Raw genomic sequence first — 57,671 nt, 5'->3', positions numbered from 1 at the left:
ATAAAGGATGATAAACATGGACCTTATATGGGAAGGATTAATAAAAGCATTTGAATTACTAACATCAGGAGACCCAGGAATTTTTGATATTTCCCTCTTAACCTTACGCGTTTCTTTCACAGCCATTTTTTTTAGTACGATTTTTGGAATTCCACTTGGCATCCTTTTAGGATTAACCCGTTTTCGAGGCAGGAAATTTATTCTAATCTTATTTAACATTGGAATGGGACTTCCTCCTGTTATCGCAGGGCTTAGCATTACGATGCTGCTATGGAGATCCGGACCATTAGGTGACTATGCATTATTGTATACACCCACCGCGATTGTCCTAGCGCAAATTCTCGTATCATTTCCAATTGTAGTTGGATTAACTTGCTCTTCTTTTCAACAAATTGATGAAAAAATGCTTCTTCAAATTAAAGCACTCGGTGCCACTAAAATGCAAATGCTGTGGATTTTACTAAAAGAATTACGTATCGCGATATTAGCTGCGATTATGGCCGGCTTCGGGCGTGTCATTGCAGAAGTTGGAGCCGCGATGATGGTTGGAGGAAACATTTTAGGTGAAACTCGTATATTAACAACCTCTATCATGATGGAAGTTTCAAAAGGAAACTTTGATGTGGCGATTGCACTTTCCTTTATCTTAATGGCCTTAGCCTTTTTTATTACGTTCTGTTTAACAGCACTTCAACAAAGGAGGCATATGTAATGACCGAAATGATCCGATTAGAAGGAATAGAGTACAGTGTCCCTGGGAAGAAAATACTCTCCATCCCTCACCTTTCTATTGATAAAGGAGCTACATATGGAATTATGGGACCGAACGGTGCTGGGAAAAGTACGTTATTAAAGATGTTATCACTTTTAGAACCGCCAACAAAGGGAGATCTATACTTCCAAGGTGAAAAAATCTCAAAAAAACAAGTATCTTTGGAACAAAGAAGAAAGATTGCCATTGCCTTACAGCAATCCCTTCTACTAAATACATCTGTATATCAAAACATTGCCCTTGGATTAAAAATAAGAAAGGTTCCAAAACAGGAAATAAAGAATAAAGTGGAGTATTGGCTTGACACCTTTAATATTTCCCATCTGATTAACAAACACGCTTATCAGCTATCTGGTGGAGAAGCACAACGTGTTAATCTAGCAAGAGCTATGATTCTTGAGCCCGAAATACTCTGTTTAGATGAGCCTTTTTCAGCATTAGACTTTCCAACTAAAATGAAATTGATTCAAGACTTTAAATTAATCTTAGAATCAACAGGTACGACTGCTATTTTTGTTAGTCATGATTTACTTGAAATCAAGTCGCTAACCCATCAATTATTTTTGATCATGAATGGCGAACTTAAGCAACATGGAATAACCAATGAAGTCATTGATTATCCAAATGAAGCAACACGTTCTTTTATTAATGAATGGAAATCCTTGTTACCAACTTAAAACCTGTTGTGTAAAGAAAAAAGAGCCATACTCAAAAGAGATGGCCAATACATTTGGAGGATAGGTTGAGGATCAGACAACCTTATGTTGTCCTTACTATTACATATGTCAGACGGAACTAATTTGTACAGGCTATTCACCATTTTTTCAAAATTTATTTCTTCATAAAAAAGGAAATCGACGTTTATGCCGATTTCCTTTTTTTTGTTATGCATTTACATTTTCAACATTTTTGGGATTAGTTTCAGCAGGTACTTCTTCCGTTTTAGATAGGAACCAGCCACCTAATGCAATCACAACTAACACGCCGTAGAAAATAATACTCCATGTTGTTGAGTGTGCAAATGATTCTGGGATTAGTCCGACTTCAGGATGGCTTATCGTTAAGACAGACAACTTTACTCCAACCCAGCCGACAATCAAAAACGCAGCTGTTTCAAGACCCGGTCTTTTCGCAAGTAACTTAACAAATAAGTTTGCTGCAAAACGCATGATAATTAAACCGATAAAACCTCCGGCAAAAATCACAACGAAATGTCCAGCGTGCATTCCGCCAATTTCTCCCACATTTGGAATAATTGGAAGTGTAACGGCTAAGGCAACAGCAGCTAAAATCGAATCTACCGCAAACGCAATATCCGCTACTTCTACCTTAAATACAGTCATCCAGAAACCACTTTGCTTTTTAGGCTTGGCTTCTTTCTCAGGATCTTCTTCACCTGATTTAGATTTAGAAAACCTCTTGAATAAATTATTAACACACATAAAGAGAAGATAAATCGCACCAATTGCTTGAACTTGCCAAATATCAACAAGAAATGAAATCACAAATAGGGATCCAAATCGGAAAATAAACGCTCCCGCTAAACCATAAAATAAAGCCTTTTTACGTTGCTCCTCAGGAAGATGTTTAACCATGATTGCTAATACTAATGCATTATCTGTTGCAAGCAAACCTTCTAATACGATAAGGATCAATAAGACCCAACCATATTCCATTAATAATGATAACTCCATATTTACCTCCTTAGGTCAACTTTATTTTCATATCAATGTTATCAGTTCAAATACATTTCTCATTTCAGCTCAATTCGATGGCTGTTTGTTTCTTACTTTTACCCCCTTCAAACCGAAATAAAGACCTTTACCAATTAGTAAAGGTCTAATTTACACAATATGACAGACCTTACCTATTGGTAAAGGTCTTGCTAACAACACACTGGTTGCCAACAAAGCCGGGAGATATTCTCCGTAATGACGACTTTGCTGTAAAAGCTACTCCCCTTTGGGTGTAAAACTTCTTTTCTGATAAGGTTTATAATAAAGAGTTTAATAGAATATGTCAAGAAAAATAAAGAAATACTTTAGTGTAAGTAAATTTCCAGTTTAATTATAATGATATTTGTACAAGCCAATAGTATAATAGTATAGTTTGATGGAAGACGTGGTTCGAAACCATCCCACGATAAAAAACTAAGGAGAGATGTCAAATGAATATTAGAACCCTAGCGGTGAATGGGATTGTCGCTGCTTTGTACATTGCGGTTACATTTGTGTTCCAGCCATTCGGATTTACCAATGTACAATTTCGTGTTTCAGAGTTGTTTAATCATCTTATTGTTTTCAACAAAAAGTATTTTTATGGGATCGTTCTCGGTGTACTCTTAGCAAACCTTTTCTTCTCACCGATGGTTGCTTATGATCTTGTCTTTGGTGTTGGACACTCTATTATTTCCTTGCTGATTACCATTCTCTCAATGAAATACATTAAAGGAATTTGGGCAAGAATGGTCATTAATACAATTGTATTTACCTTTATGATGTTCATTATTGCTTTTGAGCTAAATCTAGCTCTTGATTTCCCATTTTTATTCACATGGCTAACAACTGCAACTGGTGAATTAGTGGTCTTAGCTGTGGGAGCTCCTATCATGTACGTAATCAATAAACGCGTGAATTTTGATAAAGTAATGGAGCGATAAAAGAGTGAGGTTTCATAAATGCTGCCTCACTCTTGAAACTCTTTTCATTTCCACCTATAATAAAGACTGAGTGCTACAACACTCAGTCTTAAGATTAGTTTCCTTTGAAGAGATCATCCGTTTATAACGGTTTGTTCTCTTTTTTTATTGTATAGCTGCGTCAATTTCTCTCACCATTTCTGATACTGAAACAAGACCACCGCCGGAAATGTACCAATAGTTTGGATCTAGATAAACAATATTTCCTTCTTTATAAGCTTTTGTTTCTTTAATAATGTCATTTTCGATGACTTCTTTTGCAGAGCTTCCGCCCCCACCTGTTGTTACGACAGCACCACGATCAATGACAAATAAATAATCTGGATTTTGTTTGAAAATGTAATCGAAGTCGACGCTCATTCCATGAGTAGATACCTCAATCTTTTCATCAACCGGCTTTACACCAAATACATCATGAATGATTCCAAATCGTGAAGATGGACCATATGCACTAACAGTACCCTCGTTAGCTAATACAACTAATGCATTCTTATCTAATTTTGTTGCCTTATCATTTAATGCTTGAATGTTTTCTTCTACTTTAGCTAATTCTTCTTCTACTTCTGTTTCTTTATCAAAAATTTGCCCAATGACTTTTGTATTTTCTTTAAAAGATTCCATATACTTTGTTTCGTCAATTCCTAAATAAATCGTCGGTGCAATTTCCTGAAACTCTTCATATAATTCTGCTTGTCTTGCCGAAATAATAATTAATTCTGGTTGAAGTTCATTAATTTTTTCAAAATCAGGTTCTTTTAACGATCCTACGCTTTCATATTCCTCACCTGCATACTTTTCCAGATAACCTGGGACTGTTCCTTCTTTAGGTACACCCACAACATCAATTCCTAATGTATCTAACGTATCTAGAATACCAAAATCGAAAGAAATGACTTTTTCAGGATTCACCTTGACATCTGTATTACCTAATTTGTGGTTGATTGTAATGGTTTCAGCGTTTTCAGCAGAATCATTATTTGAACCTTCTGTTGCTGATTGAGAGTCAGAGTTACACGCTGACAATACGAGTACAAATAATGCTACTAGTAAAAAGGTTAATTTTTGCTTCATATTTACACCTCAAAATTCTATTTAATTTTAATATATATGTTCATTGTTTCCTTTAATATCGAACCACTTTTCATACTAAGATAGCCTTTCATAAAGGGTGCGCACTTCTATCGTCATATATGATAATGGTTCTCACTCAAAGGTACACAAAATGACACCTAAGCATAATAAACACAAATCTTACAATTATTGATACTTTCAATATTAATGTCCATATCGTATATATCTTTTAAAACATGTGGTTTCATAATTTCATCTGTGGGTCCTTCTTTAACGACTTGACCATTCTTTAATGCCACAATGTAATCTGAGTAAACCGAAGCAAAGTTAATGTCATGGATAACAATGATGACTGTTTTCCCAAGTTCATCAACAAGTCTGCGTAATACTTTCATAATTTGAACCGAATGCTTCATATCTAAATTATTTAAAGGTTCATCAAGAAGAATATATTCTGTATCTTGAGCAATAACCATGGCAATATACGCTCTTTGACGCTGACCACCACTAAGTTCATCTAAATATTTATCTTGCATTTCTTCTAGTTCCATATAATTAATAGCTTCGTCTACATAATTCCAGTCTTCCTTCGTTAGGCGACCTTGAGAGTAAGGAAAGCGGCCAAAAGAAACAAGTTCTCTTACCGTTAATCGAACATTGACATGGTTGGATTGTTTTAAAATAGAGATTTTCTTTGCTAATTCATTATTTTTACAAGATAATAATTCTTTATCATCAATATGAACGATTCCTTCATCAGCTAAGATTAATCGGCTGATCATGGATAAAACCGTACTTTTCCCTGCACCATTAGGGCCGATAAAGGACGTGATTTTACGCTTTTGAATTTTCATTGTTACTCCGTCAACCACTTTTTTTGTTCCAAAACGTTTTGTAAGATTTCTAACACTTAGCATATCCTTTCCCCTCCTAGGCTTTCCTTTGTTTTAATAAAAGATAGATAAAGTAGACACCGCCGATGAAGTTCACAATTACACTTAATGTCGTTGAAAAGGTAAAGACCCTTTCTACTATAAATTGACCCCCAACTAGTGAAATAATACTGATTAGGATTGAACCAAAAATTAAAAATGAATGTCGGAAAGTCTTAAATAATTGATACGTTACGTTGACCACTAGCAAACCAAGAAACGTAATCGGTCCAACTAGTGCGGTAGATACCGAGATCAAAATCGCTACTACAACCAACAAGCGCTTGACGATTTTATCAAAATCAACGCCTAGGTTAATCGCTTGTTCTTTTCCTAGTGACAAAACATCTAAATACTTAAAGTACCGGATAAAGTACAGGCTAGTTAAAAGGATGACAATAGCAGATAGCAACAGTAAATCCCCATTAATATTGTTAAAGCTAGCAAACATTTTATCTTGAATCATCATGAACTCGTTCGGATCAATCAATACTTGCATAAAAGTTGAAAGACTTTGAAACAGAGTTCCAAAAATGATTCCAACGAGTAAAAGAAAATAAATATTATTTCCTTCTCGTTTAAAAATAATCTTGTATAGAACCCCAACAAACATAATCATGAGCCCTATTGATATAAAGAAATTGATGCTTTTACTCGTTGAAGTGAGTGTAGCACCAAAAGCAAAAACGAGAACGGTTTGAATCAACATATAAAGTTGATCAAGTCCAATAATACTAGGTGTTAGTATTTTATTATTCGTTATGGTTTGGAAAACGATCGTTGATAAAGCAATGGCTGCACCTGTCAATACCATTGCAAGTACTTTCTCCGTTCTTTTTCCTAAAACATAATCCCAAGATCCCCTCACATCGGTAAATAGAAAAATGGCGATAAGAGCAACTGCTACAACGGCGAGTATTCCTATTTTAATCCAATTCCAATTACGCATAAGCTCTTCTCCTAAACAGTAAATAAATGAAAATTGCACTGCCGATAACGCCAACTGTTAAACCTATAGGAATCTCATATGGATAAATAATCAAGCGACCAAATATATCACAAACCAAAATGAAAACGGCTCCAAGTAAAGCTGTATGAGATAAATTCTTTTGCAAGTGATCGCCCGCATAGATGGAAACAATGTTTGGAATAATTAATCCTAAGAAGGGAATCATTCCAGCGGTTAAAATAACAACGGATGTCATCATGGCAACTAGTGCTAGCCCTGTATTAACAACGGTTCGATAATTTAGACCAAGATTAATCGCAAACTCCTCACCCATACCCGCCACTGTAAACTTATTCGCAAAAAGGTAACAAAGGATGACAAGTGGGATACTAATATAAATAAGCTCGTATTGACCTTTTACAATCATGGAAAAATTCCCTTGCAACCAAGATGTCATATTTTGAATTAAGTCATTTTTATAAGCAAAGAAAGTAGTTATAGAGCTAATAATGTTTCCAAACATTAATCCAACGAGTGGAATAAATACGGCATCCTTAAATTTAACTTTGCCTAAAATTTTCATAAAGATGAAAGTACCAAGTAAAGCAAAGATGAATGCCAACCCCATTTTTATCATCGGATTTGCTGCTGGTAGGAACATCATTGAAATAAGAATCCCAAACCGAGCAGAGTCTTCTGTACCTGCAGTGGTTGGTGAAACAAATTTATTATGACTCAATTGTTGCATGATCAAACCACTGATACTCATTGCTACTCCCGCAATAAGGATACTAACGAGGCGTGGGATCCGACTGCTCCAAAAGATCATCGCTTGATCTTCACTCATTGTAAAGAGATCAAGTGGGGAGATGTCAGTTGAGCCAATAAATAGCGATATAACGGATAATATAATGAGTGCAGCTATTAGGTATCTTTTCTTCATTGGACTTCCTAACTTTCTTTTTTCGACTTAATTGTATGTACTTCTATAGTGTAAGGGTGTTTCTCTTAATCTTGTAATAATTGATATTCATTATCATCTATAGATAAAAAAATAATATTCATCATCAATATCTCTTAAATAAGAATCATCCTAATTGAGATTCATTATCAATGAGACCTAAAAAAATATATCCAACATCAATTTGGTAGAATAATAATCAAAGATTACAAATGATATTGATTATCAATCGCTTTATACTTTAAATTCTATCATGAATAAAATAACTGTCAATACATTTTAATGAAAATTACGACAGAAAATAAAACGTTTTCATTTTATTTAGATTGTTATAAAAATTTTCTTTAGATGAAATCACTTTTGAGGTTCTATTTTTATGTTGAATATCTCTCCATTTAGGAAGAAGACTGTAATAAAAATAATGTTGTTTTTAAACTACTGTTAATGATAGTGGATAACAAGAATACTCCTGTTGGAGAAATGAGATAGTCGAGACTCCGTTGACACAGGAAAATCCTCTGGTGAAACCAGTGTTAACCATTAATAATTGTAGTTTAAATAATTTATCAATAAAAAGTATTTGAATTATCTGAAATCCACTGTTATAATAGAAAAAAGGTTAAGGAGTTGATTTCCAAATGAAAAAGTATTATCTAAATGCCCCCCAAAATCCTGTGGTGACTGATCATTCGATGTTGGCTGAAATGGTGTTAGACCAAGCGCTACGCAACTTCCAAAAAGAGCGCTTATTAAAGGAAATCGACCGTGCGTTAGAAAACAAAAACAAAGAAGAATTTATGAGATTAACAGAAGAACTCAAAAAATATATAGAATAACGATAGAATCATATACCCGATCAACTGAGGTCGGGTTTTTTATTGCGAAAAACCTTCTAATTAGATAAAACATGAATCAATTACGAATCAAATTACGTATTCATTAATTATTAAAGGAGGAATTATATGAATTCAGTTGTTTTGGAATACCGTCTGCAAAAAGGTATAGATGAATTTATTCCGATTTATCATTACACCCATATCGATTTACAGGAAATTTTGACTCGCAGGGAATGCGAGTTCTTTATTAAAGAAGGAGTTACCTATAAACAACTATCATCTGCAATTGAAGAAGGCTTGTTTGTGATTTATGTTGAAAAATATGAAGAAGATCCAATCAAGGAGTCAGCCCCATCTCAGGAAGGGATTAAATTAGAGATTCGCGAATTAAATCCGTTTAAGGATCATCCCATTATTCAAACTAGATGGGCAATGCACCACCTTGAAGTATTGAGTATAATTGGCAGTATTTATACTTACTATAACGAAAAGGAATGGGAACGAGACTCCGCAGAAATTGATGAAGACCGTAAAGTTTATTGTTTATACGTAACGCCAACAGGATACAAGTTACCGCTAAGTGAGGGGATTTAATTGAAGAAAACAAAGAAAATGATGTCAGGTGTGATAACGGCTGCCTTAGTTTCATCATTATCAGCCTGTAGCGGGGACCGCCCTCCGAAACCAGCTGATAAAAATTGCGACGACTGGGAATGGGATAATGACACAGGGACCTATTACTGTGATGATCATGACTCCTCATACAGAGGACACTACTTCTACGGGGGTTCCTATTACTCTAATAAAAATGCACTAAAAACAAGTCCAAATTATAAATCGTATTCAAGTCAGTACAAGTCTGGAATTGGCAGTGGATTTAAAGGTGGATTCGGAGGATAATGAACGATTTTCAGCAAGAAAGACAGACGTTTTATTCCCAATTAAATGGATTTTGGCACGACCTTTTTGGCGAGGAATATGCCTTATGGGATGTTAAAGTAGAAAGCAAAAAGAATATTGATCGTATCCGTAGAGCCGCAGACCAAATCGGACATATCCTTTTTAAGACAGCCCCGCTTCTCAGACAACTTGACGACGATACATTACGACAATTAGGATTTCCAGACGGGAGCCTTGAATTTATTCGACTCCACCCCATCTCAATGGAAAGTGTGATAGCTCGTCTTGATTTGGCTGTCACTAAAGAGGAAATTAAGCTACTTGAGGTAAATGCTGACACTCCCACTTTTATTAAAGAATGTTTTTCAGTTAATGGACACGTATGTAGAGCATTTCAATTGCTAGATCCAAATGACGGTTGTGAAACTACACTTCGAGAATCCCTTCAACAAGCGATTAAAGCCTCCTTTCGCTCATTGGGCATAGGAAAAGTTCCAAATATCGTCTTTACCTCTCACCATGATCATGATGAAGATCGATTAACGACGTTGTATTTAAAAGAACTATGCGGAATCCCTAGTCAATACATTAGTCTTAATGACCTCCGACTGATTCCCGATACAATAAGAGAAAATGGTCAAGAATTAATAGAGCGAGGACTCTATGATCTAAACGGAGAGAAAATTGATGTGCTCTATCGTCAAACCTATCCCGTTGAGCATCTTGTTGAGGATCGTGACCCAGAAACAAATGAAAAAGTTGGCCTATTATTAATGAAACTTATCAAAGAAAAAGAATTAGCGATTCTTAATCCTCCTTCTGCTTTTTTATTGCAATCAAAGGCAGTTATGGCCATGATCTGGGGATTGCATGAAACCAATAGCCCGTTTTATACCGACGAAGAACATCACTGGATTCATACTTATTTTTTACCAACGTATCTTGATGATGATTTATTTTTAGAACGGGGTACTCCTTATGTGAAGAAGCCTAGTTTTGGTCGTGAAGGGGATACGGTTGAAATCTATTCGGGTAATGGTGAGAAAGTCGATGAAGACCGCTATAAAACATATATCGATTCTTTGCCCGTTTTTCAGAAATTTACTCCATTACCAGTAACCACCATCAAAACAGAAAACGGCTCGAAACAAGTCCATTATATGTACGGTTGTTTCTACTTGAATGGTCAATCTAGTGCCATTGGGATTCGTGCAGGTCGACAAATCACCGATAATGAATCTTACTTTTTGCCAGTAGGCATATTGAATGAGGAGGAAAAATAATGGAATTTATATCTGCAGAAAGTTTTTTAGCATTTTTAGCCCATGTTGGAACAGGTCTAGGCTTAATCGCTCTTGGGCTTGTTGCCTTTGCCTTTACAACTAAATTCTCTGAATGGGAATTAATTAAAGCCGGTAACATCGCTGTAGCCTTAAAACTTTGGGGAAAAGTGATTGGTTTAGCCATTACCCTATATACCGTTTGGAGTGGCAGTGTCAGTTTGCTTGATGCGTTCATTTGGGGACTGATCGGAATCGTGACCCAAGTTGTTGTTTATTTCATTATTGAATACATCTTAACTCCTAAAACGGACTTAGCGAAAAAAGTTGAAGAGGGAAATACTGCTGTTGGTTTTAGTTTATTTGCAGCTGGTATAATAGTGGGTTTGGTCGTCGCTGGAAGTTTAACCTATTAAGGATAGAGGGATTCATCATAAGACTTTTGTGATGAATCTTTTTATTTTGTTTTTTATACTTTATCATATAATATATTTAATAAATATAGGCAGTAAGGGATTTAAAGCAGCTGCATGCAAAATATGAGGGGATGAACATGAAAGGAAATAAATCAACAAGGGATAAGATACTTGATTTAATCAAAAAAGAAATTTCCCTGTCTGTCAATGAACTAACTGAAAGCTTGCACATTACCCATATGGCCGTTAGAAAGCACCTAAGTTCATTAGAAAAAGAAGGTTTAATCAGCTCACGGGAAATTAAGCAGCCAATGGGCAGACCCCTGCAAACATATTTTCTTACAGAAATGGGAGAACAGCTTTTTCCGAAAAATTATGAAAGAATTACGATTGAGTTCCTTCAAGATCTTAATGAGTTGTATGGAGAAGAATCCGTTGAACTTTTATTTAAGAAAAGGGAGCAACGTTTAACAAATGAATATACGGAGAAAATAAAATCCACATCGGTTTCTGAAAAAGTGAAAGAACTCGTTGACATTCAAAATGAAAAAGGCTATATGGCAGACTTGGTGCAAATTGATCCTACTACGTATGAAATAATTGAACATAACTGCCCCATTCTTGCTGTTGCCAACCAATACAAAATTGCATGTAGTTGTGAAACGCAATTACTGAAAAACGTCTTAAATACTGATCAAATAAAACGAACCACCTGTAAAACTGACGGAGATCCTCATTGTAAGTTTTTGATTACTTTTTCTAAAGGCGAATAAAAAACCCACTAAGAATCAAACCTTAGTGGGTTTTTTAACAAAGTTTTATTTATTTCGCAGCAGCGTAACGCTTGTTTACTTCATCCCAGTTGATTAGGTTGTAGAATGCTCCAATGTAATCTGGGCGTTTGTTTTGATATTTTAAGTAATAAGCATGCTCCCAAACATCTAGGCCAAGGATTGGTGTTTTGCCTTCCATTAATGGAGTGTCTTGGTTTGGAGTGCTTGTGATCGCTAATTTTCCACCATCAACGATTAACCAAGCCCAACCAGAACCGAAACGAGTTGTCGCAGCTTTTGTGAATTCTTCTTTGAATTTGTCATAGCTTCCAAATGCTTCGTTAATAGCAGCTGCTACTTCACCAGTAGGCTCGCCGCCACCATTTGGAGAAAGAACAGTCCAGAATAAGCTGTGATTCGCATGACCGCCACCGTTGTTGCGAACAGCAGTGCGGATGTTTTCAGGAACAGCATCTAAATTAGAAACTAGTTCTTCAATAGATTTGCTTGAAAGATCGTCATGTCCTTCAAGAGCAGCGTTTAAGTTGTTCACATATGTAGCATGGTGACGATCGTGGTGGATTGTCATAGTTTGCTCATCAAAATGTGGTTCAAGTGCATTTGCAGCGTAAGGTAAAGCAGGTAATTCATATTTAGCCATTTTTACATTCCTCCTAGTTATGTAACTCAAAATTTTTAATTATAGTTAAATTATAATTAATATTATTTACTTTTTCAACTAATAAGTATAAAAATAATTCTTTTTAGTTCAGATTGTAGAGAAATGCTTTTCTTTGCGCCCTCCTATATTATGGCGCTGTTCATTGATAATATTCTTATCCGTGAAAAAAAGCCAATTCTTCTTCAATCTGCTCTCTTATTTTTACAAGACATTCTTCAACTGTCTTCGCGAATACTCGTTTTCCATTCACCATTGCATAGGGACTGCGGGCACACATACCACAAAACGAAAGGCAATCGATCATAACGACAGAAACCTCAGGGTATTCAGACTCAAGAAGATTTTCTAGATCAATGTTTGTAATGAAATTACTTTCACAAACTTCAACGATAATTACGCTAATAGTGCCTTGACCTCCTTTAAAGGGTATCAACTTGTAGACACCTATCATTTTATCAAAAGTATTTTTGAAGAAATAGTTTTCTGCTCAATACGATTCGATTCTCTATCATTATTTGAGTATGCTCAAAAAGAAAACCTTGTAAACAGTTAAAATTCTTCCCCTACGTTTACAAGGTTCGATCATCAAGGCTTTATGTATTTGAATTCAAGTTCATCTATTTGATCATTAAAGTCAACGTGCAAATCATGACCATCGAAGAACCATAGATCAGTTGATTCCACAAAAAAGATGATACCGTCTCTTTCTGTTTTCGCAATCATATCAATCGGGTCCTCTTTAGCAAAGCCAAGTGCGTATGAATCTTGAACAGGACTTGAACCATAAATTTTCGCAAAAAACTTTAAATAATCACCTTTAACAAGGCTCATTTCTTCTTTAAACCAATGAATTGCTTCTGGACTAATAGAAATCTCCATTTTTTTCCTCCTCTTGATGTTCTAGATCATTATAGAGTCACATAAGTCTATTTTCTCTCGGTTATCTTACCATTATGTGAAGTATTTCTCCTTATTTTTGCTTATTTAAAATAGATAAGGGATACAGGAAAACCTCTATCCCTTATATATAGTAGTTTGATTTCTACCGTTTTCTTTAGATTGATAAAGAGCAATATCAGCTCTTTTTATCACATCTTCCGGCTTCTCATCTTCTATCCGGTACGAGGAAATCCCAAATGAGATCGTAATTTTTTCTCCTGTTGGATTAGGACTCTCTGCGAATCCAATTCTAATCCGTTCGGCAATTTTAAAAACATCTTCTTCACTTTTTACTGTCGTTAAAATTGCAAATTCCTCCCCACCGTAACGGAAACAAAAATCCTCTTCTCTTGATGTATTTTGCATAAATGAGGATAGATGTCTTAGTACATCATCCCCCGCTAAATGACCAAATGTATCGTTTACTTTTTTAAAATAGTCAATATCTAATAAAACGAGAGAAAATGGGATTTGATGGTCAAACCAATCCTTAATAATAAGATCAAAGGATCGTCTATTTCCTAAATTTGTCAACCCGTCTCGCTGGACTTGCTTATTTAATAAAACAAGATAATTGTATACGTGGTGATATAGTTGTTGAATTTCATAAATTTTGGATTTCAGCTCCATCTCCTTTAAAGAATGGACCCGAGTTTCTTTCTTTATCGCTTTCTCAGAAAATCTTGCTAATTGGTTGAGGGGCTTTGAAATATTATAGGCTATTAAAGCAACCACGCCTAAAATAATAAACAATAAAGGCAATGCTTGAAAAATAACTCTCACAGTTAGCTCACGAAAAGGTTCCTTCATGATATAGGTAGGCGTCTGAACAATAATTCCCCAGCCTGTATAATCGACATAAGCATAACCAGAAAAATACTCTATCCCCATTCGATTAATAATTTGGCTCGATCCACTTTTCCCTTTTATGAGATCTTGGACGAGCGGATGATCCTCAATCGATTCATTAATACGTTTTTCGTCTGGGTGATAAATAATCGTTCCTGAACGATCTACTACAAAAACGGATGATCCATCCACAAAATCATGTTCATAGAGAATTTTCCTAAGTGCATGATCACTTTTTAAATAAATCGTACCGTCTACAACACCACGATAATTTCCATCCTCATCAAATATCGGAGAAGACACAAGGATTACTAAATTACCGCTTTGGGCTATATAAGGCTCCGAAATAAAAGGCTTTTTATTCTGTAATGTTTGTTTCATTAAATCTGAGCTTATTTTTGTTCCAGGTTTTACATTTCCATTTCCATCGAAAGGGTACATATATTGTATAACTCCGTTAGCATCCGTTGTAAAAACTGAGTTAAAGTAATTGTTATATGTCTTTTGCCAATCTTCTAGTTCCTCTTGGGTGATCCCCCTACGTCCAATGATATTGGCTAGAGAGTTCATATTTTGCTGCATACTGAGAAATAATCCATGTGCACTTGAGGCAACCTTTTGTGCATATTGATTATTATTTTCAAGATAGGTTTCTGTTAAATTACGTCTTAATGCAAAACTAGATGAATACCAATTCACCATCGTAGTGCTAAAGACCGATAAGATCACAAGTAAGCCAATAGCAAATCGGAGTTTAATCCCTTTTTTCCTATTCATATCTCTCGCAGTCCTCTCTAGCACAATTTCTTGTTCCTCTACTATAATATTATCAAAAAATTTCGTATTTTAATAGTCAATTTTACCTATGAAATTAGAACTATTGATAAAAAACATTTTGTATTCAAATTTTTGCTAGGCTTGGGCGGAGAATAGAACCAAGATCAGTTGGAATACAACCAAAATCGAATGGAATTGAACCAATTTCAGAACGGTATTGAACCGAATTCCATTAGAATTGAACATTTCTCTTTTTTTTAACAAAAAAAGTACTACCAATGGTAGTACCTCCCACTCAATCTTATAATTTGACTCTTTGTAAACGCAGAGCATTAAGGACAACAGATACAGAGCTGAATGCCATCGCTGCCCCTGCTAGCCATGGGGCTAGGAATCCAATCGCTGCAATCGGAATACCTACTGAATTATAAGCTAGTGCCCAGAAGAGATTTTGCTTTATGTTTTGCATCGTTTTATGGCTCATAAAAATGGAATCCGGTATACTATTTAAATCTCCGCGAATCAATGTAATATCAGCTGCTTCCATGGCTACATCTGTACCCGTTCCGATTGCCATTCCGATATCAGCCATGGCAAGAGCTGGTGCATCATTAATTCCATCACCGACCATTGCTACCTTTTTGCCTTGGGCTTGAAGCTGCTTAACTTCCTCTGCTTTTCCCTCAGGCAGTACCTCCGCAATCACTTGATCAACTCCTGCTTCTTTTGCAATTGCTTCAGCCGTTTGTTTATTGTCACCGGTAATCATGATGACCTCAAGACCCATTTCTTTCATACGCTTGATCGCTGCTTGTGATGTTTCTTTAATGGTATCTGCAACTGCAACAAGACCTGCGTAAGTTCCATTTATTGCTGTTAACATCGCTGTTTTCCCTTGTTTTTCAAGGTCCTCCATCTCTTCCATTACATGGTCAATCTCAACATTGTATTTATTCATCAGACGACGAGTACCAATGAGAACCTCTGAACCATCAACAATTGCCTTAATTCCATAACCAGGAATATTCTCAAATTCTGTAACATCTTTAAATGGGATGGATTTCTCTTTAATTCCTTCGACAATCGCTTGGGCAAGTGGATGTTCAGATTGCTTTTCAGCGGAACCGACAAGTGATAAGAATTCAGTTTCATCCTCATTTGTAACTACATCCGTTAACACAGGAGTACCATTTGTGATCGTCCCTGTTTTGTCAAGAATCACCGTATTTACCTTATGAGTCATTTCAAGATGCTCTCCGCCTTTAAAAAGAATTCCATATTCTGCAGAGCGTCCAGATCCCGCCATAATTGAAGTTGGCGTCGCTAAACCTAGTGCACATGGACAAGCGATCACGAGTACGGCAATTAGATTTTCCAACGCTTGTGCAAAGTTTCCTGGATCTCCCCAGAAATACCAAATTACAAACGTAAGAAGGGCAATACCAACGACAATCGGAACAAAGATCCCTGAAATTTTATCTGCCAATCGTTGAATCGGCGCTTTAGAACCTTGAGCCTCTTCTACAATTTTAATAATTTGTGATAGAGCTGTATCTCGCCCAACTTTTATTGCTTTAATTTTGAGAAAACCATTTTTATTAATCGTTGCCCCAATTACTTGGTCACCAACAGATTTGTCGACCGGTACACTTTCACCTGTGATCATTGATTCATCAAGAGCAGATGTACCTTCTAGGACTTCTCCGTCAACGGGAACTTTCTCACCAGGTTTAACAAGTAAAATATCACCAGTAACAACATCTTCTAATGGAATCATTGTTTCTTTCCCATTACGAATAACGGTTGCTGTTTTTGCTTGCAATCCCATTAATTTCTTAATGGCTTCAGATGATCGACCTTTCGCCTTAGCTTCAAATAATTTACCAAGAATAATTAATGTGATGAGGATAGAACTTGTTTCAAAATATAAACCCACTGTATGACCATGGCTTCCAATCGAGGCAATAGCTAAATAAACACTATAAAAGTATGCAGCCGATGTACCGAGAACGACAAGGACATCCATATTCGCACTTTCATTTTTCAGTGCTTTGTATGCTCCAACATAGAACTTTTTTCCTATGATAAATTGAACTGGGGTAGCTAAAGCCATTTGTACCCAAGGATTCATAAATGCATCGGGCACCCAAATGAAGGATGTAAAACTGAAGTGCGCAACCATTGTCCACAGTAGCGGAAATGATAAGATCGCTGAGATTATGAACTTTCTCTGCTGTTTCTTTATTTCATTCTCACGATAATCAACTGCTTCTTTCTCATTCTCCTCTGTTTTGACCATCGCACCATAGCCTAAAGCCTCAACCTTTTGGATTAAATCCTTTGCAGAAATAGCAGATGGATTATATTCAACAGCTGCCTTTTCAAGCGCTAAGTTAACGTTTGCTTGCACAACTCCTTCCATTTTATTCAGACCTTTTTCAATTCTGGTGGAACAAGCTGCACAGGTCATACCCGTTATTACTAATTCCTTTTTATCTGTAATAACATCATAACCAAGGTCTCTTACCTTTTGAGTGATATCCGATGGCTTCATGACAGCAGGGTCATACTGGACCATTGCCTTTTCTAAGGCCAGATTCACGTTAGCATCCTTAACCCCTTCCATTTTTTTAAGGCCTTTTTCGACCCGATTAGAACACGCAGCACAGGTCATCCCGGTTATTTGAAATTGACTTTCAACCACTTTCTCACTCATAAATCTTTGTCACCTCACACCATACCCATATAGGGTATATTTTATTTAAAAAGAGAGAGCGTGCTAAAGAGTAGCACAGCTCATCTCCATTACTTTACTTCATAACCTTGGTCATCGATCGTTTCTTTAATTTTGTCTACTGATACCTCGGAACCCTTGAATTCAACGTCTACCTTTTTATTTTCAAGATCCACTTTAACAGTAGATACACCATTTAACGCTCCAACACTTGTTTCTACAGCTTTCACGCAATGTCCACAAGACATACCTTCTACATTAAGCGTAATTTTTTCCATTAAGAAACATCTCCTTATTTCTTCATTAGTTTTTGTATCGTAATCAGAACTTCGTCTAAGACTTCCATATCGCCTTCCTGGATACGATTTACAACACATTCTTTCATATGTGCTTCAAGAAGGATTTTAGCGACTCCATTAAGAGCAGCTTGAGATGCCGAAATTTGTGTAATCACATCATCGCAATAGGTATCTGTTTCGATTAAACGTTTTATGCCCCGAATTTGGCCCTCAATTCTGTTCAATCGGGTCACAAGATTTTTCTTCGTTTTTTCAGAGTGATGACTCATTCGCCCATGATGACTGGTACAGCAATTGTCTTCTAAAATCATCTCGTTCTCTAATTCGGGATCCATATGACATCCCCTCCTTACATTCATAATAGCATACCCCCCTACCCTATGTAAAGTTTGTTTTTTCTTTTTATTTTGTCCATATTTGAAAAGATTACATTCTTATGATTTTATTATTATTAACTAAAATGTATCGCGGAAAAAGTGGAGGAAATAGGGCAAAGCTTACTCGTAATGCTTACTAAGCCTCAGTTTGTAGACATATACATCTTTCCCATTTTAGAAAGCTTCCTAGATCAGCTTTCTGATAAAAGTCCTGAAATTGACCAATGGATTCAAAAACAAATCATTCTAATAATAGAAGAAAACCATTCAAAAATTGGCAATCTTGTTGAAGAAAACTTAAATAAACTAGATAACGCCACACTCGTTGATATGATTGAGAGTCATGTTGGAAAAGATCTTCAATGGATTCGTATTAATTGGGTGCTTTGCGGGTTTGTGATCGGAATTATATTGACAGGTATTAAAGTATTATTCACTTAAAATGGAAGGAGCTATACCGGTTAACGTAAATGTGTAACAATTAGGACATACGTTCCGTTATATGCAAAAATCATTTGTGACTCATATTTAATTTGGACATATTTTCATTCCGTTATTTATCTAAAAGGTTGCTATTTTTTTGCAATTATTATCAATTATGTACTCAATGTCTACCTAAAGTTGAAACGGGGCCCGTTTAAAAAATCAAATTAAAAATAAAACACATCCTCAAACCTTTTACATAATTATAGATTCAATAGAATAATAAAAAACGAAGGCTGTTAAAAACAGTCTTCGTTTTTTTAAATCAGAACTATAATCTTGTATCCCATTTTCCACACCAAACATTTTCATTTGGTGTTCCTTTGAAGTCTGATTCGCCCATGATTTTATCGATCACAGCTTTAATGGTAATTTCAGAATCTTTGTAAGCATTGATGTATGTTTTTACCATTGGTACATCTGTTAGATGTGTAGTGAAGTTTAATGATACAAATACGGTTGGAACTTCATGTACATACCAAGGCACTTCATTTGACATCGCCGTTTTCCATCTAATGCGATAATTATTTTCAGCACCATAGCCGACAATATCTGCGAATACAAGAGCTGCATCAACTTCTTCACGATATTTTAAAGTAGGACCTTTAACACGTGTGTTACCATCATTAACGGTTACTTCAAACCCTCTGCGTTCTAGCTCTTTCACGATGAAGTTTAACGTTTTATCGTTAGCCTCATAAATTCCGCCTACTTCGCCTTCCAAGAAGTATAAACGAATGCGCTTATGTGTTTCTGGACGAATTGGCAGTTGGTCTAATGTGTTTTTAACAAGTGTGATTCCTTTATCTGCTGCTTGTTTAGCGCGTTCAATATGGTCATCACAACCCACTACTTGTAAGTCTTCTCTAGTACGTAGGATAGATCCATCCTCTTGTGCTTTATGCAAGCCTAGAGTCGCTTTGAATCCTAAAATTCTTTCTAAAGCATCTTGAAGTCGTTCTTCTGTAATGATTCCATTTTTATAGCCATTTAGCATAAAATTGTAATCTTCATCGATGTTGTTAAAGAATAGGAACATATCGCAACCAGCCGCAATAGCTTGTGGAACATACTCTTCACGTTTCATCGATGCAGTCATCCCTAACATATGAGATGCATCAGTAAGAATTAAACCGTTGAAGCCGAATTTTCCTTTTAATAATCCATTAAGAAGTTCTGGAGCTAAAGTAGCTGGAAGGATATCCTTATCTTCTAATTCAGGAACTAATGCTTTTTGGTATTCTGGCAATGCAATATGTCCAGCCATAATAGAGTGAACACCGTTTTCGATATGATTGCGGTATACTTTACCAAAAGACTCTTCCCATTCCTCAACGGATAACTCATTAACACCCATGACTAAGTGCTGGTCGCGTTCTTCTGTTCCATCACCAGGCCAGTGCTTAATACAAACACCGATATTACTTTCTGTTAATCCTTTAATGTAAGAGTTTGTATGTTTGATAACCGTATCAGCATTTGTACCATAAGCACGCGTGTTAACAATTGTGTTTCTCCAGTTCTTCAAGATATCCACACATGGATCAAAGTTCCAGTTAACGCCAATTGCATGCTCTTCACGACCACTAACATATCCAGCATCAAATGACACTTGTTCATCTCCTGAAGCTTCGCACATTGCAGCCGCTGCTACATACGTACCATCGTTCATTGCACCGTTACCACCTGCATCACAGTTTGCAGCAACTAGTAGAGGAATTTTTGTATCCTTTTGCAGGCTGTTTATTAAATCTTGAACCTGTTCTGATGTACCACCTTGATAACGTGCACCACCAATGTGATATTTTTCAAGTAGTTCTTTGTTCGTGAAATTATTTCCACTAAACTTGTCTTCGCCAAAGAAAAATAAGTTAATAAATAACTGACCAATTTTTTCTTCATCAGACATGCCAGCAATTGTATCTTTTACCCATTTAATATCTTCATCTGAAAGATTATAAGGTTTTGCTTTTAAATCCACTTTTGGCATTGGAATATTTTTGGCAATTTTTTGAATCAAAATGAATTCCTCCTTCTCTTAACGTTTTATTTCAAGTTGTCATTAAATTCATTAATTAATTTTTGCTGGTATTCACCTGCGAAGCTACCGTCAATGAATTTCCCTAAAGCTTCTTCTCTAAAGCGATCCCAAGAGAATTTTTCTTTTCCAACAAGAATTGGATAATATAGTACCCCGTTCTTATGAGCAGCATCTAAATCTCCCGGAGCGTCGCCTACCATTAAGACATGTGTATCGTCAAATCCAAATTTTTTCATTTCCTGAATACAGTATGCTTTTGTACCAGCTTCTTGACCGAGCATCACGTCAACATGCACAGCAAGATCATGTCTTGTCCATTCATCAAGTACGGCTGCACCGTTTGCAGATGATACAATTGCTACATTGGCAACATTATTAGCAGCCTCTAGACCCTCTTTAGCTCCTTCAACCGGCTTATCGTTCCCAGCCAATTTTTCTTCAATCGTACGGTTAACAGCATGACTCCAATCAAGCGCTTTCTTTAATTGCTCATCATTTGTTTCCGCGATTGCTCTTTCAAGAGATGGATTAGAAAGTTCATTTGTAGTTTCTGTCCATTTTTTAAAAGATGAGATATCAGGCATTTCAATACCTTCTGCTTCAAGTGCAGCAAATGTTGTAACGACTCCTTTGAAGCGGTTAATTCCTCTTGTTTTCGTATAAAGATTGATATCATTCCATACCTTTAAAAAGCGATCTTTGATATGGTGAAGATCCCATGTATTGACTGCCTCTGGACCGAATGCCTCTTCATGTTTTACATCCATCGTATCCATTGCACAACCATCTGAATCTACACATACTAAAAAGTCTTTGGTTTTCTGAAATTCTTCAATTTTATCTTTCATTTATGAAACCCCTTTATCATTGGTTTTGTTTTTCCCTGTCCTACTATCTTTCAAATATAGGTACTAGACGATGCCAAGAATTATGTACATTTGAACATAATGATGAGGCTGCCAACCCAATGAGTTTGGATTGGCAACCTTTCAGTCATTATAAAGATCGAATTAAACTCCTGTGTAAGAAGAGAATCCACCATCGATTGGAAGAACAACGCCTGTTACAAAGCTTGCTGCTTCTTCACTAGCTAGGTAAAGAATTCCACCGATTAATTCTTCTGGCTCACCAAATCTTTCCATTGGCGTGCTGTTTAGGATTTTACCTGTACGAGCAGTTGGAGTTCCATCATCATTGAATAATAATTTTTCATTTTGTTTTGTTACTAAGAAACCTGGTGCAATCGCATTTACACGAATGCCAGTTTTTGCAAAGTAAGTAGCACACCATTGTGTGAAGTTACTGATAGCTGCTTTTGCTCCACTGTAAGCAGGAATCTTTGTTAATGGTGTATAAGCGTTCATAGAAGAAACGTTAATAATGTTTGCACCTTTTTTACCGATCATGTCTTTTGCAAATACTTGTGATGGAAGTAATGTTCCTAAGAAGTTTAAGTCAAATACGAATCCAACACCTTTTGGATCTAGATCAAAGAAAGTTTTTAGTTCTGGATTGTTTTTAACTGCTTCTTCATTATAGAATTCATCATCTGTTGAACCTTTAGGGTTATTTCCGCCTGCACCGTTTAACAGGATATCAACTGTTCCAAGTTCATTTACAATGATTTCACGAGCTTTTTCTAATGCTTCTTTATCTAATACGTTTGCAGCAACACCAATTGCTTTTCCGCCAGCTTCGTTAATTTCAGCTGCTACTTTATCTGCAGGCTCTTGATGAAGATCCATGATTGCTACTTTTGCTCCGCATTCAGCTAAAGCTTTTGCGAAATAAGAACCTAATACTCCGCCTCCGCCTGTTACTACTGCTACTTTATTTGTTAAATCAACTTTAAATGGAACTGCCATGAATGTTATCCTCCCTTAAGGAATTATTTAAAATAGTAGATTATTTTCTATTTTTTTGTTCTGCTTCCCATAAACCATAAAGGTAAGTTGCACCTAATGCACGGTCATATAATCCGTAACCAGGTTTACCAGTTTCGCCCCAGATCATTCTTCCGTGGTCAGGACGAATTGGACCTGTATAGTTGAAATCTGCCATTGATTTAATCACTTCATACATATCGATTGAACCATACTCAGATGGATGTGCACTTTCTTCAAATGATAATCCGCCAGTTAGTTTAACGTTACGAGCATGTACGAAATTTACGCGATCTTTCTTACCGAAATAGCGAAGCATTTCAGGGAAATCATTTTTAGGATCTGATCCAAGAGATCCACTACACATTGTTAAGCCGTTATTAGGGCTATCATAAAGGTTAATGAATCTTTCTAAGTTTTCCTTGTTCGTAATGATACGTGGTAATCCAAAAATATCATATGGAGGATCATCCGGGTGGATGGCCATCTTAATTCCAGCTTCTTCTGCAACTGGAATGATTTCTTTAATGAAATATTCTAGGTTTTCCCAAAGCTTTTCATGATCTACATTTTTGTAGTGGTCAAATAATTTTTGTAAGTCTTCTTTTTTATAGCTTGAGTCCCAACCTGGAAGTGAAAGTTCACCAGTTAGTGGATCCATTTTCTTCGCTACTTCTTCTTCGAAAATAAGAGCAGTAGAGCCATCTGGAAGACGGTAATCTAAGTCCGTACGTGTCCAGTCAAAGATTGGCATAAAGTTATAACATACAACAGGAATGCCTGCTTTACCAAGATTACGTAAAGTTGTTTTATAGTTTTCAATATATTTATCACGAGTTGGTAACCCGATTTTGATGTCTTCATGAACGGGAACACTTTCAATTACTGAAATGTGTAAACCAGCATCCTCAACCGTTTTCTTTAATTCTTCAATTTTATCCATTGGCCAAGCCTCGCCAACTGGGATATCATAAATAGCTGTTACAATTCCTCTCATTCCTGGAATTTGACGGATATATTCCAATGGAATCGAATCTGTCTTTCCATACCAACGAAAACTCATTTCCATAATTCATTTTCCTCCCTTTTCTCATTCAACTTCGATTGCGAAGTAATTTTTAGCATTGTTAAAACAAATATTTTCAACTAATTTTTTTAGTAATGCTTGATCATTTGGAATTTCTCCATCTTCTACCCATGTCCCAACTAAGTTACATAGAATTCGACGGAAGTATTCATGTCTGCTGTATGAGATAAAGCTGCGTGAATCAGTCAGCATCCCAACAAAGTGCATTAATAAGCCTTGATCAGCTAGAGCCGTTAATTGACGGATCATGCCTGGCTTCGTATCATTAAACCACCAGCCAGAACCAAATTGAATTTTACCTGCGATTCCATCTTCATTTGTTTGGAAATTCTGAATCGTAGTACCAATTAATTCATTGTAGACAGGGTTTAAATTGTAAACGATGGTTCTTGGTAATGAATCTCTCGTTTCAAAAGCATTTAAAAGAGCATTTAATGGTTTCGCTACTTCACCTTGATCGCTAATTGAATCAAAGCCTGCATCTGGTCCTAATTTTTGGAACATTTTCGAATTATTATTTCGAATGGCACCAAAATGGATTTGCATCGCCCAATCTTTTTCTTTGTATGCTTTTGCAAGAGAAATCAAAATTGCTGTTTTGAACTTATTTTCATCTTCTACACTTACATGATCTCCATTACGCCCAGCTTGGAAAATTCGATCTAATTCGTTTTCTTCAAAGGTAGCGAATGGAATTTCAGATAAGCCATGGTCAGAAATTCTACAGCCTTTATCATGGAAATATTGAACTCTATCTAATAGGGCTCCAATATAGTTTGCATAGCTTGTTAATGATTTATTTACTACTTTTTCAAGAGATTCTACAAAAGGAATAAATGTATCCTTATTAATCTCTAGCCCTTTATCAGGTCGAAATGACGGAAGCACCTTTACTGGAAAATCCGCTAATTGAGCAATTTGTTCATGATATTGAAGGTCGTCTGTTGGGTCATCGGTTGTTCCAATGACTTTTACATTGGAACGCTTAATGATTTCGCGAACGGAATAATCATCCTGTTGTAACAATTCATTACAACGGTTCCAGATTCTTTCACAGCTCTCTTCATTTAGGAGTTCTTCAATACCAAAATATTTTTTTAACTCAATATGAGTCCAATGATACAATGCATTTCCAAGTGTATATGGAACGGTTTGGGCCCATGCTTTAAATTTATCCTTAGGCTCTGCATCACCAGTAATATATTTTTCGTCAATCCCATGAGCTCTCATGGCTCTCCATTTATAATGGTCACCTTCAAGCCATAGTTCTGTAATATTGTTAAATTTTCGATTCTCGGCAATGTCTTTTGGTGATAGATGGCAGTGATAATCATAGATAGGCATTTTTTCTGCATAGTTATGATACAAATCAACCGCTGTTTGATTATTTAACATAAAATCATCATGAATAAATGTACTCAAATGCTTTTCCCTCCTATTACACTTTTTGGTACGTAATTCTAATTGTTTATTAGGAGCTACTAGTTATTGCATGTACACCATTTTCTTACACACTTTGTTTAATAGAAGCTAATTTGTCTGCAAATGTTCTAGCAACTTGTTGAACTGAGCTATAGTCACCATCAGTAACGCCTTTTGTTAGGGCACTTCCAATGCCAACAGCAAATGCTCCGTTATTTACCCATTTATCAATATTGTCAATACTTACTCCACCAGAAGGCATAACTTCAACATGCGGAATTGGACCTTTTACATCTTTGATAAATCCTGGACCCATTAAGCTTCCAGGGAATAGTTTAACAACATCCACACCGGATTCTAATGCCTGCATGATTTCAGTAACTGAACCGCATCCAGGAAGATATGGAATCGCATATCGGTTACATACAGTAGCAATTTCACTACTAAAGTGCGGGCTTACAATATAACGAGCGCCTTTCATAATCGCAATTCTCGCTGTTTCTGCATCTAATACAGTTCCAGCACCGACAATCATGTTTGGATCTCCTAAGCTTACTAATTCAGCAATCGCCTCTTCTGCTCCAGGAGTTGAAAAGGTTATTTCCAATGAACGAATTCCACCTTGGAAAGCTTGTTTAGATATTTCAACTGCATCTTCTTTGTTTTTTCCTCGGATTACCGCAACTAAATACCCTTTATGTATTTCATTTAACACTTCAAATTTCTGCAACATTATACATCACCTGTTTCATTAAATTTATTAGCGAATAGAGATTCCATCGAGCAATTGGTAAGCATCAATGCAATTCAGTCCTTATGCTATTAAGTTGGATTAAAATTGATTAAATATACTCCACTTATCGCTAACTTGTAAGATTTAATTCAATTTATGAAAACACTTTCTTGTATACTTGTATACTAGCATACAAAATTTGCTATTTCAAGTGAAAAAAACCAAAATTTATGAAGAAAATGTTACATTTAAAAAACAAAGCTGTGTTAAAGGATCCCATTGATTTTGTACCACTAATGAACAATAGAAGCACGAAAATTCCTGCAGGTGAAGCGAGACATACTAGACAATGCAGATTTCATATGTCAGAGGAAACCAGGTGGAGAAAGCAAAATGATTGAAACAAAAAGCCTAAACTAAAGTTAACAACGCTAAATATAAAAAAGAAAGCCAGTATCCTAAAAGAATACTGGCTTTTGTTCTGCGTTTTTAAAGTAGTGAAGGTAAGGACTGTTGTCTTGAACAAATTTGTCCCATAATTTAATCGGTTCGATAATATGTTGTCTTACAATTTCTTCTACATGTTCACAATCTTTTTGTTCAATCATTTCAACAATTCTTTCATGTTGCTTAATTGCCTCATCATAATGGTTTTCAAATTCTGAAAGGAGTCTCATACGATTATAATGGGTACTAATACGCGTAATGGCTTCCCATACATGTTCTTTCTCACTGCCCGTAAAAATAATGAAGTGGAATTCCTTATCAAGCGTATGGAACTCTCTTTCTTTTCCTTTTTGCCCTATTAGTTCTTCCTGAAGGAACATATTTTTCTTTAAATCATAAATATCGATTTTAGAAAAGGAGTCACAAGCTTGCTTTAATACTTCTTTTTCTAGTGTATATCGCATAAATGTAGCTTCTCTAATCAGTTGGGGATCAATTTTCGATATATAAGTTCCTACTTGAGGAATGACTTCAACTAAATGCTCCTCACGTAATTTAGCTAATACCTCACGAATTGGAGTTCGAGATAAACTTAATGCCTCCGCCAATTCGATCTCACTTATAGACTGTCCAGGCTCTAATTCCAAAGACATAATGGAAGATTTAATCATTCGATAAGCATAATCTTTATTATTTTCCCCAGGAAGCCTTGTTGTTACTGTAATCATCCTCGTACACTCCCTATTTACTTACCAATCTTTATTTCATCATAGCATGGTAAAATCGTTTCATACAATATAAAAAAAGAAGATAGTTAATTCAACTTAACTATCTTCAATCATTGGATTAAATAAACTTAAGCTGCACTTCCGCTTCCTTTTCTTTTTTCCGCTAAATCAGCAGCAAGTTTTTCTGTACGTTTTTTGTTTAAAGGATACAAGAAGGTAATGATGATAAATACAGCTAAAAAGATTAATGCTGGAATTAGAGTACCAACCATATGAATTCCGCTAAGTGTTTCAGCTGTTTGTACTTCAAGTGTTGAATTGTAACCAACAGCAGCAATTGCAGCAGCACCAACTCCACCTGCAACCGCTTGTCCAATTTTACGTGCCATTGAATAAATCGCATAAATGGTTCCATCTTCGCGTAAACCTGTTAAATATTCGTGATAATCAATGATATCGGTAACAAACGCCCAGATCACAAGGTTAAATGTACCATAACCAAGCATTGCAATAGCTAAAAGAGAAATAAATTGTGTTGCGTTTAAGTCTGGAAGCAGATATAAAGCTAAATACACAAGTCCTGCTACTAATACGCTTACAGATACCACTTCTTTTTTACCGAATTTTTTAACTAACTTTTGAATGAATGGTGCCATAATAAATACCGCTCCAGATTGGATTAAACCAACCAGACTCAAAGCTGTAGCTGTTCCAAAATAATCTTTAAACAAGTAAACGTTTACTGCACCAATTAACATAAGGTTAACCATGAAAATTAACGAACCAGACAGGAACCAAATTAATGGTTTGTTTTTTACTAAACCTTTAATAGTTGCTCCTTTTTGAGCTTTCGGTTTAGCGGTTTCATCAACCACAATACGTTCAGTAGTCAAACGATAACAAGCAATATAACAAGCGATTGCTAAAATCCCAAAAATAAGCGCTGCCATGAAAAAGCGGCTTGGAACTGCTTTGTTGTCTACAAATAGAATGATTGGACCGACAACATTAATAATTAATCCTGCCAATTGTGATCCGACTGTTCTCCAAGAAGATAAAGCTGTACGCTCTACAGGATCGGCTGTCATAACAGATGCCATTGATCCATAAGGGATGTTAACCGTGCTATACAACGTTCCCCAAACAATATAAGTAACGTAAGCATAAGCTAAATAAAAACCTTCAGACTGTCCTGGAATATAAACAAACATTAAAACTCCAACGATAACAAGTGGGAACGACATTCGCAAAATCCATGGTCTAAATTTCCCGTTTTTACCTGTTTTTCTAGTATCAATAAAACGACCCCATGCCATATCGGCAAACGCATCCCATAAACGTGCAATTACAAACAATCCTCCAACTGCAGCGGGATTCAAATGAAGAACATCTGTATAAAATACCATTAGAAATGCCAGTACAAGCATAAAGAAGAAATCGTTTCCAAAATCACCGAATAAATAACCTAATTTGTCTCTAAAACCAAACTTTCTCATGATTGTTTCACCTCAATTATAGATTTTCCTTTATATCACGAATAGAGCTAGATCGATTTAGAATCGATAAATATAAATACTAATGTTGGTAAACTTATTTAATACATTTGCTTATATATGAAGATAAAAAATAGAATGACTAATCGGATACCCCTTTGCAAATGGTTATATAAGTTTTTGTTACCCCCTTGTGTTTTAGTATACTTGTATACTAGCATGCCCCAAGGAAAAAAACAACAAGAAATTGAAACCGTTAACAAATTTTTCGTTTTTATTTCTAGAATCACATTTTTTTATTGCATTTTTATATAGTTTGTGTTCACTCATCTAAACCATTCATTACTAACATTTCCAGTTTAAAAATATATAGTTATCACTTTCATATCTATTCTGGACATTTTCTTTAGTATACTAGTATACTATTCAAGTGAATGATTCTGTTCGTAATAGAAATAATAAAAATAATTTAAAAGCTTTTTTTTCGTTTTGCGGCATCAATCGTTCTAAAGAAAACTTTAACGAGAGGAAACAGAATGGCAATGGATAATAACTCAAACAATAACGCTACAGAAAAAAAAGAGACGATAATGAATAAGATTTTACAAACGATTAGTGGAAGTTTCGCTCCTATTCTGGGGGTTCTTGCAGGTTCCGCCTTGATTACGGCTTTGCTATCCTTATTAAAAACTTTGGGATGGATCTCTCCTGAAAGTGGAACCTACGCAATTTTATCAGCAGCTGGACATGCCATATTCTACTTTTTCCCAGTGTTTCTTGGAATCACAATGGCTATAAAATTAGGGGCAAACGGATATGTTGGCGGTGCAATCGGGGCATCCCTATTAGAACCGAATTATACAAACTTATTGACCCAAGGTGCACAAGACGTTTCTTTCTTAGGAATTCCGGTAATTCTAGCTAATTATTCATCAACTGTATTTCCGATCCTAATAGCGGTTTCTATCTATACTTTATTAGACCGATTTTTGAAAAAAGTGATTTATAAAGATTTACAAATGTTTATTAATCCTATGATTTCATTACTTGTGATCGTACCATTAACGATTCTTATCTTTGGTCCTTTTGGTACATATGTAGGGGAAGCTTTATCAATGGCTATCCAATTTTTAAGTTCCAAAAGTGGACTTCTAACAGGAGCTGTGTTGGGGGCTGGTTGGTCATTTCTAACTATTTTAGGTCTTCACTGGGCTGTTATTCCTATATCGATTGCTAATTTAGCTGCAACGGGATTTGATCCGATTATTCCAATGGCAGCTGCAGCTCCATTTGCTCAAATCGGTTTGGGTCTTGGCGTCTTCTTTAAAACAAAAGATAAGGATTTAAGAACATTAGCTGGTTCAGGTTTACTCCCTAGTGCTTTAGCGGGTACAACCGAAATCATCACATATGGTATTCTCGTGCCTTACAAACGCACCATGCTTTATGTTGCAATTGCTGGAGCTGTTGGGGGAGGAATTATTGGGACACTCGGGGTAAAGGGAACAGGCTTTGCTCTGCCAAGTTTATTATCAATTCCAGTATTTACACCAATGAGTCAATTTATCATTGGTACCTTGGTTGCTTTAATATTAACAATGATTCTCGTTCTTTTATTTGGATATGAAGGCAAAAATGTTGTAAAACCCGCTAAAACAGTAAAAGAATTTGGATTAGGTCCTGTAACAAAAGAAACCATTTCAAGCCCTTTAAATGGAAAAATCATCTCATTAAGCGCTATTGACGATCCACTTTTTTCATCCGGAACAATCGGAAAAGGAATTGCAATTGAACCAACAACAGGTAAAGTAGTTTCACCAGTCGATGGAATGGTTACATCATTATTTGCTTCAAATCACGCCATAGGTATTACATCAGACGATGGAGCTGAAATTTTAATTTTTATCGGGGTTAATACCGTTCAGTTAAAAGGACAATTTTTCACTTCCCATGTGAAACAGTGGGATACTGTCAAAAAGGGTGACTTACTGATTGAATTTGATATAGAAAACATTAAAGCAGCAGGCTATGATGTTAAAACACCCGTTGTCATTACAAATACAAATCAGTATTTAGATGTTATCCCGACAAGGGAGGGTACTGTGCAAGCACAGGAGGACATTATCAAGCTTAATGTATAAACAGAAGCAGCGAGGAGCATCTCCTCTCTGCTTTTTTGATACAAATTTACTTATCGCTTAATAGAAAACGAATTTTTGTATTGTACAAACTGTTCGACATCCGAATAACTAAAGACACTTACATCCCCTTCAACCGTGTGCTTGAGAGCAAAACAAGCAGTAGCAAAATCAACGGCTGCCTGCGGTTGATACTGATTGATTAAGGAGAATATCAACCCAGTTGTAAAAGCATCCCCTGTTCCAACTCGGTCAACAATTTCAACATCGATTTCAGATGAATGATAAAAGTCTCTCCCGTCAGATAAAAGAGCTTTTAATCGATGATGATTAACGGATAATTGGTTTCGATAGGTCATAGCGATGTATTTAAAACCAAATCGTTCATGCATGAGTTTCATAATTTCTTTATAATCATCAGGACCTGGATTCTCAGGTAAATTATCTTTAATTTCTCTTCCCTCTTCGTCTAATAATTGAAGTGGTTCCACTCCAATACAGACATCCACATCTTTCATTAACTGGGTTAGTTTTCGCCTGGCATCTGCAAATGACCATAAAGAACTTCGATAATTCAGATCGAAGCTAGTCGTTAATCCTTGTTGCTTTGCTGAAGCGAGTGCAAGTTTTGTTAATTGAAAAACTTCCTCATTTAAAGCTGGTGTAATCCCACTAATATGGAACCACTCAGCATCTGCAAAAAGTTTCGAAAAATCATACTCGGTTACTTTCGACCTCGCAAAGGCTGATCCGCTGCGATCATAAATAATTTTGGAAGATCTGATAGAAAAGCCTTTTTCTAAAAAATATATTCCAATCCGATCACCGCCGAAAATCATCTGATCTGTTTCCACTCCAAAACGGTTTAAAAACTGATTGGCACTATAGCCAAGATCATTATTTGGTAATTTACTAACAAAAGAACTGTGTAATCCTAATTGGGATAATCCGATTGCTACATTCGCTTCCCCGCCACCATAATGGACCTCCAAAGATTGTGCTTGTTGTACCTTTTGATAGCCGGGTGTTGATAATCGAAGCATAATTTCACCCATTGTTACCACTTTTTTCATGACAGCCGCCATCCTTATTAAAAATTTTTCTTAAATTTCTCCATAATTTATTCAATCAAACATGAGCCACTTAAAAGATATGAAAAATCAAAGATTACTCCCCATAGAAATGTCAAAAAAGGATGCAGATATGCGAAATAACATATCTGCACCTTTTCATAATTTGATAATGGAGAAAATTACTTTTTATATCCAAGATTTGGAATGCTATTCCAACGTTCACTTAAATAGCGTACAACCATTTTGGGTTCACGTGATCTAGTGAAAATACCTTTTTTATTCCCTTGAACTCGCATGATTCCAAATTTTGTTTGGAAATCGGCAAAGTTCCATAATTGTTCGCCAACAAAGTTAGGAATTTCATCAAATACCTTACTATTCATGCGATAGTAATCTTCTTGATATTCTTCAGAGAATGGTTCGCCATATGCACTATGGAATCCAGCTACCGTATCAGCACCATATTCTGTATACATAATTGGTTTTTCTGGATATTTTTCCTGCCATTCAAGAAGTTCTTGACGAGTCTTTTCCTCTGCCGTTTTTAAATCACCGTGTTGTACATACCAGCCATAATAACGATTTAGAGCAATGACATCTACCAAGTCACTACATTTGTCAGCCTTTGGAGTAGCCATCATGATGCCAATATAGGTACATGGACGTTTTTGCGGATCCAATTCGCGTGCTAGATTAAATAACGGCTCAAAATACTCATAGGAGCCTTTTGAATAATTCGCTGCTTCGTTAGCAATCGACCACATAACGACACAGGCATGGTTCTTATCACGATCGATTAATTCACGAATTACCTGCTCGTGAGCCTCAGCTGTTTGCAATTCTTTCCAAGTATCATCTTCAAATTCTCCGCCTTTTTCTAAAAGCGATACGTCAAATGTGAAGGATAACATTAATCCAACTGCTGGTGTTTCGTCAATAACTACAATCCCTTCACGGTCACATAGACGCATCATTTCCTCAGAATATGGATAGTGAGAAGTACGGAAGGAGTTTGCACCCATTTGTTTCATTAATTTAATATCAAGCACATTGTAGGCTTCGTTTAAACCACGACCGTTTACATAGGTATCCTCATGTTTCCCAAAGCCTTTGAAATAGAATGGTTCGCCGTTGATTAAGAACTTACCGCTCTTTACTTCAACCTTTCGAACACCAAATGACTCTTCATAAACATCAACCGCTTCTCCACCCTTAACGCCTTCCACTTTTGCTTTATAAAGATAAGCATTTAATGGCTGCCATAAATGAACATTTTCAATTGAAACATTTACATCATTACCTGTATTTTGAGCCACTTGCTTGCCTTCTTCGTCAAAAATCGTTACTCGAACTTCATCGAAAGTTCCTGCTGTTTTTACAGAAATTTGTACATCTGCTTTTTTTGATGATAAATCTACTTCAGGTACAATGGCAATATCTTCAATGTAATCACGTGGCGTAGAATAAATTTTGACCGGACGATGCAAGCCAGCATAGTTAAAGAAATCAAAGTTTTCGTCCACTTTACGAATGATGCGGCCGTTTTCATCTTTCTTTTCACTATAGTTCCCAACTGGTAGAGTTGTATAATCTAATAGATTGCTCAAACGAACCGTTAGACGATTAGCTCCATCTACTAAAAAGTCATTGATTTCTACTTCAAACGGGGTAAATCCTCCTTTATGATGAGAGATTTCCTTTCCGTTTAAGTATACCCACGCTTCATGTGTAGCAGATCCGAAGCGCAATACTAATCTTTCAGTACGTAATGCCTTCGCAACTGTAAACTCCCTTTCATACCAAAGATAACCACTATGCTCACGAATTTCTTTCTGAGGTGTCTGGTCATTAAATGAGGCAGGAACAGCCATTACTTCATTGGTTGGAAGGGGTTGTGATACCTCGATAGGCTCTACCTCTTTATCAATCATAAATTTCCAAACTCCACTTAAATCCATGACAACTCGACTATCTGTAGCTATAGGATATAACATATGCTTTTCCTCCGATCGTTATATGAAATACATTAATTAATAGTGAGATTTTCAATTAGCTGGTCTATTCATAGATTAGAGTATCCAAAATGACCCAAGGTATTATTTCTTATTTGCCCCATTTGTAAGGGCTTTAATTTAATTTCATTATAATAAATAACATTCTTTATTAATCGTATTTTTTTTACTAAAATAGTAAATATATTACTTTATTTTAAAAGAGTAAGTTGAAGGGGGTATTCTTTTGGTAGGAGATATTATAAAAGTCGGCCAAATTATCCATTTCGTAACGAGAATGGATACGATATTGATTGATCAGGATGGTAATGCCTTGTTTCAATCGGTAAACCATTTCATCCCAGCAGTATTAGATCATCCTAAGAATGAATACACACATATAAATGATGTACTTTATAATAACCCGCCTCATCATTATTATCACTATATCAATATATTCGGTCTTGAATATATGGCTGTTGGGATTTGGAAGGGGTCATCTTTTTTGGGAAGTATAGTAGTCGGACCTTTCATTTCAAGTATGTCGATTATTGATCTAATAAAAGACATTATTTCTAGAAATAATCTCCCTATAAGTGAACGTAAACAACTAGAACAATTCTATCAATCCTTACCCGTATTAGGTGAAATAGAGTACAAAAGTATCGGAGAATTGCTTGTTAATATGTGTGGTCATGATTATATCCCAGCACAACGAATCTCTTCAAGTATACAGACATCTTCCCTAAGTCAAACCCGTTTAAAGGTAAGTATTGAAGAAAACAAAGACATTATCGAAAGTAGATATAAAACTCAAAGGAAGTTAATGGATGCTATAGCTAGAGGAGATAAAACAGAAGCCAATAACATCATTCACTCTATGTCAGGGGTATTAGAGTTCTCCAATCGTATTCCTGAGAGTCCCATCCGTTCATCTAAAAATATGGCCTTTGTCATGAATACATTATTAAGAATGGCCGCTGAAAGAGGTGGTGTACACCCTGTTTATCTTCATAATATTTCAGAAAGATTCGCCATTTTAATCGAGAGAACCATTAATATCCCAAATTTGCAAAAGCTAATTGTATTAATGACTAACGAATATTGTGATCTTGTAAATACATTTGCTACCGGTCATTATAGCCCTATTGTAAAAAAGACAGTTGACTATATTCTATTAAATCTAGGGAACTCGTTAACCTTAAGTCAAATTGCGGAAAAAATATATGTTAATCCCTCGTATCTTTCACGAAAGTTTAAAGAAGAAACGGGAATGAACATAACAGATTTTATTAATCAAAAAAGAATTGAGGAGGCAAAATTATATTTGCAAAGGGGAAATATAGTTATTACAGATATTGCCTTTCTGGTAGGTTTTAATGATTTAAATTATTTCAGTAAAGTCTTTAAAAAATTGACATCGATAACCCCCACACAATATGCGAAAAAGTGGCCTCCCTTCCTTTAAAAGAAACGGAGGGAGGGACCCTAGTCCACTCCCTCCATTTCATGATAACAGTACAATTGTTTCAAACGATCCACTTTGATTCGCTTGTGTATAAGAACTCAACCAAATCGTCCAGTAATATAATCTTCTGTTCTCTTATCTCTTGGTCTTGAAAAGATTAAGTCTGTTTCATCATATTCGATGATTTCTCCATTTAAGAAGAATGCGGTTTTATCGGATACACGTGCAGCCTGTTGCATGTTATGCGTTACGATGACAATCGTATAATTTTCCTTCATCTGTGTAATTAACTCTTCTACTTTTAAAGTGGAAATTGGATCTAATGCAGAAGTAGGTTCATCCATTAAGATGACATCTGGCTTCATGGCGATGGCACGAGCAATACATATACGCTGTTGTTGACCACCAGAAAGTCCTAGTGCTGAAGTTTTTAAGCGATCTTTCACTTCATCCCAAATGGCTGCACCACGCAAACTTTCCTCAACAATTTGATTCAATTCTTTTTTATTTTTAATTCCTTGTCCTCGGGGACCATACGCAACATTATCGTAAATACTCATTGGAAACAAATTGGCTTTCTGAAAAACCATTCCAACCTTCGTTCTTAGTTTAATCACATCATTACTTTTGTAAATATTTTCATCATTGATCGTGATATCACCACTTATCTTTACTCCGTCAATTAAATCATTCATCCGATTGAGCGTTCGTAAGAAAGTCGATTTTCCACAGCCGGAGGGACCGATAAAAGCGGTAACTTCCTTTTCCATAATATTCATTGAAACAGAAAATAGAGCTTGCTTCTCTCCATACCATAGATTCAAATCATGTACGTTTATTTTCGTCTTTCCATTTAATTGCTGATACATGGCAAAAAAACCCTTTCCTTCTTATTTAAACATCATTAAAATTAACGATTCTTAAAACTTTCTAATAATCCGCTTTATTTAAGATTTTCGAAATAATGGTTGCTAAAAAGTTCAACACAAAAATGATCACAATTAAGACAATCCCGATTGCCGATGCTAGTTCGATGTCACCCGATTCCTGGGTTACTAAATACGAATGAACCGTTAACGTTCTCGCTGAAGAGAAGATTCCTTCAGGTAATGCCGCTACTGTTCCAGCGGTTAAAAAGATTGCAGCAGACTCTCCAACAATTCGTCCAATAGAGAGAATAATACCTGATAAAATTCCAGGCATCGCGCTAGGTAAAATCACCTTATAAAGAGTTTGCAGCTTTGTATTTCCTAAAGCAAGAGAGCCTTCACGATATGACTGTGGTACTGTTTTTAACGATTCTTCTGTTGTACGTATAATAACAGGTAAGATAATGATCGTTAAGGTCAAAGAGGCTGCAATAATGGACATGCCGAATTTTAAAGTAGTTACAAAAAATACAGCCCCAAATAACCCGTAGATAATCGAAGGAATTCCGGTTAAACTTTCCGTAGCAAAACGAATCATTTTGACTAATCGACCTTGCTTTGCATATTCCTGCAAATAGACGGCAGCCAAAATTCCAATTGGTGTTGCAATGATTAACGAAATGACAATGGTATAGACTGTTGTCACGATCATTGGCCAAATTCCCCCACCACCTACTGGTGAGTAATCACCGAAAATAAAATCGAAGCTTATCAAGCGAAAACCTTTCACAAAGATAAAACCTACAATCATAACAAGAATGGCAATTGTTAAGAAAGCTGCAAACCATAGCAGTCCACGTAATAAACCATCTTTAAACTCTCTCAACTTAATTACCACCTTTCGCACTAATTTTTGCCAATACAAAATTCAACAATAAAATGAAACTGAATAGAATGATTCCAGTTGCAAATAACATTTCCTGATGTGTTCCTGCGGCATATCCCATTTCCAGGGCAATATTTGTCGTTAATGGACGAATACTATCGGTTAGACTAGTTGGGATAATGAGACTGTTTCCCGCTACTAATATAACAGCCATTGTTTCACCAATCGCTCTTCCCATTCCTAGAACAATCGCTGTCATAATTCCAGATTTTGCAGCAGGGACCACGACTCTAAAAATAGTTCTTATTTCAGAAGACCCTAGCGCTAATGATCCTTCACGATACGTTTTTGGAACAGCACGAATCGCTGTTTCGGAAACGGTAACGATGGAAGGTAACATCATAATCGCTAATACAAGAATAACAGCCAGCAAGCTCTGACCTTTTGCTAACCCTAAATTATTTTGTAAAAAAGGGACGATGATGGCTAATCCGAAGACTCCATATAAAACAGAAGGGATTCCTGCAAGTAACTGAACAGCAGGCGAAATTATTTTGGCTAATCGTTTAGGAGCAATTTCAGCTATAAAAATCGCTGTAAATAATCCTACTGGAACCCCAATAATTAATGCACCGATTGTGGCAAAGATTGAGGCCACAATCATTGGAAAAATCCCGAATTTATCTTCACTTGGTACCCAATCTACACCGAAAAGAAAGTCAATAAAACTATACCCCTCCACTACAAACGGACGGACTCCTTTATAAAATACAAATCCGACAATTAAAGCGAGACAAATGACGGATAATAGAGCACATAAAAGAAATATTTTCCCAGAAAATTTTTCTAGCATATATTTCCTTTTATTTGACTGATTCATTTCAGTTGTTTGTTTCTCACTAGATAGGCTTGACATATTCATTCCTCCAAAATCACTTAAAACATTAATGCCTATTAATAATGAACAATATTAAATACTAATTCCTTATTTTAATGGAATTACACCAGCTTCTGATACAATTCCTTGACCCTCTGAGCTTAAAATATAATCTATAAACTGTTGTCCTTCTTGGCTCAGGTTTTCCTCTTTATGTACAAATAGAAATGGTCGTGACAGTTTATATTTTTGTTGGAGAACATTCTCAGCCGTAGCTTCCACTCCATTTATATCTATTGTGGAAATTGAATCATCAATGTATTCGAATGATATAAATCCTACAGCGTGTTTATTCATCGCAACGGTCGTTTTTATATTACCGTTTCCACTTGCAACAATCGCACTTTTAACTAATTCACCAGAAGAGTAACCTACTATTTCTTGAAAGGCGTCACGCGAACCAGAGCCATCTTCTCTTGATACAACTACGATTTCCATGTCTTCGCCACCAAGGTCTTTCCAATTAGTCACTTCGCCTGTAAAAATCTGTTTTACTTGTTCCATCGTTAGATCTTTTACTTTATTGCTTGGATGGGTTACTACGACAATTCCATCATAAGCAATGATGTTCTCAGTAAGACTAGACTTTTCCTCTTCTTTCAAATCACGAGAAGACATTCCAATTTCTGATACCCCATTTATCGCATTGGTAATTCCCGCAGAGGATCCAATTTGATTGATTTCTATTTTTATGTCCGATTGTTCTTCATATTTAGCAGCCAACTTCTCAGCTAATGGCCCCACAGAAGTAGAACCAGAAATGGACAGTGTATAAGAATTCTTATCCGATGATCCAGTTTGACTTTCATCCGCTATACTACCACATGCAGTAAACACGAAAACTATAAATAATAGGAATAGCCCTATTTTTACATTTTTAAAGTACGACATTTCATAACCTCCAAGATGAAAAATAGCAACCTCTCCAGAATATATATAGTATGTAAAGATCACGTTAGTCTTTTGTAAAGGTTTTGTAAACTCTTTAAGTGGGAGTAAATAAAAAGTAAATAATATTACAAAAAGTTAAAGATTCCCTTCATAGTAGTTTCCATAATAAAAAAATTATTATAACCTAAAATAGGTGTCAGGCACCTTCCAGAAACTGGAAGGTGCCTGACACCTATATTTTTATTTATTACTTGTTTTTTTAACGATAAAAGAAAGGACAATTAATGTTACAAGAACAATTAAACATACGGTCGTTCCAATTACGTTATTTGGATTGAATAAAAACGAGATAAAGATTATTGATAATGCCAAGGCCCCGATAACAGTAGTAAATGGAAACCATTTTACTTGAAACTTTGGTTTAGTTGGGTACTGTTTGCGTAATTTAAGTTGAGCACAACAAATTCCAATCCAAATTACCAATACCGTAAATCCTGGAATAGACATGAGGTAACTAATTACTTCATCTGGTGTCATGTATGATAAAAATACCCCTGCTAAAATAAAGAGAATTGTAACTAAAATACCATTTAAAGGGATTCCTTTTGGAGTGATTTTTGCAAAGACCTTAGGAGCTTCCCCGTGCTTTGCCATTGTATACAAAGTCCTAGAAGTAGCATAAATACCTGAATTTGCTGCTGAAAGAACAGCTGTTAGTAAAACAAAATTCATGATATGCGCTGCACCTGGTAGCCCTGAAAGTGTAAACACTTGAACAAAAGGACTATCCTGCCCACTTACTTGGTTCCAAGTGATAATTCCACAGATGATCAAAATAGGTAAAACATAGAAAATAATCACGCGGAATACGGTACTTTTGATGACTTTTGGTATTACCTTTTCACTATCTTTTGTTTCAGTCACAGCAACCCCGATTAATTCAGCACCACCGTAAGAAAACATCACAACAAGAAATGCACTGAACATGCCGCTAAATCCATTCGGGAAAAAACCGCCATACGCGGTATAATTAGAAAATGAAGCTGATGAGTTTGTAGGAAAGATGCCAAATAAAATGAGAGCACCTAAAATGATGAACGCGACTAACGTAAAAATTTTAATACTAGCAAACCAAAATTCCATTTCACCATAGTTCTTTACTTCAAATAAATTGATTCCAATAATAACAGCTGCACACAGCATACTTAATATCCATAATGGAATATCTGGAAACCAAAACCTCAGGAAGCTTCCAGCTGCAATTAATTCGACCGCAGTCACAACAACCCAGTTAATCCAGTATAACCATCCAACAATAAAGGATGGACGAAATCCGAAGGCTTTATGAATGAGATTCTGTACATTTAAATTTGGATAAACAGTGGTCATTTCACCCATTGCAGTCATCACAATAAATAATAAAAGTCCACCTATCATATAGGCTATTACAACACTGGGACCTGCTAAATTTAATGTATCTGAACTACCCTTAAAAATCCCGGTCCCAATCATACCCGCTAGAGCAATAAATTGTACATGTCGGGGTTTTAGTCCCCTTTTTAATTCATGTTGATTTTCTGACATACCTTCACACCTAACTACACATTGATTAGATTATTTTCCCCTTTTCTATAAGAGGTATCCATTAGATAATGTTTTTGGGAATAAACGCTTTTTAGCGTTAAAGCAACACTATACTAGAATATCATATTTTACTAAACTGTCAATTTACAATTTTAGCCAAACCCCCATTAAATCATAAAAATAGGGATAGAGCATTATGGCTCTATCCCTATTTCACAATATAATACTATGCATTAACTGTTACTAATTTTCTAGCTGCTTCTTTTACTTTTTCCAAACCATCCGCAATAATTTGATCTGCTTGATCTGGAGCCATTGCATGACCTTCGATAATGACTTCATCGATAAATTTCATTCCAAATACTCCACCAAATACATTACGAATATAGTTAGCAGCCATTTCCATAGGAGCTGCTTCTGGAGTTGAATAAATCCCGCCACGAGCACTAAGAAGAATAGCTTTTTTATCAGTCATTAATTGAACGGCGTTTCCGTTTTCATCATATTTGAAAGAATAACCTGCTTGATATACATAATCGACAAAAGTTTGTAATTTTGCTGGAATAGTTAAGTTCCATAATGGGAACGCAAAAACAACTAATTCTGCTGCAGATAGGGCATCCATTGCCTTTTGTTTTGCTGCTAATAGACGTTGCTCATCAGCTGTTAATTCCTCACCATTTTGTACTTTTCCAAATGCAGTTAAAAACTCCTGTCCGAAGTATGGAGTATCTTCTTGGTATACATCATACACAGAAACATTTAAGTTCTCCGCACCTTTGACTTCTTCCATAAACGTTTCGTACATTTTGCTTGATACCGCTTCTGAAGCTGGTCTATTGTTTGCTCTTACTACTAGTACATTCATTTATATGATCTCTCCTTTAATTTACCTTTATTTTAAATATCTTGACTTAATAATAAATGAATAAAGCGTATTTATCAATCATACTATTTGACTGTATTTATAGAAAAAAAAGGTAATTTTGACCGGTTTGAGCATCCTTTAGTCCAAATTTATTATACTCAACAATGCATTGGGACATTTTGTAAGTAGCAGTTATGTTAAATACTTCAAATTTAAAACATTTTCGCTACAAAGGTAGTTTAACCTGAGGATGTGTTTTTTAAATTACTTCATGTTGGTAAGTACTGAAACTTTTTACTAATCATTTCCGTATAAAAGTTACAAATCATTATGTAGAGAGGTGTAATATCATGCATGAAAAAGGTTGTATTAAATGCGGTAGCAAAGATGCAGGAACTAAGGAAGTTGCAATGACGGGAACAGGATTATCAAAAATTTTTGATGTCCAACATAATACGTTTATGGTTGTTTATTGTAACAACTGCGGTTATTCCGAATTCTACAATAAACAATCTTCTAAAGGTTCAAACATTCTCGATTTATTTTTTGGTTCATAAAGTACACTTCCATCAGTGGAGTTTTACTTATGCTTAGTTGAGTCCAGAGGATGCGGGTTACACAGGCGTTTTTAGGCTGTATACATATTGTTGGTTCTTTAAAGTCAGTTGATCTCTCACTCTTTTAGTATTTCTACAAACCAGAAATTATGAGTCGTCTGTCTTACGATCCGTTTAAACGGTATAAAGTCGTGTTATTATAAGTAGGACACATTATAGATAGAAGGAATAAAGATGAAATTAAATAGTAGACCGACCATTTATTGGTCCTTGTTATCTTTTAAGGATTGGAAATTTTATATAGCGGCAACTGAAAAAGGTCTTGCTTTTGTCGGTTCGCTAAACAAACCATTTGAAGAATTGTCTACATGGGTAGAAAAATACTTTTTAGGTAGTCCTCTTATTGAAGATGCTAAAAAGCTCCAACCCTATATAAATGAAATGATTGAATTTCTTGATGGTAAGCGAAAAACGTTTACGGTTCCATTTGATTACAGTGGAACAGACTTCCAACTTGCCGTATGGAATGCCCTATGTCAAATTCCATACGGTCAAACGAAATCCTATTCTGACATTGCAACATATATAAATAAACCGAACGCTGTACGAGCTGTGGGGACAGCGATTGGAGCTAACCCCATCTTAATCACGGTACCATGTCATCGCGTTATTGGAAAAAACGGGGCAATAACTGGGTACCGTGGGGGGGTAAAAATGAAGAAACAGTTATTGGAGCTGGAGAGTCATGTTTTAAGGAGTCGCACCTTTCATTAGTATGGGTAATTTTTACAAAGTATTTCTCGATAGGAGAATGTAACCCCGATTCGTATAGAATGAATGGGGATTGATGCAATGCGACTTTAGTGAAGGGATAACGACTATCTAGCTTCGCATGGGACCAACTGATTTCACTTTGTTCACTCATCTGGTTGTGTCACGAAGGATTTGGGGAAGGACATGAACACGCGTTAGCGATCCTTCCTTGGATAGTCATTTACTTCCCATAGCTTGTTATAAAGTGCGTATACTAGATTTAATATTGGATGAAATGACGGCTATTGGTCTTGGGATAGGATTAATCGCTCCCCATTTTGCAAAAAATAGGAGGAAGCGCTCACTTCCATGTTATTCCACGTTTATTATTGATCGGAGCTTTGTTTAATTCTAATTCCGTTACTATCATCTCAAGTTGTCGCCGCACCAGCAGAATTGCTTGTTTGTATTTTATGTCCATAACCGGAGCGTCCTTTTTCGCTTCTTTATTATTAAAAACGAGAGTAGAAGGAACATTTATTGAAAGTGAAAGTGAACGGGAAGGTTCTTTATATCAAAAAAATAATTTCTAAATTCTAACCTCTCTTATTCAGACTAGATTTAATATGCTTGTTATTTCAATATTTCAACTTAAATAGGACTAGTCTACATTTTTAAGTGTTTGAAAAATTGAACACCAAGAACGCTTTGCAAAAAAGATAGGTATAGCATGCTTTTTAGCTCGTTGCTTAATACCAGTTGATAAATTATGATTCACATAGTCTGTTAATACCAGTATGTAATTTATATGTTCAGGTATAGACATTTTCACCATTTGTACTTTTCTCCCGCTAATATGTTGGATTTCATTAAATCCAAGTGACGATAACTTTTTGGGAATAACACCTAACTTATCTGCACCAACAATTAATAACGATCGCATATCCCTTCTCCTCCATTACATATATTGATTTTATTAAAATATTTCCACATCATTTGAATTGCAACATAGACAGTGCTCTAAATTAGTATCATTCTCCCTATTCATAAGCTCTTCCTCATTTATGAATCCACAACATACGCAAATAATAAATTTAATCTCCCCCTCTTCTTTATATTTCTATGTGTTCAATTACTTTAGTTGATAATAATTCTCAACTCTATCTAGGATTATTTTAATTGATAATGATTATCAATGTCAATATCATTCGGTTCACTTTTTAGAAAAATGTAATAATTACTCAACCTCCTTTGATCCTGCTTATTATAAATACTAGTTTCAAGGAACCATTGACTTTGCAATAAAGTGGGTTTTCTTGCTTCTCTAAATGAATGTTCGTTACAATTACTTATAGAGGTTAAAATGAAAATGGAGGGAATTTCTTTGAATGAGGTTATTCAATCATTGCTTTCACATCGTTCGGTTCGTTCTTATCAAAACAAACCAGTAGATGAGGAAGAGTTGAATCAGATTATTCAGGCCGTACAGGCATCCCCTAATTGGATTAACGGTCAACAGTATTCGATCATTGCCGTAAAAGATCCTGAACGTAAGAATAACTTAGCGCAGCTTTGTGGGGGACAGAAGCACATTGAAGAAGCTCCAGTGTTTCTTATTTTTTGCGCTGACTTTTATCGAACCTATTTGGCTAGCCAAATGGAGAACAAGTCAATGGACGCCATTTTTGATATTGATACCTTAATTGTTGGAACTACAGATGTAGGGATCGCATTAGGTACCGCAGTTGCTGCTGCTGAATCATTGGGTCTTGGAACAGTTCCTATTGGAGGAATTAGAAGAAATGCACTCGAAGTGATTAAAGAGCTTAACCTACCACCTTATGTCATTCCTGTTTCAGGATTGTGTGTTGGTCACCCCGCACAAGTCCCAGACCAAAAACCACGTCTTCCAAAGGAAGCCGTTTATCACGAAGAAATATACCAACAAGAAATGTTACCACTACTGGAACAATATAATGATGTCTATAAAAAGTATTTGGAAGAAAGAGCACAAAACAATCGTGCTGGAACTTGGACAGAAATGGTTGCTACCTTTTTCAGTAAATCTTACTATCATGGAGTGAGTGATATGTTAAAACAGCAGAAATTTCCTGGTGGGGAGAAATAACTGGTGTTCTAAAAGCACACACTCCTTTACTTTTACAGAATAGAACAAATCAAAAAACGACTCGAAGATCGAGCCGTTTTGATTTGTTCTTGATTTTAATTTATAAGCTTTTGATACCAAGTTGCTGCAGCATTTACTTCTTCTTGGGTCAATTGATGACCTCTATTTCCCCAATGAAGTTCTACCTTTGCTTTCGATTTCTCTAATAGCGATTGTAATTCTACCGATTCCTCTGGTGAGCAAATCGGATCGTTTGTTCCAGCTGCTATAAACACAGACTTCCCAGTTAAATCAGGAAGCTCAATTCCTCTTCTCGGAACCATTGGGTGATGAAGAATGGCGCCCTGTAATGAATGTTGGTAATGAAACAATAAGCTTGCTGCAATATTAGCTCCATTTGAATAACCGATTGCAAGTACATTGTTTCTATCAAATTCATACTTTTCGGCTGCCTCATCTAGAAACTCATTTAATTCTTTTGTTCGAAAAATAAGATCCTCTTCATCAAATACACCTTCAGCCAATCTTCTGAAGAATCGAGGCATCCCATTTTCTAACACATTTCCACGAACACTCAAGTATGTAGCCTCATCATCAATAATTCCTGCAAGAGGCAACAGATCTAATTCATTTCCACCTGTGCCGTGGAGCAGTAATAGAGTAGGTTTTGATTCATTCTTTCCTTTTTGGAATAGATGTTTCACATTTGTTCAGCCCTTCCATCAAATGAAATTTCGCTTTCATTCATATCAGTCTAGTTCTCTTACTTCAAATGGTAACAATCCTTGTTCTATTTGTTTTCTATACTTTTCATACTGCCCAGGCAACTTTAAATTTTCTCCCATTGTTTCTTGTGATTCATCATGAGCAAATCCTGGAGGATCTGTCGCAATTTCAAATAAAATATCTCCCTGCTCTCTAAAGTAGATAGCATTAAAATAATTTCGATCTTGTACCGGGGTCACTCCATATCCATTATCTTTTACATACTGTTTCCATTCTAGTTGATCTTCGTCATCTTTGGCACGCCAAGCAATGTGATGAACAGTTCCTACTCCCATCTGACCGCGCCCCATAGGTGTTAGGTATAGATCGATGATGTTACCAATTTCTGCAGTAGATCGGTAACGAGCAAAATCCCCTTCTTTTCCGACGAACTCTAGTCCCATCACTTTTTCTAACAATTCACTTGTTTTAGTTGGCTTTGTGGATAATAAAGTAGCACCTCCAAAGCCCTTAATCGCAACATTTGGAGTCACATCCCCAAAATTCCAGGTATTCGCTTCTCCTTCGTCCCTTTCAACTATTTCTAAGTGTAATCCATGTGGGTCTTCGAACTTCAAATATTGCTCTCCGAAGCGTTCCGTTTTTGTATATGAAACGGTAAACTTTTCGAGTCTCTTTTCCCAAAATTCCATTGCCCCTTTAGGTACGACATAAGAAGTCACACCTACTTGACCACCGCCAATAACGCCTTGTTGTGCTCCAGCCCACGGAAAAAATGTAATAATCGTTCCGGGTTTCCCACCTTCATTTCCGAAATACAGATGATACGTTTCTGGATCATCGAAATTGACTGTTTGCTTTACCAAACGCAATCCTAATATTCCTGCGTAAAAATCTACGTTCTCTTGTGGATGACCAACAATTGCGGTTATATGATGAATTCCTGTTGTTTTTTTAGTCATCTTTTTTACACCCCATTCCATTTTAGATCGACAAACTTGATTTTCTTATTTTGCCCAATTATTTTATTAATTTATTAATTTTTAATTCGAGATATTTTAGAATAAAAATGCATCTAATGCATATTGTCCAGGACCGATTAAAGCTATTCCTATCGCTACTGCAAGCAATGTTAGGTTGTACTCATATCCATTGGAAGTTGACCACAAACCGTTCGAACCATGCACCTTTGCAATTGCCACTACCATTGTACCTGCAATCATGATTCCAGCAAGTGGCGTTAATAGTCCTAGCACGAACAAAATTCCTCCAATTAGTTCGGTTAGGCCTGCGATAAGTGCCATCGTTACACCAGGTTTAATGCCTATTGATTCAAACCAGCCGCCTGTACCTTTTACACCATAACCGCCAAACCATCCAAATAATTTTTGAGCTCCATGTGCTACAAATAGTAATCCAATCACCAAACGAATAATTAACAATCCAATACTTACCATTCTAAATTCCTCCTAATTTTAATTATCTTTAATTCGAGATACTTCTTAAAAAAATTTATAACCTGTAACTTAAAATAGGTAAAGGTTTGATCGATATGATAGTCACCCTCCTAAATTACTTTTAATTAAGTTATCTTTAATTCGAAGTAATAATAACATCTGTATTTATACATGTCAACCACTTTATTATATTTTTTTATTTTAATTATCTCTTGTAGCAAAAATATTTTTTTAACATAGTATTTACTAGTTACTATTATCTAGTTACAAGATTATAATGTTATTAAATCTATTTAAAAGAGGAGCATACAGAATGGAATTTATCGAATTAGCTAAAGAAAGACGTTCCGCGATCAATTTTCAATCAGATATTAAAATCTCTGATGCAGAATTACAGGAGATCTTTGAAGTGGTTAAAACTCACCCTTCTTCCTTTAATATTCAAACAACACATTATTATGTTGCTAAATCGGAAGAAAAGAAAGCAAAGGTCAAAGAAGCATCATACGGTCAGCATAAAACTCTTAGTGCTTCAGCAACAATTATCGTATGTGGTGATTCAGAAGGATATAAGGAAGCACCTCGCTTATACGAAGGCATGAAATTACTAGGGATTATGGATGAATTAGAATATAACGATACAATTGCTGCCATTAATAATTTATATGAAAATAATTCTAAGTTTATAGAAGACGATAATATTCGTAATGCTTGTCTATCGGCTATGTTATTTATGTTGGCTGCTAAAGATCAAGGTTGGGATACTTGCCCGATGCATGTACATAATGTACAAACCATTAAAGAGATTTACAAAATTCCAGAGAATCATCAACCCGTTCTAATGATTACTTTAGGTAAATCTGTTAAGGAAAAGATAAGGCCAAGAGGTTACCGAAAGCCTGTTGGGGAGTTCGTTCATTTTGTTGATTAGGTATTTTATTTGATGTATTTTATAAAGAGATAGAGACAAATTGAGTTTTACATAAGAACGCAAAACGGACTCACCATTATTGGAAAGTCCGTTTTATATATAGCAGTTAGTCTACTTCTCGAATTAAATAGTCGTAAATATGATGATGAACGGAAACTGTTTTTTTATACCTGAATCCAAGGTTATGATATAGTTTTCGTGCATTTACATTATTTTCTTCTACTAATAAAGAAACAGTTTTATATCCTGCTTGCTTTGCCTCTGAAAAGCTTGCTTCTAATAGACGAGTTCCAATCTTTTTGCCGCGATATTTTGGATTTACACTTACCGTATCTATGTAAAAATCGGTTTCATCCGCTTCTTTGTCAATGACTGGAGTTTGTCCCTTTTTGCCTTTTAAGTATTGTTTAATTTCTTCATCCAGTTTTTCTGCATCTTTCCCAGGGTAAGTTAATACAAGACCGACTACTTTTCCCTCCAACTCCTTTACTAAACAATTTTCGAAACTCAACCGATTCTCTTTTCTTGAAAATAAGAATTCTAATGATTCAAGTACTTGATCTCTTTCTGTCTCTCCGGTCAAGCTATGGGCAATATCTAAAATTGCATCATAAATTAAAATAGCCGCTTCTCTCTTGTCCTCACTATTCGCTTCTCTAATCATTTACCTCTTCCTTTTTTTCAGTATTTACCACCAAAACTAGAAAATGATATACATATTTTCCTAGTAACGATAAAGGTTTTCCTTACACTTTTAGTGCTCTACTATATACAAACTTTAACACGAAACCTACCAATATTCCTGCAAATCATGTCTACATATGTGATAAAAGTAATATACAGAGAAAGGGATCTATTATACAATAAATAGGAACATACATTCTTGTTATAAAAGAGGGGATCATATGTTTTAATGGGAGGCTTCTTACGTAGCTGGAATAATAGATGGTGAAGGTACAATAACACTCTCAAGAAGACATACAAGAGAGTATCGAAGACCATGTATATCTATTGCATCAACAGATATAGAATTATTAATTTATGTTCAAGATCTAATAGGAGGAAGGATAAATAACAAGCGAAATTATAATCCAGAGAAACATAAAAATTCCTATACTTTAACTGTCACAAAGAAGGAAGATGTTGTTTCTACATTATATTCTATAGAACCAATTCTTAGAGTTGAAAAGAAAAAACTCCGAACTAAATGGATCCTTGACTATTACGAGTCAGTTACTCTTCGAAATGGTAAATATAATACTGAAAATTTAAGAATAAAAACTAATTTTGAAAATGATTTTTTTAATATTTAAATAAGAGAAAAAAATTGCACAAAAATGATTGTTACCTAGAAGCAGATACATACACGCAAAAACGGACTTACCCTTATCGGTAAGTCCGTTTTAATGTAGTATATACCACCAAATGTTATGTATTGGTGGAGACGGTGGGACGTGCACTTCCATGCTTTCGACATGGCACTGACTATATCTTAGACCTGCTTATCTAACAGGCCCTCTGGCGTATTATGCGAATCATAGATTTACCTCAGTCAAGGTAGGATTTCGCATCCTAGTACTACCAAATCTGCTGGTAGCCTATAAGTCGATACACAGCTGTTGGATTACTCCTCATACTGCTCGGTATTGCCTTATCGCCTCAAAGCGACTTAGGTTTCACCGATCAAGCCAGATTTTCACTTATGTGTTACCACATAAGGCGACTAATTACTAATCGAACCCACGTCCAAGAATATCGTCACTTAAGCTTCTACGAGTGTAGTCGATATATTCGCATTTCGCTGATCCTTATGCCTATCGACCGGCGTCCGGTCAGCTAGTCTGGTTGTTCTCTTCCTTCATCCTCAGACGGTGGAATCCGGCGTAGCCCACTAAAGTTGAGTCCCTTACCCTACCACATGGGCGATGGAGGGAGGAACCGCTAAGCGCTTATTAGGCAGCTAAAGCGAAGTTGTTTTGTTGTTTGCCAGTTATAGGCTTTGGCGTTTTAACGCAGCCGACCCCTGCGACTCGCAACCTAAGCTCGAACTACCCCTGTCGAATCCGTAGCGTCCCCATATAGAAAATCGTCGATGAATTTAATCATCTATCCGATTCGCGCTTATGCGCTGACGTTATGGAATGCTCGAAGGTCGAGCTAAGATTAACTTGTCAGCTCATTGCCTCGCTGACATTTATTATTATAGCATAAACAAATTTGATTTCAATTGTTAGTTACTGGTTATCTTTCCAATTGCAAATCCTACATCTTTTGGCTTTCACGGAATGCTCGTTCAATATCTCGCTTCGCTTCTTTCTTCTTTAAGTCTTCACGTTTGTCGTATTTCTTTTTACCGCGAGCTAATCCGATTAAGATTTTTGCATAGCCATTTTTCAAATAAATCTTCAATGGAACAAGTGAGTATCCAATTTCTTTTGTTTCACCAATTAATTTATTGATTTGCTTGCGATGCAATAATAGTTTTCTAGTGCGTTCTGGATCATGGTTATATCGGTTTCCTTGTTCATATGGACTAATATGACAGCCGATTAGAAACACTTCACCGTTCATAATTTTCGCATAGGAATCCTTTAAGTTCACTTTACCAGCACGAAGCGATTTAATTTCAGTTCCTTGTAAAACGATTCCCGCTTCATATGTTTCTTCAATAAAATAGTCATGATTGGCTTTTCTATTTTGTGCTATGACTTTACCTGTACCTTTTGGCATAGAGCTTTCCCCACTTTCATTGCTCCATTCTATCAAAAATTTCCGTTCCGAACAATTCAAAACCCCGTTCCGAATTTATATGTTCTAGCCTTCTAGGGTTCCGAATATTTCGGAACCCCCCTTTCGAGTCAGATATGTTGGTTCGTTCAGGTTTGAAACAGGAGAACCGTCCCCCTGTTTCAGCGTTTTTTCTTTCGCTTTGCTTTTGGTGCATTTTCAAAGAATTTTTTATTTCTACTTTTTTTCGAAGAGGATTTTGGTTTTCCGCTTCCTTCTCCACTTTTTCCTCGTCTGTTAGTTCCACCAGATTTATCATTTCGTGGTTTTCGTTCAGAACTTCCTGTTTTAAAGACTCGTGTTCCTTCGTTCGGTTCACGTCTACGTGTCCCTTTCATTCCGACAATTTCAAAATCGATGGAATGCTCATCCTTATTAACATTGATGACACGAACCGTGATTTCATCACCAATTCGGAAAACATTACCGGTTCGTTCCCCTATCATCGCAAAATGGCGTTCATCATAACGATAATAATCATCCGTCATATAGCTAACATGAACCAGTCCTTCAATCGTATTGGGAAGTTCCACAAACATCCCAAAGTTTGTGACAGAACTGATAATCCCATCATATTCCTCACCAATTTTATCTTCCATATACTCCGCTTTCTTCATCTCATCTGTTTCACGTTCTGCATCAACCGCTCGACGTTCCATTTTTGATGAATGTTCCGCGATGTCAGGAAGTTGTGCATCCCATTTTTCCCGAGTTGCTTGATCCAGCTTCCCATTGATGAGATACGTGCGTATTAAACGATGAACAATTAAATCCGGATAACGGCGGATCGGCGACGTGAAATGAGTATAAAATTCGGTTGATAGACCAAAGTGACCTAAGCTCTCTGGATCATATTTTGCCTGTTGCATCGAGCGTAGCATAACGGTAGAAATCACCATTTCCTCTGGCTTTCCTTGCACTTCTTCTATAATTTCTTGAAGCGCACGCGGATGGACGGAGTTAGCTGTTCCCTTTACGATATAACCAAAATTCGTGATAAATTCAAAGAAGCGACGAAGCTTATCTTCTTTTGGATCTTCATGAATCCGGTAAATAAACGGTACTTCCATCCAATGGAAATGTTCTGCAATGGTTTCATTTGCAGCGAGCATGAATTCCTCAATTAAACGTTCGCCTACTGAACGTTCTCGAATCACAACATCTGTTGGTTTTCCATCTTCTTCAACTAATACCTTCGCTTCTTTAAAATCAAAATCTATCGCACCACGATGTTGACGTTTACCATTTAATATTTTTGCCAATTCATGCATCAGTTGAAACATAGGTACAAGGGATTCATATTTTTTCATTAATTCTTCGTCTTGGTCAACCAAAATTTTATTCACATCAGAATAGGTCATTCGTTCGGTTGTCTTGATGACACTTTGGAAAATTTCATGGTTGACGACAACCCCATCACTATCAATTTCCATTTCACAGGATAAGGTCAGGCGATCAACTTTTGGGTTTAATGAACAGATGCCATTAGACAGACGATGTGGAATCATTGGAATCACTCGATCGACTAAATAGACACTTGTTCCTCTATCAGCCGCTTCACGGTCGATTGGAGAACCTTCTGTTACATAATAACTTACGTCTGCAATATGTACCCCTAACTTATAATTACCGTTTTCAAGCTTAGAAACTGTAACTGCGTCATCTAAATCCTTAGCATCTGCGCCATCGATGGTCACAATCGTTTCATTTCTTAAATCACGGCGATTTCCAAGCTCTGCTTCATCAATAGAATCTGGCGTTTCATGTGCCTGCTGCATGACTTCTTCTGGAAAATCCCCTGGCAACCCATGTTTATGGATGACGGATAGGATGTCTACTCCTGGATCGTTTTTGTGACCAAGAATTTGTACGACTTCCCCTTCAGCACTCATTCTACCTTCAGGGTATGTGGTTAACTTAACAACCACCTTATGACCTTCTACCGCCCCATTTTTACCTGCATTTGGGATAAAAATATCTCCGGCAAATTTCTTTTCATCTGGAATGACAAAACCAAAGTTTTTGCTTTCTGTATAGGTTCCTACAATCGTCTGAATGCCTCTCTCGAGAATCCTAACAATGGTACCTTCTCGACGTTGACCAGAACTTTCTGACGTAACCCTTGCCAACACGGTGTCACCATGTAAAGCATTTTTCGTTTCACTCGGTGGAATGAAAATATCATCCATTCCTTTTTCCTCTGGAATGACAAAAGCAAATCCTTTGGCATGACCGGTTAACTTCCCTTTAATGAGATTCATTTTTTCAGGCAATCCATAACGATTGCTTCTAGTACGGACAACAAGTCCCTTTTCCTCCATTTGGACAAGGGCCTTGACAAAATCCTTAAATGTAGATGAATCTTCTACACCTAAAGCCTGCTCTAATTCTTGGACTGTTAATGGTTTATAAGCTTCATCTTTCATATAATGCAATAAACGATCGATGTGCTGTTGAATTTGATCCATTCTATCCCTCCTTTAGTTTCCTATTTTCTTTTTTCTAGTCTTGTTCACTCTTCCCAGTCTAATGTTTCTAAAAACTGATAAACGTCTTCATGTAACTGGTCTTTTTCCTTATCTAACGTGATGACATGTCCTGAGTTTTCGTACCATTTTATTTCTTTTTGTGGTGATTCTGCTCGATTATAGATAATATTTGCACTATCTGTATTAATCATTCCATCATTTCTAGCTTGTACAACAAAAAGCGGTGCATAAATAAGATCAATTTGATCACGCACATCAGCAATTAATTCTTGTAATGCTTTTAATGTATTCATCGGAGTCTTCTGAAATTCTTCCATTTCCTTTTCAATTTGTTCCTCCGATTTTCCTTCCATTCTTTTAGCATTCCGTGCATACTCCAGTACACCCTTATACATAACTTGCTCACTTTTAATATAAGCAGGGGCACACATGGGGATAATCCCTTTTACAGGTACAGTGTAACCCAATTTTAGGGAAAATACCCCTCCCAGGGATAGACCCGCAACAGCGATCTCCTTATGCCCCTGGTCTTGAAGATATTTATAGGCGTTCATGACGTCCTCCCACCAATCCTCTGGACCCGTATGTACAAGCTCTTCCGGTGGGACTCCATGCCCTTTAAAAATTGGTGCATGACAAGTATATCCTTTCTTTTCTAGATAACGACCTAGCATCCGAACATCAGCTGAATGACCTGTGAATCCGTGTAATAAAAGAACTGCTCTTTTCCCCTTACCAAATGTAAACGGCTTTGGTGCTACTATTTTCAATTTTTTTGTTCCCCCTTGTTGATCTTTCGTTTGTAAAATCGTTCATGAACGTAATCAAAGGATTGTTTGTGGTGATGAAGACTAATGAACTATGGTCTTAGCTATGTTATGGTCTTCATTAACGATATGAAAACCGTCTTTCATAGATTCCATGTTCAGTTTAGTCATCATTACCGTAAGTTATCTTTAGTTTAAGCAAAAGTCTTCCATGCATGCTAGTATTTTGATTGTGTTTTGTTTGCCAATGCAAAAAGCCTGACCGACGAAAAGGCCAGGCTTTTTTCTATTAAAGTCCGAAATACGATACGGCAATAGCAAGAATAAAAAACAAAACCGCTAATACAACTGTCAATCGATGAAGAATTAAATCAATTCCACGGGCTTTTTGTTTTCCAAACAATTGCTCAGCACCACCAGAAATAGCTCCTGATAATCCAGCACTCTTACCTGATTGAAGAAGAACAATAATAATAAGGGCAATTGCATCAATAACAAGTAAAGCCATTAAGATCGTATGTAGCATTTAAGTACCTCCTGATAAAAAACACGCTTTTACAATGTTTCTATTTTAACACACAACTTTACTAGTTCCAAATAGATTCGTTATTTTTTACAAATCCCTAACAAATCTATTCCTCGTTTTCGATATTAAAATATTTTGCTATTAATTGTTTTTCTTCTTCAACAGTTAGAATGCCAGTTGCTTTTCCCACTGTTCCATTTTGAAGTGTCCAAATTGTATTGTGATCGCTATCAACGTGCGAAAAATTACTTTCTTTCCAACGGTTTAAAATATCTAGATAAACATCAGCATGGTCATATTGATTGACGTTTACTACCTCTATCAATCTATTAACACGTTCCATTGTTAATGGAGTAAAGCCCCATTTTTCCTCTGCTCTCACTTTTTGGTGACTCATTTTATGAATGACGTCTTGAACTTGACCTTCGCTCATATCATTTGGCAACTCTTCTTCAATCGGCTCCGTTATATTCTCTTGAATTTCGATAAAAGTATCCGTGTTCTCTTGGCTTTGTTCAGATGTAGATGTTGTTTTTTCAGTAATTGTTACCGATTTCTTATTTGAATAATCAAAAAAAACATATCCTCCAGCGCCTACAAGTATAACTAACAAAAATAGTACGACTGCCTTTTTCATATAATATAACTAAACTCCCATCTATTTATACAATTATTAGTTTAATTGTAACGAAAGTATTTTATTCTATCAATTTTATTGCATGGGAGATTTTTTATGATCAAAAAACTCCAAATCTTCTGTATCCTTTGTCATGTTTTCTAGCAAAATTCTCATCACTTGATACAAGAAATATAACGCCCTCTATAAAGCTTACAATGGCAGGAATATATGTCCAGCATAATACATATAGGATACCCCATCCCCATCTACCTAAATAAAATTTATGTATTCCTAGATCACCTAAGGAAATTCCTAATTATAACCTATAAATGTTGATATTACAGATAATTCTAGCAAAAGATAGGTCTATTATATCATTAAAATAGTACTAAAAATATTTTAACTCAGTTAAACGAAAAAGAAAAACCCTCTATTTTACTAAATAAAATAGAGGGTTTGCTGAATTTTAATTCTCTGAATCATTGATCGTTTTGTAAACAAAAAGACCTCATCCATAAAAAAATGATAAGGTCTTTTTAAATACGCGCCTTAGAGGATTCGAACCTCTGACCGTACGCTTAGAAGGCGTATGCTCTATCCAGCTGAGCTAAAGGCGCATTAAACATTTATGTATGGTGGAGGGGGACGGATTCGAACCGCCGAACCCGAAGGAGCGGATTTACAGTCCGCCGCGTTTAGCCACTTCGCTACCCCTCCAAAGGGTGTAAGGACATAGGAAATATTAAATAATGGTGGCTCAGGACGGAATCGAACCGCCGACACATGGATTTTCAGTCCATTGCTCTACCGACTGAGCTACTGAGCCGTATAAAATAGTACTTCCTAAATTTAACTAGTGATCGAACTACTTGTGCTTCAAAAGCTTTGGCTTTTGTTGCAGAACGAATCCCCTACGGGACGATTCGTTTCTCTACCAACTGAGCTACTGTGCCACAAATCTATTTAAACAGTAGTGAGCCATGGAATCCTACTGGAAAACAAAAAATATAAATGGCGGTCCGGACGGGACTCGAACCCGCGACCTCCTGCGTGACAGGCAGGCATTCTAACCAACTGAACTACCGGACCGGATTGCGGGGACAGGATTTGAACCTGCGACCTCCGGGTTATGAGCCCGACGAGCTACCGGACTGCTCTACCCCGCGATAATGGTATTTGGATTTAAATGGCGGAGGAAGAGGGATTCGAACCCCCGCGCGGTTTAACCCGCCTGTCGGTTTTCAAGACCGATCCCTTCAGCCAGACTTGGGTATTCCTCCACTTTAATATAATGTTGAGATGGATCTTGTAGGACTCGAACCAATGTCCTTTCAGCTATGAACTGAATACTCTAGCCAGCTGATCTACACCGCCACAATAGAGAATAGTCTTTTAAATAGTGGAGACTAGCGAGATCGAACCGCTGATCTCCTGCGTGCAAAGCAGGTTCTCTACCAACTGAGCTAATGGCTCGTACTTAATTAAAAAATAGTGGTCTTTCATCTAAAATACCACTAGTAAGGATGGTGCCGGCCAGAGGACTTGAACCCCCAACCTACTGATTACAAGTCAGTTGCTCTACCAATTGAGCTAGGCCGGCAATATGGTGGAGGATGACGGGCTCGAACCGCCGACCCTCTGCTTGTAAGGCAGATGCTCTCCCAGCTGAGCTAATCCTCCGACGTACAGGATGTGCTAGTGCATGCGTTGCGACAGGATGTCGCGCACTTAGCAGACCTTCCTTTTAAAAATGGTGACCCGTACGGGATTCGAACCCGTGTTACCGCCGTGAAAGGGCGGTGTCTTAACCGCTTGACCAACGGGCCATAGTTACCTATTTTTGTCCATTAGACAAAAATAAAGCCCCTAATATTTCTAAAAGGGGCTAGCCTGGCAACGTCCTACTCTCACAGGGGCAAAGCCCCAACTACCATCGGCGCTGAGAAGCTTAACTTCCGTGTTCGGGATGGGAACGGGTGTGACCTTCTCGCCATTGTTACCAGACTATTTTGTTGAAGGATTGTTCCTTCAAAACTAGATAATGCTGACATTCATCATGAATTGTGGTTAAGTCCTCGACCGATTAGTATTTGTCAGCTCCACGTGTCACCACGCTTCCACCTCAAACCTATCAACCTGATCATCTTTCAGGGGTCTTACTAGTTTAACACTATGGGAAATCTCATCTTGAGGGGGGCTTCATGCTTAGATGCTTTCAGCACTTATCCCTTCCGCACATAGCTACCCAGCGATGCTCTTGGCAGAACAACTGGTACACCAGCGGTGCGTCCATCCCGGTCCTCTCGTACTAAGGACAGCTCCTCTCAAATTTCCTACGCCCACGACGGATAGGGACCGAACTGTCTCACGACGTTCTGAACCCAGCTCGCGTACCGCTTTAATGGGCGAACAGCCCAACCCTTGGGACCGACTACAGCCCCAGGATGCGATGAGCCGACATCGAGGTGCCAAACCTCCCCGTCGATGTGGACTCTTGGGGGAGATAAGCCTGTTATCCCCGGGGTAGCTTTTATCCGTTGAGCGATGGCCCTTCCATGCGGAACCACCGGATCACTAAGCCCGACTTTCGTCCCTGCTCGACTTGTAGGTCTCGCAGTCAAGCTCCCTTGTGCCTTTACACTCTACGAATGATTTCCAACCATT

55 protein-coding genes, 10 tRNA genes, 2 rRNA genes, 1 other RNA gene, 1 pseudogene and 1 riboswitch (1 of these 70 only partly in view) are annotated in these 57,671 nt (G+C 36.5%); of the genes and pseudogenes, 17 read left to right on the top strand and 52 right to left on the bottom strand.

Translation table 11 applies throughout. The annotated features are described in order from the left end of the window. Nucleotides 1-16: 16 nt before the first annotated feature. Both Q5760_RS04850 and Q5760_RS04845 read left to right on the top strand, forming a co-directional pair. Nucleotides 17-712: an ABC transporter permease gene (locus Q5760_RS04850; protein ID WP_428911105.1), complete on the top strand. Its 696-nt coding sequence runs from the start codon at nt 17-19 to the stop codon at nt 710-712. After that, complete coding sequence (locus tag Q5760_RS04845) at nt 712-1,449, top strand: ATP-binding cassette domain-containing protein (RefSeq protein WP_428911104.1); 738 nt, start codon at nt 712-714, stop codon at nt 1,447-1,449. Before Q5760_RS04850 ends, Q5760_RS04845 begins: the two co-directional genes overlap by 1 nt. 207 nt (nt 1,450-1,656) lie before the next feature. On the opposite strand, the gene Q5760_RS04840 is transcribed toward Q5760_RS04845, so the two are convergent. Beyond that, nucleotides 1,657-2,466 (bottom strand): TerC family protein, encoded by an 810-nt coding sequence (locus Q5760_RS04840; protein ID WP_428911103.1) that lies wholly within the window; start codon nt 2,464-2,466, stop codon nt 1,657-1,659. Nucleotides 2,467-2,887: 421 nt separating this feature from the next. Further along, a riboswitch (PreQ1 riboswitch) is annotated at nt 2,888-2,932 on the top strand. A gap of 7 nt (nt 2,933-2,939) precedes the next feature. Between Q5760_RS04840 and Q5760_RS04835 the strand changes: the two genes are divergently transcribed. Further along, nucleotides 2,940-3,431 (top strand): QueT transporter family protein, encoded by a 492-nt coding sequence (locus tag Q5760_RS04835; protein WP_428911102.1) that lies wholly within the window; start codon nt 2,940-2,942, stop codon nt 3,429-3,431. Between the two features lie 144 nt (nt 3,432-3,575). On the opposite strand, the gene Q5760_RS04830 is transcribed toward Q5760_RS04835, so the two are convergent. From Q5760_RS04830 to Q5760_RS04815, 4 genes are all read right to left on the bottom strand, one after another. Next, nucleotides 3,576-4,541, bottom strand: a complete 966-nt coding sequence (locus tag Q5760_RS04830) for a siderophore ABC transporter substrate-binding protein (RefSeq protein WP_428911101.1) — start codon at nt 4,539-4,541, stop codon at nt 3,576-3,578. Between the two features lie 158 nt (nt 4,542-4,699). Continuing rightward, nucleotides 4,700-5,458: an ABC transporter ATP-binding protein gene (locus Q5760_RS04825; protein ID WP_428911100.1), complete on the bottom strand. Its 759-nt coding sequence runs from the start codon at nt 5,456-5,458 to the stop codon at nt 4,700-4,702. 13 nt (nt 5,459-5,471) lie between these two features. Next, nucleotides 5,472-6,422, bottom strand: a complete 951-nt coding sequence (locus Q5760_RS04820) for an iron chelate uptake ABC transporter family permease subunit (protein WP_428911099.1) — start codon at nt 6,420-6,422, stop codon at nt 5,472-5,474. Then, nucleotides 6,415-7,365, bottom strand: coding sequence for an ABC transporter permease (locus Q5760_RS04815; RefSeq protein WP_428911098.1), 951 nt, complete (start codon nt 7,363-7,365; stop codon nt 6,415-6,417). Before Q5760_RS04815 ends, Q5760_RS04820 begins: the two co-directional genes overlap by 8 nt. A gap of 656 nt (nt 7,366-8,021) precedes the next feature. On the opposite strand from Q5760_RS04815, the gene Q5760_RS04810 reads away from it, so the two are divergent. From Q5760_RS04810 to Q5760_RS04785, 6 genes are all read left to right on the top strand, one after another. Beyond that, nucleotides 8,022-8,219, top strand: coding sequence for an IDEAL domain-containing protein (locus Q5760_RS04810; RefSeq protein WP_428911097.1), 198 nt, complete (start codon nt 8,022-8,024; stop codon nt 8,217-8,219). Nucleotides 8,220-8,345: 126 nt separating this feature from the next. Continuing rightward, nucleotides 8,346-8,813 (top strand): hypothetical protein, encoded by a 468-nt coding sequence (locus tag Q5760_RS04805; protein WP_428911096.1) that lies wholly within the window; start codon nt 8,346-8,348, stop codon nt 8,811-8,813. Next, entirely contained in the window at nt 8,814-9,119 is a 306-nt protein-coding gene (locus Q5760_RS04800; RefSeq protein ID WP_428911095.1) for a hypothetical protein, read from the top strand. Beyond that, on the top strand, nt 9,119-10,402 hold the full coding sequence (locus Q5760_RS04795; protein WP_428911094.1) for a glutathionylspermidine synthase family protein: 1,284 nt from the start codon (nt 9,119-9,121) through the stop codon (nt 10,400-10,402). Before Q5760_RS04800 ends, Q5760_RS04795 begins: the two co-directional genes overlap by 1 nt. Then, nucleotides 10,402-10,815, top strand: a complete 414-nt coding sequence (locus tag Q5760_RS04790) for a DUF350 domain-containing protein (protein WP_428911093.1) — start codon at nt 10,402-10,404, stop codon at nt 10,813-10,815. The genes Q5760_RS04795 and Q5760_RS04790 overlap by 1 nt, the downstream gene beginning before the upstream one ends. Before the next feature lie 137 nt (nt 10,816-10,952). Next, nucleotides 10,953-11,588 carry a helix-turn-helix transcriptional regulator gene (locus tag Q5760_RS04785; RefSeq protein WP_428911092.1) on the top strand — a complete coding sequence of 212 codons (636 nt, stop codon included), beginning with the start codon at nt 10,953-10,955 and terminating at the stop codon, nt 11,586-11,588. A gap of 49 nt (nt 11,589-11,637) precedes the next feature. Here the strand turns inward: Q5760_RS04785 and Q5760_RS04780 are convergent, their stop codons facing one another. The 7 genes from Q5760_RS04780 to Q5760_RS04750 all read right to left on the bottom strand — a co-directional run bounded on the left by Q5760_RS04780 (nt 11,638) and on the right by Q5760_RS04750 (nt 18,203). Then, nucleotides 11,638-12,249 (bottom strand): superoxide dismutase, encoded by a 612-nt coding sequence (locus tag Q5760_RS04780; RefSeq protein ID WP_428911091.1) that lies wholly within the window; start codon nt 12,247-12,249, stop codon nt 11,638-11,640. Between the two features lie 175 nt (nt 12,250-12,424). Next, the gene (locus tag Q5760_RS04775; RefSeq protein WP_428912495.1) at nt 12,425-12,673 is read right to left on the bottom strand and encodes a DUF1450 domain-containing protein; all 249 of its coding nucleotides are present in this window, start codon (nt 12,671-12,673) and stop codon (nt 12,425-12,427) included. Between the two features lie 182 nt (nt 12,674-12,855). Beyond that, complete coding sequence (locus Q5760_RS04770) at nt 12,856-13,149, bottom strand: HesB/YadR/YfhF family protein (protein WP_428911090.1); 294 nt, start codon at nt 13,147-13,149, stop codon at nt 12,856-12,858. 135 nt (nt 13,150-13,284) lie between these two features. Further along, the gene (locus Q5760_RS04765; RefSeq protein ID WP_428911089.1) at nt 13,285-14,835 is read right to left on the bottom strand and encodes a sensor domain-containing diguanylate cyclase; all 1,551 of its coding nucleotides are present in this window, start codon (nt 14,833-14,835) and stop codon (nt 13,285-13,287) included. A gap of 301 nt (nt 14,836-15,136) precedes the next feature. After that, a complete protein-coding gene (locus Q5760_RS04760) occupies nt 15,137-17,551 on the bottom strand; it encodes a heavy metal translocating P-type ATPase (protein WP_428911088.1) in 2,415 nt (804 codons plus the stop codon). Nucleotides 17,552-17,640: 89 nt separating this feature from the next. Beyond that, entirely contained in the window at nt 17,641-17,847 is a 207-nt protein-coding gene (copZ, locus tag Q5760_RS04755; RefSeq protein WP_428911087.1) for a copper chaperone CopZ, read from the bottom strand. A gap of 14 nt (nt 17,848-17,861) precedes the next feature. Continuing rightward, a complete protein-coding gene (locus tag Q5760_RS04750) occupies nt 17,862-18,203 on the bottom strand; it encodes a metal-sensitive transcriptional regulator (protein ID WP_428911086.1) in 342 nt (113 codons plus the stop codon). A 141-nt stretch (nt 18,204-18,344) separates the two neighbouring features. Between Q5760_RS04750 and Q5760_RS04745 the strand changes: the two genes are divergently transcribed. Then, complete coding sequence (locus Q5760_RS04745) at nt 18,345-18,686, top strand: DUF445 family protein (RefSeq protein ID WP_428911085.1); 342 nt, start codon at nt 18,345-18,347, stop codon at nt 18,684-18,686. A gap of 313 nt (nt 18,687-18,999) precedes the next feature. On the opposite strand, the gene Q5760_RS04740 is transcribed toward Q5760_RS04745, so the two are convergent. The 8 genes from Q5760_RS04740 to Q5760_RS04705 all read right to left on the bottom strand — a co-directional run bounded on the left by Q5760_RS04740 (nt 19,000) and on the right by Q5760_RS04705 (nt 28,565). Next, the gene (locus Q5760_RS04740) at nt 19,000-20,748 is read right to left on the bottom strand and encodes a glycoside hydrolase family 3 protein (protein ID WP_428911084.1); all 1,749 of its coding nucleotides are present in this window, start codon (nt 20,746-20,748) and stop codon (nt 19,000-19,002) included. Nucleotides 20,749-20,774: 26 nt separating this feature from the next. Further along, nucleotides 20,775-21,617, bottom strand: a complete 843-nt coding sequence (locus tag Q5760_RS04735) for an HAD family hydrolase (protein WP_428911083.1) — start codon at nt 21,615-21,617, stop codon at nt 20,775-20,777. A 162-nt stretch (nt 21,618-21,779) separates the two neighbouring features. Further along, nucleotides 21,780-22,634, bottom strand: a complete 855-nt coding sequence (locus Q5760_RS04730) for an SDR family oxidoreductase (RefSeq protein ID WP_428911082.1) — start codon at nt 22,632-22,634, stop codon at nt 21,780-21,782. Nucleotides 22,635-22,674: 40 nt separating this feature from the next. Further along, complete coding sequence (gene uxuA / locus Q5760_RS04725) at nt 22,675-23,721, bottom strand: mannonate dehydratase (RefSeq protein WP_428911081.1); 1,047 nt, start codon at nt 23,719-23,721, stop codon at nt 22,675-22,677. 21 nt (nt 23,722-23,742) lie between these two features. Continuing rightward, nucleotides 23,743-25,161: a glucuronate isomerase gene (uxaC, locus tag Q5760_RS04720; RefSeq protein ID WP_428911080.1), complete on the bottom strand. Its 1,419-nt coding sequence runs from the start codon at nt 25,159-25,161 to the stop codon at nt 23,743-23,745. 85 nt (nt 25,162-25,246) lie between these two features. Further along, on the bottom strand, nt 25,247-25,891 hold the full coding sequence (locus tag Q5760_RS04715; protein WP_428911079.1) for a bifunctional 2-keto-4-hydroxyglutarate aldolase/2-keto-3-deoxy-6-phosphogluconate aldolase: 645 nt from the start codon (nt 25,889-25,891) through the stop codon (nt 25,247-25,249). A 461-nt stretch (nt 25,892-26,352) separates the two neighbouring features. Next, nucleotides 26,353-27,069 (bottom strand): GntR family transcriptional regulator, encoded by a 717-nt coding sequence (locus tag Q5760_RS04710; protein ID WP_428911078.1) that lies wholly within the window; start codon nt 27,067-27,069, stop codon nt 26,353-26,355. A gap of 128 nt (nt 27,070-27,197) precedes the next feature. Next, a complete protein-coding gene (locus tag Q5760_RS04705; RefSeq protein ID WP_428911077.1) occupies nt 27,198-28,565 on the bottom strand; it encodes an MFS transporter in 1,368 nt (455 codons plus the stop codon). Between the two features lie 533 nt (nt 28,566-29,098). Here Q5760_RS04705 and Q5760_RS04700 point away from each other — a divergent pair. Beyond that, nucleotides 29,099-30,703: a glucose PTS transporter subunit IIA gene (locus Q5760_RS04700; protein WP_428911076.1), complete on the top strand. Its 1,605-nt coding sequence runs from the start codon at nt 29,099-29,101 to the stop codon at nt 30,701-30,703. A gap of 50 nt (nt 30,704-30,753) precedes the next feature. Here the strand turns inward: Q5760_RS04700 and Q5760_RS04695 are convergent, their stop codons facing one another. Further along, the gene (locus tag Q5760_RS04695) at nt 30,754-31,773 is read right to left on the bottom strand and encodes a PfkB family carbohydrate kinase (protein WP_428911075.1); all 1,020 of its coding nucleotides are present in this window, start codon (nt 31,771-31,773) and stop codon (nt 30,754-30,756) included. Nucleotides 31,774-31,952: 179 nt separating this feature from the next. Beyond that, a complete protein-coding gene (gene uidA / locus Q5760_RS04690; RefSeq protein WP_428911074.1) occupies nt 31,953-33,767 on the bottom strand; it encodes a beta-glucuronidase in 1,815 nt (604 codons plus the stop codon). A gap of 244 nt (nt 33,768-34,011) precedes the next feature. Between uidA and Q5760_RS04685 the strand changes: the two genes are divergently transcribed. Then, complete coding sequence (locus Q5760_RS04685; RefSeq protein ID WP_428911073.1) at nt 34,012-35,232, top strand: helix-turn-helix transcriptional regulator; 1,221 nt, start codon at nt 34,012-34,014, stop codon at nt 35,230-35,232. A gap of 98 nt (nt 35,233-35,330) precedes the next feature. Here Q5760_RS04685 and pstB read toward each other — a convergent pair whose 3' ends face one another. The 6 genes from pstB to Q5760_RS04655 all read right to left on the bottom strand — a co-directional run bounded on the left by pstB (nt 35,331) and on the right by Q5760_RS04655 (nt 41,267). Beyond that, nucleotides 35,331-36,101, bottom strand: a complete 771-nt coding sequence (gene pstB, locus Q5760_RS04680; RefSeq protein ID WP_428911072.1) for a phosphate ABC transporter ATP-binding protein PstB — start codon at nt 36,099-36,101, stop codon at nt 35,331-35,333. A gap of 61 nt (nt 36,102-36,162) precedes the next feature. Then, on the bottom strand, nt 36,163-36,987 hold the full coding sequence (pstA, locus tag Q5760_RS04675; protein WP_428911071.1) for a phosphate ABC transporter permease PstA: 825 nt from the start codon (nt 36,985-36,987) through the stop codon (nt 36,163-36,165). A gap of 1 nt (nt 36,988) precedes the next feature. Next, nucleotides 36,989-37,903, bottom strand: coding sequence for a phosphate ABC transporter permease subunit PstC (pstC, locus tag Q5760_RS04670; RefSeq protein WP_428911070.1), 915 nt, complete (start codon nt 37,901-37,903; stop codon nt 36,989-36,991). A gap of 69 nt (nt 37,904-37,972) precedes the next feature. Next, nucleotides 37,973-38,815: a phosphate ABC transporter substrate-binding protein gene (locus Q5760_RS04665; RefSeq protein ID WP_428911069.1), complete on the bottom strand. Its 843-nt coding sequence runs from the start codon at nt 38,813-38,815 to the stop codon at nt 37,973-37,975. 240 nt (nt 38,816-39,055) lie between these two features. Further along, entirely contained in the window at nt 39,056-40,399 is a 1,344-nt protein-coding gene (locus Q5760_RS04660; RefSeq protein WP_428911068.1) for an amino acid permease, read from the bottom strand. A gap of 226 nt (nt 40,400-40,625) precedes the next feature. After that, nucleotides 40,626-41,267, bottom strand: coding sequence for an FMN-dependent NADH-azoreductase (locus Q5760_RS04655; protein ID WP_428911067.1), 642 nt, complete (start codon nt 41,265-41,267; stop codon nt 40,626-40,628). A gap of 350 nt (nt 41,268-41,617) precedes the next feature. On the opposite strand from Q5760_RS04655, the gene Q5760_RS04650 reads away from it, so the two are divergent. Together Q5760_RS04650 and Q5760_RS04645 are read left to right on the top strand one after the other, a co-directional pair. After that, entirely contained in the window at nt 41,618-41,824 is a 207-nt protein-coding gene (locus Q5760_RS04650) for a zinc ribbon domain-containing protein (protein ID WP_428911066.1), read from the top strand. A gap of 234 nt (nt 41,825-42,058) precedes the next feature. Then, a complete protein-coding gene (locus Q5760_RS04645) occupies nt 42,059-42,598 on the top strand; it encodes a methylated-DNA--[protein]-cysteine S-methyltransferase (protein ID WP_428911065.1) in 540 nt (179 codons plus the stop codon). A 640-nt stretch (nt 42,599-43,238) separates the two neighbouring features. On the opposite strand, the gene Q5760_RS04640 is transcribed toward Q5760_RS04645, so the two are convergent. After that, the gene (locus Q5760_RS04640; protein ID WP_428911064.1) at nt 43,239-43,520 is read right to left on the bottom strand and encodes a DUF2325 domain-containing protein; all 282 of its coding nucleotides are present in this window, start codon (nt 43,518-43,520) and stop codon (nt 43,239-43,241) included. A gap of 441 nt (nt 43,521-43,961) precedes the next feature. Between Q5760_RS04640 and Q5760_RS04635 the strand changes: the two genes are divergently transcribed. Then, nucleotides 43,962-44,705 carry an NADPH-dependent oxidoreductase gene (locus Q5760_RS04635; RefSeq protein WP_428911063.1) on the top strand — a complete coding sequence of 248 codons (744 nt, stop codon included), beginning with the start codon at nt 43,962-43,964 and terminating at the stop codon, nt 44,703-44,705. A 95-nt stretch (nt 44,706-44,800) separates the two neighbouring features. Here the strand turns inward: Q5760_RS04635 and Q5760_RS04630 are convergent, their stop codons facing one another. The 3 genes from Q5760_RS04630 to Q5760_RS04620 all read right to left on the bottom strand — a co-directional run bounded on the left by Q5760_RS04630 (nt 44,801) and on the right by Q5760_RS04620 (nt 46,888). Continuing rightward, nucleotides 44,801-45,409, bottom strand: coding sequence for an alpha/beta hydrolase (locus Q5760_RS04630; protein WP_428911062.1), 609 nt, complete (start codon nt 45,407-45,409; stop codon nt 44,801-44,803). 45 nt (nt 45,410-45,454) lie between these two features. Continuing rightward, nucleotides 45,455-46,393 carry a ring-cleaving dioxygenase gene (locus tag Q5760_RS04625; protein WP_428911061.1) on the bottom strand — a complete coding sequence of 313 codons (939 nt, stop codon included), beginning with the start codon at nt 46,391-46,393 and terminating at the stop codon, nt 45,455-45,457. A 96-nt stretch (nt 46,394-46,489) separates the two neighbouring features. Then, nucleotides 46,490-46,888 (bottom strand): DoxX family protein, encoded by a 399-nt coding sequence (locus Q5760_RS04620; protein WP_428911060.1) that lies wholly within the window; start codon nt 46,886-46,888, stop codon nt 46,490-46,492. 313 nt (nt 46,889-47,201) lie between these two features. Here Q5760_RS04620 and Q5760_RS04615 point away from each other — a divergent pair, with 313 nt between their 5' ends. Then, nucleotides 47,202-47,819 carry a nitroreductase family protein gene (locus Q5760_RS04615; protein ID WP_428911059.1) on the top strand — a complete coding sequence of 206 codons (618 nt, stop codon included), beginning with the start codon at nt 47,202-47,204 and terminating at the stop codon, nt 47,817-47,819. A 106-nt stretch (nt 47,820-47,925) separates the two neighbouring features. On the opposite strand, the gene Q5760_RS04610 is transcribed toward Q5760_RS04615, so the two are convergent. Further along, the gene (locus tag Q5760_RS04610) at nt 47,926-48,483 is read right to left on the bottom strand and encodes a GNAT family N-acetyltransferase (RefSeq protein ID WP_428911058.1); all 558 of its coding nucleotides are present in this window, start codon (nt 48,481-48,483) and stop codon (nt 47,926-47,928) included. A gap of 265 nt (nt 48,484-48,748) precedes the next feature. On the opposite strand from Q5760_RS04610, the pseudogene Q5760_RS04605 reads away from it, so the two are divergent. Beyond that, a pseudogene (locus tag Q5760_RS04605) lies at nt 48,749-49,132 on the top strand (LAGLIDADG family homing endonuclease); the annotation flags it as partial. A gap of 418 nt (nt 49,133-49,550) precedes the next feature. On the opposite strand, the gene ssrA reads toward Q5760_RS04605, so the two are convergent. The 19 genes from ssrA to Q5760_RS04510 all read right to left on the bottom strand — a co-directional run. Next, nucleotides 49,551-49,887, bottom strand: a transfer-messenger RNA (tmRNA) gene (gene ssrA, locus Q5760_RS04600). 194 nt (nt 49,888-50,081) lie between these two features. Further along, entirely contained in the window at nt 50,082-50,549 is a 468-nt protein-coding gene (gene smpB, locus Q5760_RS04595) for an SsrA-binding protein SmpB (RefSeq protein ID WP_428911057.1), read from the bottom strand. Nucleotides 50,550-50,728: 179 nt separating this feature from the next. Continuing rightward, nucleotides 50,729-53,074: a ribonuclease R gene (rnr, locus tag Q5760_RS04590; protein WP_428911056.1), complete on the bottom strand. Its 2,346-nt coding sequence runs from the start codon at nt 53,072-53,074 to the stop codon at nt 50,729-50,731. A gap of 44 nt (nt 53,075-53,118) precedes the next feature. After that, nucleotides 53,119-53,865, bottom strand: a complete 747-nt coding sequence (locus tag Q5760_RS04585) for an alpha/beta hydrolase (protein ID WP_428911055.1) — start codon at nt 53,863-53,865, stop codon at nt 53,119-53,121. A 286-nt stretch (nt 53,866-54,151) separates the two neighbouring features. Continuing rightward, a complete protein-coding gene (secG, locus tag Q5760_RS04580; protein ID WP_428911054.1) occupies nt 54,152-54,388 on the bottom strand; it encodes a preprotein translocase subunit SecG in 237 nt (78 codons plus the stop codon). 106 nt (nt 54,389-54,494) lie between these two features. After that, nucleotides 54,495-55,025 (bottom strand): DUF6241 domain-containing protein, encoded by a 531-nt coding sequence (locus Q5760_RS04575; RefSeq protein WP_428911053.1) that lies wholly within the window; start codon nt 55,023-55,025, stop codon nt 54,495-54,497. 100 nt (nt 55,026-55,125) lie between these two features. Then, nucleotides 55,126-55,317 carry a TM2 domain-containing protein gene (locus Q5760_RS04570; protein WP_428912494.1) on the bottom strand — a complete coding sequence of 64 codons (192 nt, stop codon included), beginning with the start codon at nt 55,315-55,317 and terminating at the stop codon, nt 55,126-55,128. 233 nt (nt 55,318-55,550) lie between these two features. Next, a tRNA-Arg gene (locus tag Q5760_RS04565) sits at nt 55,551-55,624 on the bottom strand. 16 nt (nt 55,625-55,640) lie between these two features. Continuing rightward, a tRNA-Tyr gene (locus Q5760_RS04560) sits at nt 55,641-55,724 on the bottom strand. 33 nt (nt 55,725-55,757) lie between these two features. After that, nucleotides 55,758-55,833, bottom strand: a tRNA-Phe gene (locus Q5760_RS04555). 186 nt (nt 55,834-56,019) lie between these two features. Then, nucleotides 56,020-56,096: transfer RNA gene (locus Q5760_RS04550), tRNA-Asp, on the bottom strand. 3 nt (nt 56,097-56,099) lie between these two features. After that, a tRNA-Met gene (locus Q5760_RS04545) sits at nt 56,100-56,173 on the bottom strand. Nucleotides 56,174-56,194: 21 nt separating this feature from the next. Continuing rightward, a tRNA-Ser gene (locus Q5760_RS04540) sits at nt 56,195-56,287 on the bottom strand. A gap of 120 nt (nt 56,288-56,407) precedes the next feature. Next, nucleotides 56,408-56,474 (bottom strand) — tRNA-Ala (locus Q5760_RS04535). 57 nt (nt 56,475-56,531) lie between these two features. Next, nucleotides 56,532-56,607: transfer RNA gene (locus Q5760_RS04530), tRNA-Thr, on the bottom strand. 4 nt (nt 56,608-56,611) lie between these two features. Then, nucleotides 56,612-56,687: transfer RNA gene (locus Q5760_RS04525), tRNA-Val, on the bottom strand. Nucleotides 56,688-56,758: 71 nt separating this feature from the next. Then, a tRNA-Glu gene (locus Q5760_RS04520) sits at nt 56,759-56,833 on the bottom strand. 62 nt (nt 56,834-56,895) lie between these two features. Next, nucleotides 56,896-57,011 (bottom strand): 5S ribosomal RNA (gene rrf, locus Q5760_RS04515). A gap of 59 nt (nt 57,012-57,070) precedes the next feature. Then, nucleotides 57,071-57,671 (bottom strand): 23S ribosomal RNA (locus Q5760_RS04510); it runs 2,335 nt beyond the window's last position.

Source organism: Niallia sp. Kr1 (assembly GCF_050389805.1).
In the GTDB taxonomy this organism is placed as follows: domain Bacteria; phylum Bacillota; class Bacilli; order Bacillales; family Cytobacillaceae; genus Bacillus_BD.
This window is presented reverse-complemented; position numbering and strand designations above follow the sequence as displayed.

What these genes read in the sequence shown, in the direction of transcription:
- Q5760_RS04790 (WP_428911093.1), top strand. Translation starts at nt 10,402, where the DNA reads ATGGAATTTATATCTGCAGAAAGTTTTTTAGCATTTTTAGCCCATGTT.
- Q5760_RS04575 (WP_428911053.1), bottom strand. Translation starts at nt 55,025, where the DNA reads ATGAAAAAGGCAGTCGTACTATTTTTGTTAGTTATACTTGTAGGCGCT.
- Q5760_RS04655 (WP_428911067.1), bottom strand. Translation starts at nt 41,267, where the DNA reads ATGAATGTACTAGTAGTAAGAGCAAACAATAGACCAGCTTCAGAAGCG.
- Q5760_RS04765 (WP_428911089.1), bottom strand. Translation starts at nt 14,835, where the DNA reads ATGAATAGGAAAAAAGGGATTAAACTCCGATTTGCTATTGGCTTACTT.
- rnr (WP_428911056.1), bottom strand. Translation starts at nt 53,074, where the DNA reads ATGGATCAAATTCAACAGCACATCGATCGTTTATTGCATTATATGAAA.
- uxuA (WP_428911081.1), bottom strand. Translation starts at nt 23,721, where the DNA reads ATGGAAATGAGTTTTCGTTGGTATGGAAAGACAGATTCGATTCCATTG.
- Q5760_RS04640 (WP_428911064.1), bottom strand. Translation starts at nt 43,520, where the DNA reads ATGCGATCGTTATTAATTGTTGGTGCAGATAAGTTAGGTGTTATTCCC.
- Q5760_RS04780 (WP_428911091.1), bottom strand. Translation starts at nt 12,249, where the DNA reads ATGGCTAAATATGAATTACCTGCTTTACCTTACGCTGCAAATGCACTT.
- Q5760_RS04705 (WP_428911077.1), bottom strand. Translation starts at nt 28,565, where the DNA reads ATGAGAAAGTTTGGTTTTAGAGACAAATTAGGTTATTTATTCGGTGAT.
- Q5760_RS04850 (WP_428911105.1), top strand. Translation starts at nt 17, where the DNA reads ATGGACCTTATATGGGAAGGATTAATAAAAGCATTTGAATTACTAACA.
- Q5760_RS04840 (WP_428911103.1), bottom strand. Translation starts at nt 2,466, where the DNA reads ATGGAGTTATCATTATTAATGGAATATGGTTGGGTCTTATTGATCCTT.
- copZ (WP_428911087.1), bottom strand. Translation starts at nt 17,847, where the DNA reads ATGGAAAAAATTACGCTTAATGTAGAAGGTATGTCTTGTGGACATTGC.
- Q5760_RS04810 (WP_428911097.1), top strand. Translation starts at nt 8,022, where the DNA reads ATGAAAAAGTATTATCTAAATGCCCCCCAAAATCCTGTGGTGACTGAT.
- Q5760_RS04845 (WP_428911104.1), top strand. Translation starts at nt 712, where the DNA reads ATGACCGAAATGATCCGATTAGAAGGAATAGAGTACAGTGTCCCTGGG.
- Q5760_RS04795 (WP_428911094.1), top strand. Translation starts at nt 9,119, where the DNA reads ATGAACGATTTTCAGCAAGAAAGACAGACGTTTTATTCCCAATTAAAT.
- Q5760_RS04735 (WP_428911083.1), bottom strand. Translation starts at nt 21,617, where the DNA reads ATGAAAGATAAAATTGAAGAATTTCAGAAAACCAAAGACTTTTTAGTA.
- Q5760_RS04665 (WP_428911069.1), bottom strand. Translation starts at nt 38,815, where the DNA reads ATGTCGTACTTTAAAAATGTAAAAATAGGGCTATTCCTATTATTTATA.
- Q5760_RS04825 (WP_428911100.1), bottom strand. Translation starts at nt 5,458, where the DNA reads ATGCTAAGTGTTAGAAATCTTACAAAACGTTTTGGAACAAAAAAAGTG.
- Q5760_RS04645 (WP_428911065.1), top strand. Translation starts at nt 42,059, where the DNA reads ATGAAATTAAATAGTAGACCGACCATTTATTGGTCCTTGTTATCTTTT.
- Q5760_RS04820 (WP_428911099.1), bottom strand. Translation starts at nt 6,422, where the DNA reads ATGCGTAATTGGAATTGGATTAAAATAGGAATACTCGCCGTTGTAGCA.
- smpB (WP_428911057.1), bottom strand. Translation starts at nt 50,549, where the DNA reads ATGCCAAAAGGTACAGGTAAAGTCATAGCACAAAATAGAAAAGCCAAT.
- Q5760_RS04650 (WP_428911066.1), top strand. Translation starts at nt 41,618, where the DNA reads ATGCATGAAAAAGGTTGTATTAAATGCGGTAGCAAAGATGCAGGAACT.
- Q5760_RS04750 (WP_428911086.1), bottom strand. Translation starts at nt 18,203, where the DNA reads ATGGATCCCGAATTAGAGAACGAGATGATTTTAGAAGACAATTGCTGT.
- Q5760_RS04620 (WP_428911060.1), bottom strand. Translation starts at nt 46,888, where the DNA reads ATGGTAAGTATTGGATTGTTAATTATTCGTTTGGTGATTGGATTACTA.
- Q5760_RS04610 (WP_428911058.1), bottom strand. Translation starts at nt 48,483, where the DNA reads ATGATTAGAGAAGCGAATAGTGAGGACAAGAGAGAAGCGGCTATTTTA.
- Q5760_RS04710 (WP_428911078.1), bottom strand. Translation starts at nt 27,069, where the DNA reads ATGATTACAGTAACAACAAGGCTTCCTGGGGAAAATAATAAAGATTAT.
- uidA (WP_428911074.1), bottom strand. Translation starts at nt 33,767, where the DNA reads ATGTTATATCCTATAGCTACAGATAGTCGAGTTGTCATGGATTTAAGT.
- pstC (WP_428911070.1), bottom strand. Translation starts at nt 37,903, where the DNA reads ATGTCAAGCCTATCTAGTGAGAAACAAACAACTGAAATGAATCAGTCA.
- Q5760_RS04830 (WP_428911101.1), bottom strand. Translation starts at nt 4,541, where the DNA reads ATGAAGCAAAAATTAACCTTTTTACTAGTAGCATTATTTGTACTCGTA.
- Q5760_RS04660 (WP_428911068.1), bottom strand. Translation starts at nt 40,399, where the DNA reads ATGTCAGAAAATCAACATGAATTAAAAAGGGGACTAAAACCCCGACAT.
- Q5760_RS04695 (WP_428911075.1), bottom strand. Translation starts at nt 31,773, where the DNA reads ATGAAAAAAGTGGTAACAATGGGTGAAATTATGCTTCGATTATCAACA.
- Q5760_RS04785 (WP_428911092.1), top strand. Translation starts at nt 10,953, where the DNA reads ATGAAAGGAAATAAATCAACAAGGGATAAGATACTTGATTTAATCAAA.
- Q5760_RS04760 (WP_428911088.1), bottom strand. Translation starts at nt 17,551, where the DNA reads ATGAGTGAGAAAGTGGTTGAAAGTCAATTTCAAATAACCGGGATGACC.
- Q5760_RS04770 (WP_428911090.1), bottom strand. Translation starts at nt 13,149, where the DNA reads ATGGAGATTTCTATTAGTCCAGAAGCAATTCATTGGTTTAAAGAAGAA.
- Q5760_RS04615 (WP_428911059.1), top strand. Translation starts at nt 47,202, where the DNA reads ATGGAATTTATCGAATTAGCTAAAGAAAGACGTTCCGCGATCAATTTT.
- Q5760_RS04700 (WP_428911076.1), top strand. Translation starts at nt 29,099, where the DNA reads ATGGCAATGGATAATAACTCAAACAATAACGCTACAGAAAAAAAAGAG.
- Q5760_RS04805 (WP_428911096.1), top strand. Translation starts at nt 8,346, where the DNA reads ATGAATTCAGTTGTTTTGGAATACCGTCTGCAAAAAGGTATAGATGAA.
- secG (WP_428911054.1), bottom strand. Translation starts at nt 54,388, where the DNA reads ATGCTACATACGATCTTAATGGCTTTACTTGTTATTGATGCAATTGCC.
- Q5760_RS04815 (WP_428911098.1), bottom strand. Translation starts at nt 7,365, where the DNA reads ATGAAGAAAAGATACCTAATAGCTGCACTCATTATATTATCCGTTATA.
- Q5760_RS04730 (WP_428911082.1), bottom strand. Translation starts at nt 22,634, where the DNA reads ATGGCAGTTCCATTTAAAGTTGATTTAACAAATAAAGTAGCAGTAGTA.
- Q5760_RS04625 (WP_428911061.1), bottom strand. Translation starts at nt 46,393, where the DNA reads ATGACTAAAAAAACAACAGGAATTCATCATATAACCGCAATTGTTGGT.
- pstB (WP_428911072.1), bottom strand. Translation starts at nt 36,101, where the DNA reads ATGTATCAGCAATTAAATGGAAAGACGAAAATAAACGTACATGATTTG.
- Q5760_RS04835 (WP_428911102.1), top strand. Translation starts at nt 2,940, where the DNA reads ATGAATATTAGAACCCTAGCGGTGAATGGGATTGTCGCTGCTTTGTAC.